The sequence below is a fragment of the Oceanisphaera submarina genome, assembly GCF_046521305.1.
In the GTDB taxonomy this organism is placed as follows: domain Bacteria; phylum Pseudomonadota; class Gammaproteobacteria; order Enterobacterales; family Aeromonadaceae; genus Oceanimonas; species Oceanimonas submarina.
Genome location: NZ_JBKGFN010000014.1, coordinates 1 through 57291 on the forward strand (window position 1 = coordinate 1; position 57291 = coordinate 57291).

The following is a 57291-nucleotide window of genomic DNA, read 5'->3' on the forward strand; positions in this document are numbered from 1 at the left end:
CTTGACCCAGCGTCTCAGGATGGTCTCACCGATATCCAGCGAGCGGCTGGCTTCGGCAATGGAGTAGCCCTGGTCGAGCACCAGGCTGGCAGTGTCCAGTTTGAATTCGGACGAGAAGGAACGACGTTTTCTGGTCATAGAACACCTCTTGTTACGGTGGTGACTGTACCACCTTAAATGGTGTCCGGGATCATTGAACCACTACATCTTGGCCCTTCGTCGTTGTAGTGGTTGATTGTCATGACCACTACCGCCGTGCACTGCTGAGCATGACCATAGGCGCTGTGCCCTACACTATGTAGACACTATGTATAGTTACTTATAGTAATAGATATATAGATAAACACTATGTAGAGCTTTATGTAGAGCTTTATGTAGACCTTATGTAGGCCCTTAGTCTTTTCAATCCTAAGGTGTGGGTTATCAAATAACCAGCCCACGAGGCCCTGTGTCATCCCACCATGAGGGCGCTGTGATAGGCGCTGAGTGACGCTGTGTCGGCATGGCGACAACAACAGGGGAAGAGACACGCGGGCATGGTCATCCTTACCCTGTCTTCCCCTGTGCGAGTATGCGGCATACGGTCGCCTTGGAGTAGCCGGTCAGCTTGGCGACGTCGTTCAGGCTGTGCCCTGCACCTCGTAACTCAATGACCTTCTGGTGGCGCTTGGCGTCGGCCTTGCGTCCCTGATACTTCCCTTCATCCTTGGCCTGCTGGATGCCCTGTGACTGCCGCTTGCGTCGGTCCTCGTAGTCCTTACGAGCTATGGCCGCCAGCATATCAAGCATCATGGTGTTAATTGCCTTCAGCATGGAGCGCATGAAGTCATGGCCGTCCTTCACGTCGAACGCTTGGTATGACGTGGGCAAGTCCTTGGCTACCACTGACAGGCCCTTATCCTCAATCTGGCGCTTGAGCTGCTGCCAGTCTTCATCCTTGAGTCGCGTCAGGCGATCCACCTGCTCCAAGAGAAGCACGTCGCCGGGCTGGGCGTCTGCCAGTAGCCGCTGCAACTCGGGCCTGTCCAGCGTGGCACCGGACACGTTCTCGACGTAGTAGGACGCCACAGCGTGGCCGTGTTCCTTGGCGAAGGCGGTTAGTTCCGCTCTGGCTCGCTCTGCGTTCTGGTCTTCAGTGGAGGCGCGAAGGTAGGCACGGACGAACATAGAGATTTCCTTGAGGGTCGCGTTAGGGTTGTCTCATGATTACCTGTCGCGTTTGAGTGGTCAAGTAATATCGTTTGAGACCATTCCAGCTAGTCGCGCTGGCGTGTACCTGTAGGAGACACCAATACCTAGGTACCGGTATGGGGGGGGGGGGAAAACCTACGTTTACCGTAGTTTAAACTCCGACAAATTCTCTTCACCCTCACACAATCCACATGAAAACCAAGTAACAATAAAAATCAATATAAACATAACCTTACAAGATGGACGCTCAATGCAGATCACTCAATACCAAACCCATCATGCAAGCATTAAATGGAGACAATGAATTTATGCTTGCAAACTCTATGCGCAAGCATTAGATTCTAATGAGACATGAATGCTTGCATTAGGTGATTCGCAACCGTTCTAATTCAATACGCTATGACTAACGGAGCAAATAAGATGTCAGAAAATCATTCCAAAGGGGGGAAAAGACGCGCTGAAGTCTTAGACCCAGAAACAAGAACTGAAATCGCGTCTAATGCGGCTCAAGAGCGTTGGAAGCAAGAAAAGACGCTTCCCAAGGCAACTCACATAGGTGAGATCAAAATAGGTGATATTGAGCTACCCTGCGCTGTTCTCACCGACGGATCACGCATAATATCCGAAAGTTCACTCAACCGTATATTCAGTACCGCCACCGGGGGAAAGCAGCGCCAACTGCGAAAAGAGTCAGGTAGTAACCTACCCTTGGCTTTATCATCTAAAGCTCTCGCTCCATTCATGGGCGGTGTATTTGAAGAGAGAGAGCTCCTACCTGTCCAATACAAAGATGGTAGAAGAAAGCACAGCGGATACAACGCTAGTGCACTGCCTAAGATGTGTGAAGTCTGGCTAAGAGCACGAGATGCTGGAGCCCTCCAGAAACAACAATTACACCGCGCTGAAGCTGCGGATATCCTCATGCGAGGACTAGCCCAAGTCGGTATTGTTGCGCTTGTTGACGAAGCTACGGGGTACCAAGCAGAACGGGATAAAGACGAGCTTCATAAGCTGTTAAGCATTTACTTAGCGGAAGAGAAACTTGCTTGGGCAAAGCGCTTTCCTGACGAATTTTACAAACAGATATACCGACTCCATAAATGGCCCTGGCCACCGTCTGGAACTAGCAAGCCCGGGTATGTGGGAAAACTAACTAATCAGCTCGTATATGAGAAGCTCCCTCAAGGCATTCTAGGTGAGCTGCAAATACGCAATCCCAAAAAAGAGGGCAGCAAACACCGTCAGTGGAAACATCATCAATTTTTATCCGAAGAAATTGGGCAGAATGATCTACGTGACCACTTACTCCTGCTCGTTACACTGATGAAAATTTCACCAGACTGGAATACCTTTATGGTTCACTTTGAAGCAGCCTTCCCAGAGCCAGGTCAACAAGTACCGCTAGCTCTTTGATGTGTCCTATGCTTTGAGCGATACTTCATATTGCTTGCTACATCCAGCAACACTTTAAGCGTGCGGAACACCGTACAGAACCAAACCGGCTTGCTCTTGTAAGTCCTTGATTTATAGTGTTGGTCACGAGCTGGAAGCGAATCCCGCCAGCTCCACCAATCGATTGGAAAGGCCCCGCAAGGGGCCTTTTTGTTTGGTAAATCAACCATTACCACATATTATATATTTCTAATATTTAGCTTCAGAAGACACTACCCCCCCACACCTCAAGGGGGGGGGGAATGACTCACAGTCGTAGTCATACCTGTTACCCTATTCCATCCCGGTCTTTTTCCATTGGCGGTGGTTATCCACCATCAAACGCATCTACAACACAGTCTGTAGACTCTCGGGTATTCAAGATCGATATGGGTTCACACAAGATGGCATTACGCAACAGGTTCCATTAGAATACCTTAAAATAAAAACATCACCGTGTGCTGCATACTTACAGGCTATTTGGCTCTAATGTCCCCAACTTCTCTTCCAAAACTCAATCTCCGTAGTCTGATTCTGGTTCTGGCTGTGTTCAGCGTGCTGATCACCCTGGGCAACAGCTTTTATGCTACCTACAAGGTTCAGCGTGACCTGCTGATCGGCAATACGCTGGAAGCCAACCGGGTGTATGCGGCCAAACTGGCAGAAATGACAGATGTTTTTCTCAAGTCGGCACAGGATCAACTTGCCTACAGCGCGGGTCAGCTCGGCTCGAAGATGGCTGATGATACAGCCCTGATGAGTGAGGCCCAGCGCCTGCATAGACAAACCAATTCCTTCAATTCGGTAGTGATCGTCAATAAAGATGCAGTGATAGTAGCTACTTCTCCGCATACCCTGGAAGTAAAAGGGTTAACACTGACCTCCCCCAGAGCTCGACAGTCACTTGAAGCCCAGAAAGCACTGATTACCGACCCCTTCGTTTCCCCTGCAGGAAACTACCTTATCAGTATTTCGCACCCGATCATCGCAAAAGATGGCCGCTATCTCGGCTATATCGCTGGCACCATTTATCTGCAAGAAGAAAACATACTGAATCGTATCCTGGGTACACATTACTACCATGATGGCTCCTATATTTATGTGGCCGACCGTAATAAAACACTGATCTATCATCCTGACAAACAGCGTATAGGGCAGAAAATATCGAATAATACGGCCATTAATGAAGTACTTGCCGGCACGGAATATGCGCTTTCCATGATTAACTCCCAGGGTATTGATATGCTGGCGGGCTTTGCTCCCATCACAAAATCCAGCTGGGGGGTTATTGCACAACGACCCAAATCGTCGACACTCGAAGGGCTGGACGGTCACATTACCGCCGTATTTATAAAGAGCATACCAGTGGTACTGTTTACTCTGGCAGGCATCTGGCTGTCGGCCATTTTTATTTCCCGGCCGCTGTGGCAACTGGCAAAAGGTGCCAGGCTGATGGACAAGAAAGAGGTACAGCAGGATATTTCCGGCATCCATTCCTGGTACTTCGAAGCCGCTCAGCTTAAGCGAGCCATTCTCAAGGGCATGGGGTTATTGAACGACAGGATCAGCAAGCTGCATAACGACAGCCATACCGATGCCATGACCGGCCTGTTCAACCGTCGGGGCATGCAGCAGGTGCTAGACAGCTACCTGGAGGAACGGCGACCATTTGCCATCATCACCCTGGATATCGACCACTTCAAGCGGGTAAACGATACCCATGGCCATGATATCGGCGACAAGGTGATACAGGCACTCGCCGGGCTGATGCAAAGTCATGCCCGTAAGGAAGATGCGCTATGCCGCAGTGGCGGCGAAGAATTCATGATTTTTCTGCCCGATACCGGTCTTGCCACCGCCTTTGACGTAGCCGAGCGGTTACGCCTGCAGGTCGCCGAGTCTGAAATTTCAACGGCAGGCAGTATTACCATCTCGCTCGGCATCGCCCACTGGCCCGGCTCGTCGGTTGTTATCAACGAAGTGCTGAAGCAGGCGGACAAAGCGCTTTATCGGGCCAAACAACAGGGACGCAACCGCTCAATTACGGCAGAACAGACCTGAACAGACACCCTCACCAACACGATATCACCGTTAATTCATCAAACGGCATGAATACACCCATTCAAACCTTGGGTCATGCCGAAACCTGTGGTTAATACGTAGACAAACTTGACGACAGTGAGACTCTGGCCAATAACTAGTTAGAGGAAAATACAGGCATAACCTGTTTTTACTCTTGTTCGGCCACCTGGCAGGAGCCGTCTGGCGCTGGAGATATTTGAGGGGATCACGCTATGATTTTAAACCATATATGGGGTCTTTATGCGCACCCCAAAGAAGAATGGCATACCATAGACCACCACCACGAGAGACTGAGCTATAGCCTGGTACACCTGATGTTTATCGCACTGATACCGGCGGTATCGGCCTATGTATCCGCAACCATGATTGGCTGGAACTTCGGGGCCAGCACCAGCAGTACCATAATGCTGACCACCGAAAGTGCCCTTATGATGTCGATCGGTATGTACTTCACCCTGATCGGCGGCGTTTTTGCCCTCGCCTACCTGACGTTCTGGATGGCCAAGACCTTCGGTGCCAATCCGAGCTTTACCCAGAGCATGGAGCTGGCCGCCTATACCGCCACTCCTCTGTTCATGACCGGACTGAGTCTGTTTTATCCCGAGCCCATCTTTCTGATGATGATAGGGCTGGCGGGGCTGAGCTATTCGGTCTATCTGCTGTATTCCGGCGTGCCCATTATCATGCATATTCCCGAAGAGCGCGGCTTTATCTATGCCAGCTCGGTGGTGACCTGTGGCCTGGTGCTGCTGGTTTGTATCATGGTGGGCTCCGTTATCGTCTGGAGTCTCGGCTTCGGGCCTATTTACACCCACTGAATCATGTCGGCGCGCCATTGAAAAAGGGGTCCGAAGACCCCTTTTTTTACTGTTTTTACCCGGTCTTTATTACGACTGACCTTCGTTGTAAATTTCCAGGTGACTGTTGTCGATACAGTCCAGCTGCTTGCTGTTGTCGTTACGTAACGCATTCAGTTCATCCAGGTATTCCTGGTTCACATCCTGAGTAACGTACTCGCCGGTAAACACCGAGGTCTCGAAGCGGCGCAGCTCCGGATTGAAGTGACGTACCGCATCTTCCAGATCTTCCAGTTCCTGGTAAATCAAGCCGTCGGCACCAATCAGCTGGCAGATTTCTTCCACTTCCCGGCCGTAAGCAATCAGCTCGTTCACGGAGGGCATGTCGATGCCATAGACATTGGGGAAACGAATTTCGGGGGCGGCAGAAGCGAAATACACCTTCTTCGCGCCCGCATCCCGCGCCATCTGAATAATCTGCTCAGAGGTAGTACCGCGTACGATGGAGTCATCTACCAGCAGTACATTCTTACCGGCAAATTCCGACGGAATGGCATTGAGCTTGCGGCGCACCGACTGCCGACGCTGATTCTGGCCGGGCATGATGAAGGTACGGCCGATATAGCGGTTCTTCACAAAACCCTGCCGATAAGGCAACTGCAGGTTGTGGGCAATTTCCAGCGCTATGTCACAGGACGTTTCGGGAATCGGGATCACCACGTCAATATCGAGATCTTCCCACTCCCGGGCGATTTTAGCGCCCAGCTTCTGACCCATGCGCACCCGGGCACCGTAGACCGAGACCTTGTCGATAAAGGAATCCGGACGGGCGAAATACACATATTCAAAGATACAGGAGTGGTGCTGCGGCTCGGCGGCACATTGCTGGCTGAACAGCTCACCCTGTCTGGTGATATAGACAGCTTCACCCGGGGCCACATCACGGATCAGGCTAAAGCCTACCGCATCCAGCGCTACGCTTTCAGATGCCACCATGTATTCGGTACTGCCGCCCTCGGCTTCACGCTTGCCCAGCACCAACGGACGAATACCGTTGGGATCCCGGAATGCCAGCATGCCATGGCCGATAATCACCGCCACGGTAGCGTAGGCGCCGCGTATTTTTTCATGCACCTTGCTCACGGCAGCAAACACATGGCCCGGCTCGAGGTGCAGGGTTTGCGTCTGTTGATCCAGCTCGTGAGCCAGCACGTTCAACAGCACTTCGGAATCGGAGCTGGTATTGATATGGCGGCGAGCCACCCGGAACTGTTCTTCTTTCAGCTCTCGGGCATTGGTCAGGTTACCGTTGTGCGCCAGGGCAATACCGAACGGAGAGTTCACATAGAAGGGCTGCGCCTGAGCGACGCTGCTGCTGCCGGCGGTAGGATAACGCACATGGCCTATGCCTACATTTCCGATCAATCGCTCCATATGACGCTCTTCAAACACATCCCGCACCAGACCATTGGCCTTGCGCTGGCGGAAGGTATCTCCCGATATGGTTACGATGCCGGCTGCATCCTGGCCTCTGTGCTGAAGTACCGTCAGGCTGTCATACAGCGCCTGATTTACCGGGGTCGTGCCTTGAATACCGACAATCCCACACATGTCCTAATTTCCTCAATTCATTATGGCTTGGGGGGTAAAAAGCTGGATGAATTTTGTACCAGACTGAAAAACCACTGGATCACGATGCCGAATTCCGGAATCAACCGGGATTCGCGCCACCACAGACTCTGTGAAAAGGCCGTCATGGTATCGATGAATAACAGCAAGGCGGCCACGATAAGCACGCCCCGCACAGCCCCGAAACAGACGCCCAGTACCCTGTCGGTACCAGAAAGGCCGGTTTTGGTCACCAGCTCACCGATAACGTAATTAATCAGAGCGCCCAGGATCAGGGTTAATACAAACAGGATGGCAATGGCTGCGCCGTTACGGAATAAGGGATCGGAGATATCGAGATGAATGGCCAGATCGGAGTAGAAACGACTGGCGACGAAGAAAGCGGCCAGCCAGGTAGCGAGTGACATCGCTTCTTTCACAAATCCCCTGACCAGGCTGATGAGTGCAGAAAGGCCGATAATGCCGAGAATTACGTAGTCTATCCAAACCATCATGTCTTGCCGGGAACCTCTTGAATGCCGCACATTCTACCAAAGGAGGGCGGCAAAAGGCGAAGAAAAAGCGGATAAATTTCATTCAAGATAAAACTAATTTCTGCTTGATAACCCCTAGAAACAAGCCGGGGCATGACCCCGGCTTGTTTGTCTTATTACCACGTTCAGCCGATAAACTTCAGGCCACCCATATAAGGCTGCAGGATCTCGGGTACCGCAATACGGCCGTCTGCCTGCTGATAGTTTTCCAGCACCGCCACCAGGGTTCGCCCTACCGCCAGGCCGGAGCCATTGAGGGTGTGCAACAGCTGGGGTTTGCCGTCGGCACCGCGTACCCGGGCCTGCATCCGTCGGGCCTGGAAATCGCCGCAGTTGGACACAGAGGATATTTCCCGGTAAGTATTCTGGGCCGGCAGCCAGACTTCCAGATCGTAGGTCTTGGCAGCGCCAAAGCCCATGTCGCCGGTGCACAGTGCCATCACCCGGTAGGGCAGATTCAGGCCCTGCAGTACTTTCTCGGCGTGGCCAACCATCTCTTCCAGGGTATCCCAGGACTGATCCGGGTGAACCAGCTGCACCATTTCCACCTTGTCGAACTGATGCATACGCACCAGGCCGCGGGTATCCCGGCCATAAGAGCCCGCTTCGGAGCGGAAGCAAGGAGTATGAGCCGTGAATTTCAGCGGCAGCTCTTTGGCATCGAAGATCTCGTCCCGACCGATATTGGTCAGCGGTACCTCGGAGGTAGGGATCAGCGAGAAGCGACGCGTCTTGCCCTCTTCATCCCCTTCGCCTTCGATCGCGGTATGGAACAGATCAGCAGAAAACTTGGGCAGCTGACCGGTACCGAACAAACTGTCGCTGTTCACCAGATAAGGCACATAGCACTCGGTATAGCCATGCTCATTGGTGTGCAAATCCAGCATGTATTGCGCCAGGGCCCGGTGCATACGGGCAATCTGGCCCTGCATGATCACGAAACGGGAGCCGGAAATCTTGACCGCGCCCTTGAAGTCCAGACCAGCCAGGCCTTCGCCCAGTGCCACGTGATCCTGAGGTTCAAAATCGAAGGCGGTGGGCTCACCCCAGACGCGAACCTGAAAATTGTCGTCTTCGTTTTTACCGACCGGCACCGACTCGTGGGGCAGATTGGGAATCGCGGCACAGAAGGCTTCAATCTCGTTCAGCAACTGATCCAGCTCGACCTTGCAACCGTCCAGTTCGTCGTTAATGGCCGTCACCGCCGCCTTCAGCGGGGCTATATCTTCACCGCTGCGAGCCGCCTGACCAATGGCCTTGGAACGGGCATTACGTTCGGCCTGCAGTTCCTGTGTACGGGATTGCAGAGACTTCCGCTTTTCTTCGAGGCTGTTGAACAAGGCAGTATCGAGTGTAAAACCACGGCTTGCCAGCCGCGCCGCCGTGTCGGCGATATCGCCGCGCAGGTATTTGGAGTCCAGCATGAGTTACCTTATTTGATGCTTGTACTGCGTGTCACACGCAGGGTCGGAAGTCACTAAATCGACGTCAAGTTTATCAGCTTAGCGGGCCGGGAGCCAACTAGCCGCCGGCCTGCTCGTCGAGGCTTTTCAGGTAATCGAGCTTGGCCCTGACCTTCTGCTCGAAACCCCGTTCGCTGGGCTGATAATAGCACCGTTGTGCCAGCGCCTCCGGCAGATACACCTCGCCGGCGGCATAGGCACCCGGCTCGTTGTGAGCATAGCGATATTCGGCACCATGGCCCAGATCTTTCATCAGCCTGGTGGGCGCATTACGCAAGTGCACCGGCACTTCGTAATCGGGTAATTCTCGGGCATCCTTCAGCGCCGCTTTCCAGGCAGTGTAGAGTGCATTGCTCTTGGGCGCACAGGCCAGATAGACAATAGCCTGGGCAATGGCGCGTTCCCCTTCCGCCGGGCCGACCCGGGTAAAGCAGTCCCAGGCAGCCAGCGCCACCTCCATCGCCTTGGGGTCGGCCAGACCCACGTCTTCCGAAGCGATGGCCAGCAGACGACGGGCGATATAGAGAGGATCACAGCCGGCACTGATCATACGCGCATACCAGTACAGACCGGCGTCCGGGTCCGAACCGCGAATCGACTTGTGTATCGCCGAGATCAGATCGTAATAGAGATCGCCCTGGTTATCGAAGCGGGCCAGCCGTTCGCCAGTCACCTCCGCCAGTAACGTTTTGTCGATGCGGCGAACTCCTTCATGCTGTTCGGCCATGTCCGACAGCAGCTCCAGATAATTCAGCGCCTTGCGACCATCTCCGTCTACCAGCTCGGCCAGCGCCCGCTGCACGCCATCGAGCAGTGCAATGCCCTGCCCGGCCAGCCCTCGTTCGTCGGTCAGCGCCTGGGCTATCATCTGCTCGATCTCTGCCGGCTCCAGCCGCTTGAGCAGATAGACCCGGGCCCGGGACAAGAGTGCATTGTTCAGTTCGAAGGAGGGGTTTTCGGTGGTGGCGCCGATAAAGGTGACGGTGCCATCTTCGATATGGGGCAGAAAAGCATCCTGCTGGGATTTGTTGAAGCGGTGTACCTCGTCCACAAACAGAATGGTGCGCCGGCCGGCCAGCTTGTGCTCCCGCGCCCGCTCGATGGCGGCGCGGATCTCCTTGACCCCGGAGGTCACCGCCGACACCCGCTCTACCTGGGCATCACAGTAGTGGGCAATCAGCTCGGCCAGCGTGGTTTTACCGGTGCCGGGCGGCCCCCACAGTATCATGGAATGACAGTGCCCGGCTTCCAGCGCCCGGCGCAACGGTTTGCCCGGCCCCAGGATATGCGCCTGGCCCAGGTATTGCTCCAGCCGCTGGGGTCGCATCCGCGCCGCCAGCGGCCGAAAGTCGTCCTGTTCGAAGTCCAGACTCAGGGTGCTCATGTCATTTCATCCCCATAAAACAAAGCGCAGGCTGTCAGCCGGTCTCTTAGTCACAGTCTGTCAGTCCGTAAATATGCTCAGAGGCAACTGGGTTGCCTCTTCCGACAGGCTAAACCGCATCCCTGCGACGCTCAGCACATGACGTCCTGTCATGTGCTGGTCGGCTGAGACTATCCCAGCCGCCTCTTTTCAGGCTCCGAGTCGTCGGTAAGCACCTCTGACAGAGCACTCCGCTGCCGACGGGAAGGCAAAGGGTGTCTGCTCAACCGACCATCTGACCGCCATGGATGGCGGGAATGCCTGGACGGCAGGAGCATTTCCCGGCCGCGCCAAGAATGGCGCGGCTGAGCCCCCAAGGAAGGGGTTACGGCGTGTCGGTTGAGTAGTGTCCTTTGTCCGATTTCATGCGGTCACCTGTAACCAGCAATCGACAATAGTTGTCACCAAGAAGCAGGCTGTCAGCCGATAGCTTAAAACAACTGGTTATTCAGCGCTGATCATCGACCATCACCCCAGCCGGGGGGGTGAAGGTAAAGGTGTCGGCACCGGTGGCGGGTTTGGTATTCACCTGCTTCAAGGTAAATTCGCTGCGCTGGCCGCCGGACTCGATCACCGTGAATCGCTGAATACGGTTGTTGCGGTCGAAGCGCAGACTGAACTGACTGATCAGCTCCCCCGGATCCTTGCTGGTCACCACATAATCGGCGCCCTTGCGGGCCACATGGTACTGTTGCCAGCGCCGCCCGTCACCGCCGGCAATCAGCAGAAACGGCGTGTTCTGTATCGCCTGCTCCAGCGGCGCTATGCTTACCTGCTCAACAAAGGGGTCGTACATCCAGACATCATTGCCGTTGGACACAATCAGACTCTCGTCCGGTGACACCGTATGCCAGCGAAAACGGTCCGGCCGGGCCAGTTGCATGGTGCCTTCGGCACTTTGCATCGGCGCCCCCTGCTCATCGAAGACCTGCTGGCTGAAGCTGGCAGAAAATCGATCGAAGGATGCCAGCTTCTGCTGCAGTTCTGCACGCGCATCGGCCAGTGCCACCGCACTCACCGACCACAGCAGGACTCCTAAGGTTGCCAGTTTATTCATGGTTACTCCCTGGCTGGCGGAGGTGCCAGCACTTCACGTTGACCGTTGCCGCCTGCGGAACTGACGATGCCCTGGTATTCCATCTGTTCTATCATACGGGCGGCCCTGTTGTAGCCTATTTTTAACTTGCGCTGCACACTGGAGGTAGAGCCGCGACGGCTCTCCACGACAAAAGCCACCGCTTCGTCGAACAGCGGATCCAGCTCTTCGTCGCCGCCTTCCGGCGCTTCGCCGGGCAGCAGGCCCTCGGCGCCCACATCGCCACTCAGAATATCCTCGATATAATTTGGCTCACCCCGCTCCTTCCAGGCCGCCACCACCTGGTGTACTTCATGGTCATCCACGAAGGCGCCGTGCACCCGGGTCGGATTACTGTCTCCGGCAGGCAGATAGAGCATGTCGCCCATGCCGAGCAGCGATTCTGCTCCCTGCTGGTCGAGAATGGTGCGCGAGTCGATTTTGCTGGAGACCTGAAACGACATCCGGGTCGGAATATTGGCCTTGATAAGGCCGGTAATCACATCCACCGAGGGTCGCTGGGTGGCCAGGATCAAATGAATGCCGGCCGCCCGCGCCTTCTGGGCGATACGGGCGATCAGCTCTTCCACCTTCTTGCCGACGATCATCATCATGTCGGCAAATTCGTCGATCACCACCACGATATGGGGCAGCTTTTCCAGCGCCGGCGGATAGGTATCCATCGACTGGGTCGGCTCCCACAAGGGATCCCGCAGCGGCTCGCCGGCATCTATCGCATCCTGCACCTTGGTATTGAAGCCCTTGAGGTTACGCACCCCCATGGCCGACATCAGCTTGTAACGTCGTTCCATCTCGCCTACGCACCAGCGCAGGGCGTTGGCGGCCTCTTTCATGTCGGTGACGACTTCGGTCAACAGGTGCGGTATCCCTTCGTAGACCGACAATTCCAGCATCTTGGGGTCGATCATGATGAAGCGCACCTCTTCCGGCGTCGCCTTGTACAGCATCGACAGGATCATGACGTTGACCCCCACCGACTTGCCGGAACCGGTGGTACCAGCCACCAGTACGTGGGGCATCTTGGCCAGGTTGACGATCACCGGCTCGCCGGCAATATCCTGCCCCAGCACCAGGGTCAGAGGATGCTCGTTGCGGGCAAAGGCTTCGCTGTCCATCACCTCGCGCAGATAGACGGTTTCGCGCCGGGTGTTGGGTAATTCCAACCCCACATAGGGCTTGCCGGGAATGACTTCCACCACCCGCACACTGATGGCGGACAGGGAGCGAGCCAGATCCCGGGCCAAGTTGGTAATTTTACTGACCTTGACCCCGGGAGCCAGATCCAGCTCGAAGCGGGTGATCACGGGGCCCGGATAAACGCCGACCACGTTGGCCTGCACGTTATAATCCGCCAGCTTGGCTTCCACCAGCCGCGCGATGCGATCGAGCTCCGCCTCGCTGACCATATGCTGCCGGGGCTTGGGCTGGTCCAGCAGTTCAACCGAGGGCAAGGGAGACAGGTCTCTGCGCTTCGAGGCCACCGGAGCCGGGGCCGGCGCTCGTGGCGTCGGTACGAGGGCGGACGGAGCCTCACCCTCGTTCAGCCAGGGCAGGTCCAGTTCTTCTTCATCGTCATCCATCTCCCAGCCGTTGGCCTCGGCGATGGTGCTCATGGCCGGATCCGGTGCGGAGGCCTCCCCCATCACCGGTTCTTTGCGTACCGGCAGGGTTTTCTTCTGTATCGGAGCCCGCTTTTCTGCCTTGGCAGCAACCGGAGCCAACAGCGGATCATCCTGCTCGGCTTCCCATTCCGGCCCCGAATTCGTCTCTGGCTCCAACTGACCACCAAGCCGCTCCTTGAACCGACGCCAGCCTACAAACCCCGCTTCGGACGACGCCGGCTCAGCCTCGGCTTCGAGCTCCGGCGGTGTCGGCGCCGCGCTGATGCTCTGACGGCGACGCCCTATGTCGCTCTGCCAGTCGACCAGTCGTTGCGGTATCTGGCTGAACCAATGAGGCGCATTCAATACCGCCGCGCCCAGACGCTCCACGATCAACAACCATGACCAGCCGCTGAAGAAGGTAACGCCGGTGGCGAAACCACACAGCAGCACCAGGGTGGTTCCCAGGGAACCAAACATCGAGTTCAGGGCCGACGCCAGCATATCGCCGATGAGACCACCGGAAGAAAAGTAATAGATGTTGCCCACGTTCATGCTGGCCAATGCCAGCAGGCTGAGCAACAACATCAGAAATCCGATAATACGCAGGCTCAGGGTCAGGTAGCAGATATCACTCAATGCCCTCGGCCGCCACAGGGTGACCCAGCCGATCAACACCATGAAAAATGGCATCAGATACGCCGAGAAGCCGAAGGCAAACAGCAGAATATCTGCCAGCCAGGCCCCCGCAGGCCCGGCGGCATTGCGAATGTCTCCGCCCCATGCGGTTTGCGACCAGCCCGGATCTGAAGCATGGTAAGAGACCAGCGATAACATCATGAAGATCGCCAGCAAAATAATGGTGATCAATCCGGCCTCAAACAGACGCTGTAAACCAGACATGGGAGTAAACAGCTTTTTCTCCGCCAAACGCCCGCTCCTCGCTCTTAATAGGTTGTGTCACGCAATAAAAATGCTGCGACAGGGAAAGTCGTCAGCCATCAAACGACAAACGAGCGGCCGGGGCCGCTCGCAGAGTCAGGTTCATCTCGGTCCCCGCCCGGCATAAAAATACCAGAGCCGGGCACAATAGCACAGCTTATCGGGTATTTATCACCAGACGGTTGCTCTGTTTCACTTCTTCCATCACCACATAGGTGCGGGTATCGTTCACCCCCGGCAGACGCAGCAGGGTTTCACCCAGCAGCTTGCGATAGGCGGACATGTCCGCCACCCGGGTCTTGAGCAAATAGTCGAAATCGCCGGACACCAGATGGCATTCCTGAATTTCTTCCAGCTTCTGCACCGCGTCGTTGAATTCGTCAAACACATCCGGTGTGCCGCGGTTAAGGGTAATTTCGACAAAAACCAGCAGCGAGGCATCCAGAAACTGTGGGTTGAGAATGGCGGTATAACCTTCGATATAACCCTGACGTTCCAGACGACGCACCCGCTCGAGGCAAGGCGTGGGGCTTAACCCTACACGCTTGGACAGCTCTACATTGGAAATACGGCCGTCTTGCTGCAGTTCATTGAGTATGTTGCGATCGATACGGTCGAGCTCTTTGGCCGGCCTGCTGTTCAAATCCAACACTTCATCCATCCTTTGACTCATTTTCGATACATTCCACTATGAACATTAAACCTGTATGGCACGAAACCATATTTTTGTCTTCTGTGCAATACGTCTGTCGGTCTGAAACGGAATTTTCAACCAACAGCCGGGTTACCGGTGTAAGGTTGATTTACGTCTGCAGAACTACAACAGATAAATAAAAAACCATAAAAATCGATTTATTATACACAGACAGCTTTTAGTATCTTAACACGGCATATGGTAAACAGGTAGCACATACGTTTGACAATAGTATAAAAAAGCTATGATTCTTAAATTTTTATGCCTTGTTATGGCTATTTTAACTACCAGGATGCTGATCAAGCAGTTTATCACTAGAAATCAGCTGACCTCTCTTTTATCCTGCCAATTTACCGACCTATTCCCTATAAAGCACAACAAATATGGCTGCTATCGGTTATTTATCCGGTTCAATAACAAACCATCTCTGGACATCAAATAAAGTGGTTATATTGCATAACTATTCGTTATAACAATTCACCTTTATTTTGTTGCCATGATCACCAGTTAATTGGATACAAATATGATGAAAACAATCGTTTTGTTACGCTTTATTCCCTCTGGCCTATCCCCTACAATCGAGGGCACTTTTTATCTGCCTATTTGCCAAGGTTGGAGAGACAAATGAGCCAAGCCAAACACGCCAAACTGCTTATTCTGGGTTCTGGCCCTGCAGGGTATACCGCCGCCGTCTATGCGGCCCGCGCCAACCTTAATCCGGTACTGGTGACCGGTATTCAGCAAGGTGGTCAGCTGACCACCACCACAGAAGTGGAAAACTGGCCGGGTGACGCCGAAGGACTGACAGGCCCGGCGTTAATGGATCGTATGAAGGAGCACGCCGAACGTTTTGAAACCGAGATCCTGTTCGACCATATCAACAGCGTGGATCTGCAGCAACGTCCATTCCGTCTTAAAGGCGACGACGGAGAATACAGCTGTGATGCCCTGGTGATCGCCACCGGCGCCTCCGCCAAATACCTGGGTCTGCCCTCGGAAGAAGCCTATCAGGGCCGCGGCGTCTCGGCCTGCGCCACCTGCGACGGTTTTTTCTATCGCAACCAGAAAGTCGCCGTGGTCGGCGGTGGCAATACCGCAGTGGAAGAAGCGCTGTATCTGTCCAACATCGCCGCCGAGGTACATCTGGTACACAGACGCGAACAGTTCCGTTCCGAGAAGATCCTGATCGACCGGCTGATGGACAAGGTAGAGAACGGTAACATAGTACTGCATACCAACCGTACCCTGGACGAAGTACTGGGCGACGAAATGGGCGTGACCGGTGTTCGTCTGAGAAATACCCAGACCGATGCCACCGAGCAGTTGGAGCTGGCCGGTGTCTTCATCGCCATCGGCCATCAGCCCAATACCCAGATCTTCGAAGGCCAGTTGGAAATGGAAAACGGCTATCTCAAGGTGCAGTCCGGCCTGCATGGCAATGCCACCCAGACCAGCATCGAAGGTGTGTTCGCCGCCGGTGACGTCATGGATCACGTTTATCGCCAGGCCATTACCTCCGCCGGCACCGGCTGCATGGCAGCACTGGATGCCGAACGATACCTCGACGGTCTGAAGTAAAACAGCAAGAAAAACGGCGCCATTGATACAGCGCCGTTTTTGATCAAAAAGTCGGATAAGTCAATGTGCTTGGGATGAGCCCCATGAAAAAAAGCCCGGAATATCCGGGCTTTTTTTCATGGGGCTGTTTTCATTCGACAAGCAAGCTAGTGGTATCAGTAGCTCCGTGCCATGGCGGCGGACGCCTTCTCCTGGGTCAGCTTGCTCACCGCCACGTAGATGACGCTGGAAGCCAAACAACCGTAAAGCGGCCCTTCTACCCAGCCCACATCGGTGAACAGCAGGAAGCTGCCGCTGGTGACCAGGCCGGTCAACATGGCGGCCAGGGCGCCACAGGCGTTGCCCTGCCAGAAGGAAGAAATAAACACCGGGCCTATCATCACCGCCAGCAGGGTGCCGGAGCCCAGAATGCCCAACCAGGACAACATGAAGGGCGGCGCGAACAACATCATCAGGAAACCGACCACACCAAGAATCGCCACCCAGCTGCGGTTGATCCACAAGATACGATTGTTGCTGGCGTTACTGTTGGGGAACAGTGCGGTACGCAGATCGTGAGACGCGGCACTCGACACCGTATGCAGCAGCGAGTTGGCGGTGGACTTCATCGCGAACAGGATGAACAGGGTGATGATCCCCGCCAGTGCCGGGTGCAGGAAGCTGGCCAGATAAGCCGGCATGGCCTGATCCGAGTCGGTCAGTTCGGGATGAGCGATACGCACATAGAGGCCGATAATCGGCACCAGGCTCAGCAAACAACCCAGAGGCGCAACCCAGATAGCCACATGATGCATCTTCACCGACGGTTTGAACGCCAGGAAGCGCACCGCCATATAAGGCAATACCGCGGTAAACAGGAAGGCATAGGGCAACACCAGGAACACCGAGCTCCTGCTCTCGCCGTAAGGCGCCGCAGTAGACGGATTGAGCAGTTCAGGATTGACCGCGTTCAGCCGTTCCACAAACTCGGTCAGGCTGACGTCGGTAAAAATCTGCACCATCATCACCACGGCGCCGATGCACATGCCCACCACCATCAGGGTATCGGTCCAGGCCACGGCGGCCAGACCACCCAGCATGGTGTAGAGGATGATAACCCCTATCATCAAGATGGCACTTTCCGTCAGACCGATGCCCAGCCAGGAAGCTCCCAGCAGACCCACGGCCTTGATCTGACTGGTCAGGAACACCAGCAGCAGCACTATGGTAATGACGGCGGCAACACCCTTGACCCAGCGTTCGATCCGCGAACCGCCACCGTGAACCTGAGACACATACTCGGGGATGGTGCAGCTGCCCAGCTCTTCAGCCCGCTTGCGCAGGAAATTGGCAAAATACAGCACGGCAATCACCATGGCCGGGGCAAAGAAGAAGTTACCCAGCACTTCTATCGAACCAAACTCGTAAGCCACCCCGGGGGAGCCCATGAAACCCCAGCCGCTGAAGCCGGTGGCCACTATGGTACCGGCACCGACGAAGGGTCCCAGGCTGCGACCCGCGACCAGAAAGCCGGCGGCGTCGCTGTCTTTAATTGCCCTACTCGACAAATAGCCGATCAGGATCAAAATGCCAAAAGACCCCAACAGCAGAGACCAGTTCAAAAATTGATAATCTTCCATCACAAATTCCCTTTAATTTATATTTGTCCGATAAACTTCCTGCATGTTCAGCTGCTACGACCGTCTTGGTGGATGAACTCCCGGTAGCCGTAAGCCAGTACGGACCAGACAATAATCGTGACATTCAGATAAACGAACCATTCCATGGTCCAGGATTGAGACAACATGACTTCTACCTCTTCTTGAGCGGCGTATCGCTACGCCGGTTGCACATTCCCTGATTCCACCGGCAAATGCCGGCCTCACCAGAAGTAGTCTGGTAATAACGAGTCTCTCTTTATTACCAATGGAGGGGTTTATAACGATGGGCAGGAGCCCATAAGCGGGCATCTGTTACAACAGGGGCCCGCCTGAACCGGCGAGCCCCTATCAATTAGCCCTTGATGATGTTGTGCTCTGGACCGAACGGGAAGCGGGTGATGTTCTCCACGCCGCTGTCGCTGATCACCAGGATATCGTGTTCACGATAACCACCGGCACCCGGCATGCCTTCCGGCAGCATGATCATCGGCTCCATCGACACCACCATGCCCGGCTCCAGTACCGTTTCGATATCTTCACGCAGCTCCAGACCCGCTTCGCGGCCGTAGTAGTGACTCAGGGTACCGAAGGAGTGACCGTAACCGAAGGTGCGGTACTGCAGTGCATCCTGCTCGGCGAAGATTTCGTTCAGCTCATGCGCGATGTCGCAGCAGCGAGTACCGGCCTTGATCAGCTCCAGACCGCGGCGGTGTACCTTGCAGTTCAGCTCCCACAGCTCCAGGTGACGGTCGGAGACGTGCTCGCTGAACAGGGTCCGTTCCAGCGCCGTGTAGTAGCCACCGATCATCGGGAAGGTGTTCAGGCTGAGTATATCGCCGGCTTCAATCTTGCGGCTGGTCACCGGGTTGTGGGCGCCGTCGGTGTTGATACCGGACTGGAACCAGACCCAGGTGTCCATCAGCTCGCCATGGGGGAAGGTGCGGGCAATTTCGCGCACCATGGCCTGAGTACCGGCCAGGGCCACTTCGTATTCCGGCACGCCCACGCCGATGGCGTCACGGATGGCGGCGCCACCCACATCGGCCACCCGGGCACCCTGCTTGATAAGCGCGATTTCTTCCGCCGACTTGAACATGCGCATCTTCATGGTGGGCACGCCGATATCGACGAATTCGGCTTCCGGCAGCGCGGCTTTCAGCTTGTCCAGGTTTTGCAGGTTGATGTGGTCGAACTCCACGCCCACACGCCGGGCGCCGCCAATCAGCGACTTGACCGCATGGAAGAAGTTGTCTTTCTGCCAGTCGGTGTACACCAGGTTGTCACCCAGGGCGTTGCGGCGATAAGGCTGGCCGCCGTCGATGTTGGCGGTAATGGTGGTGTGAATGTGCTGGGTCACGGCCAGGCCGTAGTCCCGACCGAAGCGGCAATAGACGAAGTCACTGAAGTAGTTGATGTTGTGATAAGAGGTAAACAGCACGGCATCGACGTCGTTGGCGGCCATGTAGCTGCGCAGCCTGGACTGGCGTGAAACCATTTCTTCGTTGGAAAACATGCCCCGGACTTTGTCGCCGTTGGGAATATTCAGGGTCTGTGGCATTTGCATGATAAGGCTTCCTTCCTCTATGACAGTAACAGGGTTGATTGCGCCGCTGGAACAACCGGACTTAGCGCATGACCTGATACTAAGTTCGGCTTTGTCATAATAGAAATGAATACTTTAAATCCCATCATTAACAACGTTAATGTTGTGTTGCACTAAAGTGAAAATAGTTAACCCACACACAGGGCATCAAGTAACACCAGACCCCATACCAGCCCCATCAGTAGCATGGTCAGCAGCACCGCCGCCGAGCCCATGTCCTTGGCCCGGCCCGACAGCTCGTGATGTTCGGGGCCGATACGATCCACCACCGCCTCCAGCGCCGAGTTGAGCAACTCCACTATTGGTATCAGCATCAGGCTGCCGATCAGCAGCAGGGTTTCCACCAATCCCGGGCTCCAGATCAGCGCCACCGGCAGCAGCACCGCCACCAGCCAGCATTCCTGACGAAAAGCCGCTTCATGACGATAGGCGCTCTTCAGCCCCTGCAGTGAATAGCCGCCGGCGGCGATGATACGCGCCAGGCCTGTTTTTCCCGGTTTCATAGGCTGAAGTTCCGTTGGTTTGTGTTGTTAAGGGCGTCGATTATATGCCGAAGCGTCCTGCGCCAGCCAGCAAGGGCCCATCATGATGCGAGGCCGGTGAAAAAAAGGTCGAAAAACGGCGGTGAGATTTGACCTTTTTTTCACCTGCCGGGGCATAGCATGGAGTGATAGCCATTACTTCACCTCTGACAGGGAGCCTGCCCATGGCCTCATTAACCGAGCATTCAAACACGCCGACAACAAGGCGAAAGGCCGCAAAAAGCGGGCTGTCGCTGACGCCGGTCCGCTTTGTCTTTTTCGTCTCCTGCTACTTTTTTCTGGTGTTGAATCTGGCCCTGCTGGCCAGACTGGGCACCATTATCGGCAGCCTGGATCAGGTCCGGCTGGGGTTCGTGCTCACCATCCCCTTGTTCTTCGTCGCCTGCTTCAACGCCATCTTCAGCCTGTTCACCGTCTTTCGTTGCGAGAAACCGGTGATAGTCACCTTCATCCTGGTGTCATCCCTGCTGAGTTACGCCATGTATAACTACGGCACCATCGTGGACCGGGACATGATCGTCAATATTCTGGAAACCAACAGCGGCGAGGCCAAGTCCTACCTTAACCTCAGCGCCGCGCTCTGGTTTGTACTGACCGGCGTCTTGCCCGCGGCCCTGGTGCTGAAACTGAACATCAGGCGCAGCAGCGTCATCGGAGAGCTGTTGATGAAGCTGGCCTCCATCATGGTATCGGTGTTGGTGGTCCTGGTCATAGCGGCGTTCTACTACAAGGACTACGCCTCGGTCGGGCGCAACAATGCCTACCTCAACAAGATGATCATTCCGACTCACTTCGCCCACAGCCTCTATGGCTATGTGAACGAAACATACTTCAAGGAAGACATCCCCTACCGGACGCTGGGTGAAGACGCCAGACTGATAGGAGCGACGCAGGATGGTCGCAAAAAGCTGCTGGTGCTGATGGTGGGCGAAACCGCCCGGGCCGCCAATTTTCAGTACGGGGGTTATGAGCGTGACACCAATGCCTTTACCCAGCCGCTTGGGGTCACCTATTTCCGACAGGTGTCATCCTGTGGCACCGCCACGGCGGTGTCGGTGCCCTGCATGTTCTCGCGCCTGTCACACAGGGATTTTTCCGACACCTTGGCAGACAACCAGGACAATCTGATGGACATAGTACAAAGAGCCGGCATCGATACCCTGTGGCTGGAGAACGACGGCGGCTGTAAAGGCGTCTGTGGTCACATCAAGACCATCGAATTCAAACCCGATGCCGCCAATCCGGTGTGTGACGGAGACTATTGCCAGGATCAGGTGCTGCTGGACGGGCTGAGCGCCCGGCTCGATCGGCTAAGCGAGCAAAACAACATCATAGTGCTGCACATGGTCGGCAGACACGGCCCTACCTATTACAAACGTTATCCCGCCGGGTTTTCCCACTTTCAGCCGGATTGCCAGCGCAGCGATATCCAGAATTGTGACGCCCGCCAGCTGAACAATACCTATGACAATACCCTGTATTATTCCGATTACATCATGAGTGAGGTTATCAAATTATTAAAACAACACCAGGACATAAGTACCGGCATGTTGTATGTGTCGGATCATGGAGAGTCACTGGGTGAGTCGGGGCTTTATCTGCATGGCATGCCCTATTCGCTGGCCCCCACGGAGCAGACCCATGTCCCCATGTTGACCTGGTTCTCCGACACCTTCGCGGCCGACAAGCAGCTGGATGAGCAATGTCTGGGGCAGGCAGCCCATGCCAAGGCCTATTCGCACGACAACCTGTTTGATTCCATCCTGGGTTTGATGGACGTGTCGACCGACCTCTACCGACCGGAGCTGGATATATTCAACGCCTGTCGCCACCAGGGTCGACTGGCGCTGAATCAGGCTTCGTCAAAATAGACCGTCACCCGGGTGCCGGCGGCCTCATTGGGCGATAACGCCAACCGCCAGCCCTGGTGCTCACAGATACGCTCGACGATCGCCAACCCCAGTCCGAAGCCCGTGGGGTTGGCCTCGCTGACCCCACGGGTGCACGCCTGATCCTGCAAAGCGTCGGCAATACCGCTGCCGGTATCGGACACCTGCAGATAATGCGCATCCAGCCGGAGACGAATTTCTCCCTCGGCGGTATGCTGCATGGCATTGCGCAACAGGTTATTCAGCACGGCTATCATCATGGTCGCCGGGCGCTCCCCCACCTCGCCGTTCACCTCAAGGGTCAACATCAGTCCTCTGGCATCGGCCAGCGGTTGCCAGTCCGCCAGTTGCCGGGCGGTGATGTCCGCCAGGGGCATGGTAACACCACTACCGGACAGCGCGTCGGGGGTGCGGGACAGTTGCAGGAACAACTCCGTCTGCTGCTGCATTTGCTGCAGGGCGCCGTCGATGCGCTGCAACTGGCGCAACAGGGTCGCTTGCGGCTCGCTTTCCTTCAACATGTCGACCGCCCCCCGAATGACCATCATGGGGGTGCGCAGCTCATGGCTGGCGTTGGCAGAAAACTGCTGCTCCCTGAGCAGCAACTCATTCACCCGCAGCACATAACGGTCGAAGCTGCGCGCCAGCTGGCCGGTTTCATCATCCGGGTAGTTCATCTCGAGTCGGTGGCCGGGCTGCTGCGGCAAGGTAGCCACCTCGGTCGCGAGTCGCGACACCGGCTGTAATATCTGTCGGCTCAAGCGCCGGGACAAGATGAAACCCAGCCCCCATACCAGCAGAACACCGAGAGTCACTCCCGCAAACACCATCAACTCGTAACGCTCGAACTCGCTCTGATCCTGTACCAGCACATGTATCCAGCCGCCGTCATGACGCACGAACAGGTTATAGGCCCTATCTGGCAGCAGCACCTCGTGTCCGCCCTGGGGATAGCCGCGAAAGACCTCCGGCAACAGCCGCTGATCGGTCCGGGGCAACTTGTAGTAAGTCGTATCGGTCATCGGCAACAGCAGCGGCGTGGTAACCGTCTCATGATTGCGGATCTGGTCACTCAGATCGCTTTGCAGATGATTGTAAAAGAGGGTGTCTTCAAACCAGAAGATCAGCAGCACCATGCCCACTGCCGCCAGCGAACTGGTGGTCACTATCACCAGGTTCAATACCAGTTGCAACCGGGACTTGATGGTCATTTTCATCTCAATCCTCCCCGCCCACCAGCCGGTACCCCTGGCCGTGCACGGTTTGCAGCAAGGCGCGCTCGAAAGGTTTATCCAGCTGGCTTCGCAACAGATAAATGTGGGATTTGAGGCCGTCGCTCTCGGGCGGATCGTCGCCCCACAACTGGTCAGTCAGAGTCTCTCGGCTCACCACATGGGGTGAGTGACGCATCAGTATCTCGAGCAGCTTCAGGCACTTGGGGTTGAGGCTAAGCAATTGTCCGCCACGACTGGCCTGACGACTGTCGAGATCCAGGCTCAGATCCGCCACCTTCAGCCGCCGCACCTGTTGTTTCTGGCTGCGCTTGAGCACCGCCTGGATACGCGACCACAGCTCGGGCAGGGCGAAGGGTTTCACCAGATAATCATCGGCTCCCACTTCGAAGCCGCCGAGTTTGTCGTCCAGGGTATCCCGCGCGGTCAGCATCACCACCGGCAGCGGATTCTGCTCGGTGCGCAACTGGCGGCACAACGCCAGGCCATCCATTCCCGGCAACGACAGATCCAGCACCAGCAGATCATATTCCCGTTGCCGGATCTGATTCAGGGCCGCCGCGCCGTTGTACATGGCATCCACCACACAGTGTTTCAGGCTGAGGTAATCGACGATATTCACCAGAATATCCGGATTGTCTTCTACCACCAGTATCCGCATCTTGGCTCCTCAGCCTGCCGGCAGGGGTCTGCTCTGTAATTCCACCTCTTTGGGCGTCACCACCAGCACACTGCCCTGAGTGTACCAGTCGCCGAGCACGATGCGCTGGCCGGGCTCGTCCTCGATATAAAGCTGATGAATGGCGGGTCTGTGGGTATGACCGTGAATGAGCGAATGCACCTTGTAACGCTGCATTTGGCGCTCTACCTCGGCCTGATTCACATCCATCACCTGCATGACCTTCACTTCCTTTGACTGAGCGCTTTTGCCGCGAATGCCGTCGGCAATCCGCATCCGCCGACCCAGCGGCAGTCGCAGAAACAGCCATTGCAGCCAGCGCCAGCGGGTGATGCGGCGATAACGCTGATAACCGGCATCGTCGATGCATAGAGTATCGCCATGCATGATAAGCGTCGGCTCGCCGTAGAGATCGATGACCTGATGTTCCGGCAGCAGCGTCATGCCCGCTTCGCGGGCAAACCGGCGGCCGACCATGAAGTCCCGATTGCCGTGAATGAAATAGACGGGAGTGCCCTGCTCGGCGCAGGCCCTGAAGGCCGCGGCCACCTGCCGGTTCAGTTCACTCGGTTCGTCGTCACCGATGGAGAACTCAAACAAGTCCCCCAGTACATACAGTGCCTCGGCCCGGTGCGCTTCTTCCCGCATGAAACGCAGAAAGGCGGCGGTAATGTCCGGACGACCGGCACTCAGGTGCAAGTCGGCAATAAAAAGGGTTCGGGACATTGAACGGGATTCCTGGATACAAAGACGACAATGCCCGCCATGGCGGGCATTGGTACAAAACTGGCAAAAACAGGATTACTCGCTGACGGTCACGCCGGTGATCAGCACGTCGTCCATCGGTACGTCCTGGTGCACGTAACCACGGGTGCCGGTGGCCACGCCCTTGATCTTGTTGACCACGTCCATGCCTTCAACCACTTCGCCGAACACGCAGTAGCCATAACCCTGGCTGGTGGCGGACTTGAAGTTCAGGAAGTCGTTGTCGTTGACGTTGATAAAGAACTGGGCGGTGGCGGAATGCGGTTCCATGGTACGGGCCATGGCGACGGTGCCCACCTTGTTGGACAGGCCGTTGTCGGCTTCGTTCTTGACCGGGGCACGGGTTTCCTTTTCTTCAAAGCCGGGGCCGAAACCGCCGCCCTGAACCATGAAACCGTCGATGACGCGGTGGAACAGGGTGTTGTCGTAGTGGCCGTCGCGGCAGTATTGCAGGAAGTTGGCAACGGTGTCCGGGGCCTTGTCGGCGAACAGATTCAGGGTGATGTCGCCGTGGCTAGTGTGCAGTGTGACCATAATAGTTATCCAAATAGTAGGTTCAGAGCTCGATTTTAGCGCAAGCGGCCGCTTTAGCGAACCCCTGCCGTCGCAAGGCTTGCACCGAATGGCCATTAAAGGTTCAATAGTGCTGTTCTCTCTACCTCACACCTCACCAAGACGTGGAATCATGCTGAAAATCTACAACTCCCTGACCCGACAAAAAGAAGAATTCATCCCTCTGGTACCCGGCAAGGTCGGCATGTACGTCTGTGGTGTCACCATTTACGATCTCTGTCACATCGGTCATGGTCGCACCTTCGTCGCCTTCGACGTGGTCACCCGCTATCTGCGTTATCTGGGCTTTGATCTGACCTTTGTGCGCAACATCACCGATATTGACGACAAAATCATCAAGCGGGCGGCCGAAAACGACGAAAGCTGCGATGCCCTGACCGAGCGGCTGACCGCCGACATGTACCGGGATTTCGACGCGCTGCATATCGCCCGACCCGACCTCGAGCCCCAGGCCACCCAGCACATTCCCGACATCATCAATATGGTGCAGAAGCTGATCGACGACGACCATGCCTATCTGGCCGACAACGGCGACGTGCTGTTTGCCGTGAACAGTTTTGCCGACTACGGCAAGCTGTCGGGCCAGAATCTGGAGCAGTTGCAGGCCGGGGCCCGGGTCGAAGTAGAGCAAAGCAAGCGTAATCCGCTCGACTTCGTGCTGTGGAAACCGTCCAAGCCTGGCGAACCGAGCTGGGAATCCCCCTGGGGCCCCGGTCGTCCCGGTTGGCACATCGAATGCTCGGCCATGAACGGCAAACACCTGGGCAAACATTTCGACATTCATGGCGGCGGTTCCGATCTGCAGTTCCCCCATCACGAAAACGAAATCGCCCAGAGTTGCTGCGCCAACCACAGCCCCTACGTAAACACCTGGATGCACTCGGGCATGGTGATGGTGGATCAGGAAAAGATGTCCAAGTCACTGGGCAACTTCTTTACCATTCGTGACGTGCTGGGACACTTCGACGGCGAAACCATCCGTTATTTCCTGCTGTCTGGCCACTATCGCAGCCAGCTCAACTACTCGGACGACAACCTGAACAAGGCGCGCAGCGCGCTGGAGCGCTTCTATACCGCTCTGCGTGGCCTGCCGGTAACCGAAGCGGCCGGTGGCGAGGAGTTTGTTGAACGTTTCAGGACGGCGATGAACGACGACTTCAACACTCCCGAAGCCTACTCGGTGCTGTTCGATCTGGCCCGCGAGATCAACCGCCTCAAGGGCAAGGACGACACGACTGCCGCCGGGCTGGCCGGTCGACTGCGTGAGCTGGCCGGAGTGCTGGGTCTCTTGAGTCAGGATCCCGAGACCTTCCTGCGCGGTAACACCGGCCCCGATGACGAAGTCGCCGAGATAGAACGTCTGATCCAGGCTCGTCTGGATGCCCGCAAGAACAAGGACTGGGCCGCCGCCGATGCGGCGCGCGACAGCCTCACCGCCATGGGCATAGTGCTGGAAGACGGCCCTCAGGGCACCCTCTGGCGCCGCAAGTAAGGCCAGGCTTCTGGCTGTTCGCCCTCGGCGACAGAGATTGAAAAAATCATCATGGGCGCCATCATTGGCGCCCTGTTTTTTTGACCGGCTATTTAACGGCCAACATCGACCCTTTCAAGGAGCCTTGCCATGCGTATATTTATTCCCGCCGTTTTACTGACCGCTCTGCTAGGCATGACCGGCTGTGAGCCTGAAGGGCCGGCGCGTGATATTGGCGACAACATCGATCAGGTGCTGGATAACGCCGTCTCATCCTCGGCACCCCAACAGTATGAAACCGTGGCGCCCACCAGTGCGCCCGAACCTGAAGTGATTGAACAGCAGAAAGAACAGCTGCAGCATGCGGCGGAAGAGGCTTCCCAGGAAGCCCAGGAGCGGCTGGACGAAATTCTGGAAAACACCCTGGAACAGCCATAACCTCCGCGCCGCAGCAGGACCCGTCTGGTTCGCTGCGGCCCGAATCCCACCACATAGCCTCTTTTTTAGGCGTCAGATGACAGCCCCCGTCATATCTGGCGCTGCCCTCCCCGCTCCGTTTACGTCATTCTGGTTCGCAAGCTGTCATTACCAATTGATTTTCATGGTTATTTTTAAATAATCCTGAATTTTTAAATCCTTGACCACCTGTTGTTTCATCACCGTCTGCGCTATTACTAGTAAGGTAAAACACAACAGCGGCCACCGGCCGAAAACTATCCCCAGCGAGGAGCAGAAAATGAAGAAATCATGGCTTAACATATTATTACTGACTTCTGTTGCCACCTTTGGCCTGGCTGCCTGTGATAACAAGGGAGACGCAGAACAAGCGGGTGAAAAGATGGATGAAGCCATCGAAAACGTACAGGAGCAGAGTCAGGAAACAGCTGACGAAGCACAAGAAGCTCTGGGTATTGAAGAACAGGGCACCATGGAAAAAATGGGCGAGCAGCTGGATGAAGCCGCCAAAAACGTCAAAGATGCCGCCAGCGAACAGGCAGCAGAGATGGAACAAGCCATGGATGACGCCGCCGCCGAAGCCGATCGCAAGCTGGATGCGCTGATGGAAGACACCGAAGAGTAATCTGTCGACACAGCGTCATGAATAAAGGGAGCCTCGGCTCCCTTTATTCATGACGAGGCCTTTGTAGCCCAGACTCCAGCGGCAACACAGCCGCCCCCCTCGACACGCTGCGAGTCGAGGGAGCAGCTTCCTTTGTCCGACCTTATACAGAAATGAAATGGATCCTTTTTGTAATCGGATAGCTATTACTCCTGCGGTGGCTCCATTTCTCCCCCGCAATATTTGCAATAACCGGCATCCCTGTCGTGTCCGCCTTTGTCACACTGGGGACAGTGGCGATGTTCGTATTCCCGCCGCATTTCCCGCCCCAGCTCGGCACTGAGAATACCGGTGGGAACCGCAATAATGGCGTAGCCCATCAGCATGGTGACGGCGGCAATGGCCTGACCCAGGGGGGTTTGCGGGGTGATGTCGCCAAAACCGACGGTGGTGATGGTGACAATGGCCCAGTAAATACTGATGGGGATACTGGTAAAACCGTTTTCCGGCCCTTCCACCACGTAAAGCAGCGAGCCGAACAGGGTCACCAGGATAAAGAGGCTGCTGAAGAACACCAGTATCTTGCGCCGGCTCTGATTGAGGGAGCGCAACAACACATTGGCTTCGTTGACATAACGCATCAGCTTGAGAATGCGGAAAATACGCAATACCCGCAACAAACGGATGATCATCAGGAAACTGGCGCCGGGAAGAAAAATAGCCAGATAGCTCGGCATCACCGCCAGCAAGTCGATAATGCCGTAAAAACTTCTGACGTAGGCGAGCCGGTTCTGGGAGCAATAGACCCGTACGCCGTATTCAATGGTAAAGGCCAGCGTAAAGGCCCATTCCAGCCCATACAGCATGGTGCCGTATTGCTCCCGAACCGAACTTATCGAGTCCAGCAGCAAGACGGTGATGGACAGCAGTATGGTGACGATAAGGGCAATATCGAAACGGCGACCCGCCGGGGTTTCCGTGCCGAAAATTACCGTGTAGAGCACATCCTTGTCGGGCCACTGCATCGGCTGTCCTTACTGACTGTTTTATTAATGGTGTTTACTGATCGTGATAACGCTCGCAGGCGATCAAGGTGTTTTCAATCAGGGAGGCCACCGTCATCGGACCCACGCCGCCGGGCACGGGAGTAATATAGGAAGCCCGTTCGGCGGCCACCGTATATTCCACATCCCCCACCAGACGGCCATCGTCCAGCCGGTTGATGCCCACATCGATCACCACGGCACCGGGTTTGATCCAGTCACCAGGAATAAAGTGCGGCTTGCCCACCGCCACCACCAGCAGATCGGCCCTTTCCACCTGCGCCTTGAGATCTTCGGTGAAGCGGTGGCAGGTGGTGGTGGTGCAACCGGCCAGCAGCAGCTCCAGCGTCATGGGACGACCGACGATATTGGACGCGCCCACCACCACGGCATTGAGGCCATGGGTCTTGATATGACTACGCTCCAGCAGGGTAATGATGCCCTTGGGGGTACAGGGCCGCAGCGCCGGAATGCGTTGAGCCAGGCGACCGATATTATAGGGATGAAAGCCGTCCACATCTTTGTGCGGATGAATGTGCTCTATCACCGGGGTGCTGTCGATATGCGCCGGCAGCGGCAGTTGCACCAGAATGCCGTCTATGGTGGCATCCTGGTTCAGCTCATCAATCAGTTCCAGCAGTTGCTGCTCTGTGGTTTCCTTGGGTAAATCGTAAGACTTGGAAATAAACCCGACCTCTTCGCAGGCCCGGCGCTTGCTGCCGACATAGACCTGGGAAGCCGGATTGGCACCGACCAGTATCACCGCCAGACCCGGCGCGCGTTTGCCTGCACGGATTCGTTCGGCCACTCGTTCGGCTACCTGGCTGCGTACCGCCTGTGCAATCGCTTTTCCATCGATTATTTGAGCTGACATCTGCGTTGATTCTCACCTTTATAAACCTGCGGCAATTGTCGCATCTTTTCCCGGCTTTGATAAGCAAGCGCCAGCGGCTTTCGCTCGGTAAGCCCTGTCGGATAAAGCCGTTGACCGCCGCAAGGCAAATAGGTATCATCCCGCCCCGTTACGCCGCAGCCTTGCTGCAGTGTAACGTCTGAAAAGCGCCCTTAGCTCAGCTGGATAGAGCACCCGCCTTCTAAGCGGGTGGTCGCAGGTTCGAGTCCTGCAGGGCGCGCCATCTTTGGTGACCGTAGCTCAGTTGGTAGAGTCCCGGATTGTGATTCCGGTTGTCGCGGGTTCGAGCCCCGTCGGTCACCCCAGTTTCCAGACTGCAATACCGCCCCCAGCCTCCAGGCTAATTTCCTCTGAAATACCCCATTGATTCCAAATCGTCACCAAAAATACCGACTTTCGTCGGCGTTACTGCTGCTCCTGCCATATCAATGACATTGAGTATCTGATCAGATTGAGCCCTCAGACCAGAGGCAACACAGCCGCCTCCCACGACACGCCACTGGTAAATGACACTCACCGTTGCAGCCTACTGAGAACATTCACTGGATGTTCGCAGCGGTGAGTGTCATTCGCCTGCAGCGCGTCGGCGGAGCGGGCCCTTGGTCCGATTTTTATATTGAAATGCAATAGATCATTTGTTGAACGGGATCGATATGAAGCGTTCTTAATCTAGCAGCGACTGGGCTATCTGCTGCCATTCTTCCCGGGTAGTGCAGCCGGGCCGCTGCTTCCTTGCGCGTCCATACCAGTAGTCGGCATTCCAGAGTACGCCTTCCACATGATGCAGGTAGGCGTGAACCCAGGCAGAGGGCTGGTCGCTGTTGTCACGTACCTGATCATGCGCGGCCTCCCACTGATCATTGGCTTCCAGCCACAAGGCGGTGAGGGCCGCAGACAGCCCCTGCGGCGGTGTCGGCTGGCTGAGTGAGGCATGAAATTCTTTAAAGTTCATAGTCGTGTCTACCGTGCTGTTTTCTGAGGAGAGATGGAGAGTCAACAGACCCCGGATCCTACCATAGGAGGACCACAGGGCTCGTATCGGGTGTAATCTTTGTCGCATAACTGAATGAATACCGCCTTATTGTCCACTGCTGGTCATCAAGCGGGCTACCTTGTCGACCAGCGCACGGCGAATGCCGCCCAGCTGTTTTTTCTCGTCTCCCTGCCAGGGCACGGGCCGGCACAGGCTCATGGTCTGCAGCCCGAGGCGAGCGGTGAGCAAACCGGCTCCCACACCCTGCCCGGCCCGGGCCGACAAGCGCCCGGCCAGCTCCAGACCCAGCAAGTCCATACCGGCGTCGATGGCCGCTTCCGATACCCCGACATACAGCATGTGATGCAGCACCTGACGGATCAGTCGCAGTCGGCTCAGTCCGCCCAGACGGATGCCGTAACACTGGCTGATGTCTTCAATCATCTTCAGGTTGCGCCACAACACCAGCAGCATGTCTACCGCCGCCAGAGGGCTGGCCGCCACCATCACCGCCGCCTCGCCAGACCATTTAAGCACCCGGGCCCGGGCCTGCCGATCCTGCACGCTCAGCACCTGCCGGCTGTAAAGTGTAAGCACTTCGGCGTCCTGCTCCTGATCGGTCAGACCCTGCTGCCAGTCCTGATAGGCATCGGAGCTATCCAGGCCGCTGCCCGCGGCCAGTTGTTCGCAGAATGACCGGGCCTGACCGCTGCCCTGCTCCGCCAGCAACAGTTCGGCGCGGGCCTGCTGACGCGACACCCGATCCAGGGTGCGTAGCAACCGTAACTCTCGCCACAAGCGGCCCAGGGCCGCCAGCGCCAGCAGTATGATGGTCAGACTCCAGGCCATGCCGAGCAAACGGTTGTCCTGCCAGGTCTGCCACAAACCGAGGGCGGAATGCACCAGCAATAAGGTCAGCAACAAGCCGATACCGCTCCACCACAGCCAGTGCCGACGACCGGGCCGCAGGCTTTCGGCAGGCATCGGCTCCGGGGTCTCGTCCAGGGCGATAAAATCGTCCTGCTCCAGTTGCTGGCCGGGCCGCAGCGGGGCGGGTTCCGGTGGCTGCTGCGATGGCTTCAGCGGTTGATCCAGGATCACCTTGCCTTTTAAACTCACAATAATTTGTCTCCCAACAGGAAAGCCAGCGCCTGATCCAGGCGCAAATGGGGCAGCGGTTGTTCCGGCTGCCATTCGGGCGGGGCGAACTCGGTAAAATCGAATCCCTGCCGCTGCCAGAAAGCCGTTTCGGGTAACGACTCGGGAACCTCTCCCGGATACAGGGCCACCGCTTCCAGGTTATCCAGTCGCCGGCCCTGCAGCGCCGGTATGGCCTCGCCTTTGTGGCAGACCTGCCCACTGCTGGTAGCGCGAATGGCCGCCAGCGCCAGGGTGTGGATATCGATGCCGGACAAGCGGGCATGCCGATGGCCGCCCCGCACCAGAGTGCCGAGCAGGGTAGCCAGTCGACCGTGCTGATCCGGCGTCAGATGATCGGCCTTGGTGGCGGCAAACAGCAGCTTGTCGATGCGTGGAGAAAACAACCGCTGCCACCAGCCGCTTTTGCCGTACTCGAAACTCTGCAGTATGGCGTTCAGCGCCCGGCGCAGGTCGGCAAAGCTGTCGGGGCCGCGGTTGAGTGGCGTCAGACAGTCCACCAGTACTATCTGACGGTCGAAGCCGGCGAAGAAATTCTTGTAAAAACCCTGCACCAGGTGCTTTTTGTAATGCTCGAAGCGTGCCGCCATCATGCCGTAATGCTGGCTGTCATTCAGCCCGTTCGGCACCTCACCCCATACCCAGGGTACAAACTGCAGCATGGGGGCATCCCGGTATTCGCCCGGCAGAACGAAGCGGCCCGGTTGCACCAGATAGGCACCGCACTCGCGCTTGATGTCGTGTAGCCACTGGGTATAGGCCGCCGCCAGCGGCGCCAGCCTGGCATCGTCGGCAGGGCTGCCGGCAGCAAGTAAGGATCCGGCTTGCACCCAGGGCGTGGCCCGCCCGCCCAGCGCCGGGGTCTGCAGCAACTGGCGCTGCTGATCGCTCCACTGGGCATAGCTCATGCCCAGCAACGGCAGGTCCAGCAGCCATTCGCCGGGATAATCGACAATTTCCAGGTACAGGGTGGCGGTGTCCTGCAGCTTGCGCTTGAGCCGGTTTTTGGGCCGGTAGCGGATGGCGAGGGTGATTTCGCTGATTCCCCGGGTCGGCTCGGGCCAGCAGGGTGGCGTCGCCGACAACTGATTCAGCGCCGCCTCGTAACCGAAGGCCGGTACATGATGATGTCGGCTGGGTACCCGCTGAATGCCAAGCAGCCGCCCCTCCGCCGCCGGGGACCAATGCGGAAGCCGGGCATCGAGCCCGGCGTGTTCCAGCTGGTTAACCAGGCTGGTGATAAAGGCGGTCTTGCCGCTGCGGCTCAGCCCCGTCACCGCCAGCCGCAGCCGTTGATCCAGCCCCCGCTGCACCCAGGCTCCGGCCCTGTTGCGCCATTGAAAATTACGCCACTGATCCAGCGGAGCCTTGCTCATTTGTTTTTACTCAGATCATTGAATTCCCGTCGCAATCGAAATTCCCGCGAAGTCAGCAGTTGTTCCATTTTTGCCACCCGTCCATTCAGCTGCTGCAACCGACTGTCCAGACGAGTCAGCGCCTCTTGCGGCGACAAGCCAGACTGCCAGCCGGCGGTTTTGACATGAGACTGCTCCGCCTCTTCCACCGCCGGCCTGTCTTCCAGCAGCAGCCAGGCGGCAATATAAAGCACAAAGGTCAGAAAACTGGCAAACACCAGCCCGGTGAGCGCCAGCACCCGTACCAGCCAGGGCTCGACCTCTGCCTTGCGGGCAATGCCGGCACAGACGCCGCCGAGTTTGCCGTTGCGCTTGTCGCGATACAGATTTATCAAGGTTGACGCCATCCGGGAACCTCCTGATCCAGCAGCCGCTCCAGGGTGGTGACCCGCTCGGCCAGTTGTTCGGTTTGATTCAGGCTCTGCTCCAGGCGTTGACGGGCGGTTTCGCCCAGTCCTTCATCGAGCCGGCGCTTGCTGCGATAATGCAGTACCAGCCAGATAGGCACCACCAGAAACAGAAAGATATTCAGGGGGGCCACCAGGGCCCAGGCCAACTCCGACATCAGTGCTCCTCACTCTTGTTCATTTTGGCTTTCAGCTTGTCCAGCTCACGATTGATGGCGTCATCCACCTCCAGCTCGGCAAAAGACTGCTCCAGCCCCTTGCTCTGGCTGTACAAGTCTGCCCGCGCTTCCAGCTCGTCTATTTTACGCTCCATACGATCGAACTTGTCGACCGACGAGGCAGTTTCACTGTGGCGTACCCGCTCCTGCACCTTGATGCGGCTCTGGGCACTGCGTTCGCGTAACTGCATCGCCTGCTGGCGTGAACGGGCGTCGACCAGCTTGGCTTCCAGGGCGCCGATGGCCTCCGACAGCTTGTTGATACCTTCTGTCACCGCCTCGTGTTCATGCTCCAGGGCCTTGAGCAGCTTGCTCTGCTTGTTTTTTTCCAGCAGGGCGGCCCGAGCCAGATCGTCACGCTCGCGGCTCAGCGCCAGCTCGGCCTTGCCCTGCCACTCGGCCACCCGCTCCCGGTGGCGTTCAATCTGACGCAGCACGTCTTTCTTCTCGGCCAGAAAGCGGGCCAGATTGGAACGCTCACGCACCAGCTCGTCTTCCATTTCCTGGATGATGAGCCGTACCATCTTGGGCGGATCCTCGGCCTTGTCCAGCAGGGAGTTGAGGTTGGCGTTGATGATGTCCGCCAGTCGGGAAAATATGCTCATGGTACTGTCTCCTCGATACAGGGTAAGAGGGCCGCAGTCTCGCTACGCGCTCCACTTACCTACACAATACAAGTTATATGCCAAGCTGATAGAAACCACTAATCATTTGAAATATAGATAAAAACAATCATCTGGCTGTACGGAGACATTGGCCGACCTCGGTTAATAAGACTATTATCTAGCAAATTTCGCCACCCTGGTGTGTCATGACAGACAATGAGCTAATCGGTCAGTCCAATGCCCTGCTATCGATACTGGAGCAGGTTTCTCTGCTGGCGCCGCTGAACAAACCGATACTGGTGGTAGGCGAGCGCGGCACCGGCAAGGAGTTGATCGCCCACCGGCTGCATTATCTGTCGCCCCGCTGGCAGCAACCCTTTATTTCCCTCAACTGCGCCACCCTCGCCGAAACCCTGCTGGAAAGCGAGCTGTTCGGCCACGAGGCCGGCGCCTTTACCGGCGCACAGAAACGCCATCAGGGCCGCTTCGAACGCGCCGACGGCGGCACCCTGTTTCTCGACGAGCTGGCCAGCACCAGCCCCCGGGTGCAGGAAAAGCTGCTGAGGGTTATCGAATACGGTGAATTCGAGCGGGTCGGCGGCAGCCAGCCGATCCGGGTCGACGTACGACTGGTCTGCGCCAGCAACCAGGATCTGCCGGGATTGGCCCAAAAAGGGGATTTCAGGGCCGATCTGCTTGATAGACTGGCCTTCGATGTGGTTACATTGCCGCCCCTGCGGGCCCGGGATGACGACATTGTGCGCCTGGCCGAGCATTTTGCCGTTGCGTTGTGCATGGAGCTGGGCTGGCCGCTGTTTGCCGGTTTCAGCCCGGTAGTCCGTCGGCAACTGCTGACCCACCCCTGGCCGGGTAATGTGCGGGAACTCAAAAACGTGATTGAGCGCAGCCTCTATCATCATGGCCGGCCGGAAGTGGCACTGAGCGAGCTGTATCTGGATCCCTTCGCCTCGCCCTGGCGCCCGGTAACGAATACCCGGAGCAGTACCGATACCAGGCTGCCACTCGATTTCAAGGCACACCTGGCCCGGGAAGAAACCCGGCTGCTCGGGCTCGCCCTGGAGCAGGCCCGTTATAATCAGCGTCAGGCGGCCGAACTGCTGGGCCTGAGTTATCATCAGCTGCGTGGCTTGCTGCGTAAATATGCCTCCCTGCTTCCAATCGGCGGGCAGGAAGACCTCAAGGATTAAGCATGCGTTTATGGCTCTGGAGCCTGCTGACTACCCTGCTACTGACAGGATGTGACGGCGGCAACCGACAACTGGCACAGGAAAGTCTGCTCTATTGTATAGAAGGGACGCCGCTCACCTTTAATCCGCAACTGGTCACCTCCACCGAAACCCTGGACGCCACCGCCCATCAGCTCTACGACCGGCTGCTGGATATCGACCCGGACAGCCAGCAACCGATACCGGCGCTTGCCACCGAGTGGGAACGCAGCGACGACGGCCTGCGTTATCGTTTTACCCTGCGCCCCGGCGTGACTTTTCACAATACCGACTGGTTCAGCCCAAGCCGTCCTCTGACCGCGGAAGATGTGGTGTTCACCTTTGCCCGGCTTATCGACCCACAACACCCTTATCATGCGGTAAGCGGCGGTCGCTACCCGTTTTTCGACAGCATCGGCTGGCAGGAGCTGGTCAGCGAGGTACGTGCGCTGAACGAGCACCAGGTGGAGTTTGTGCTTACCCGCTCCAATGCCTCTTTTCTGACTAATCTGGCCACCGATTATGCGGTGATACTGTCGGCGGAATACGGAGCCCGGTTACTGGCGGCAGGCCAGCCGCAACGGCTCGATCAGCAACCGGTCGGTACCGGGCCCTTTCTGCTCAACCTGTACCGGCCCGACGAGTTTATCCGCTATCATCGCCACCCCAGCTACTGGCGCGGCAGCGCCCGGCTGGCTCAGCTGGTATTTGATATTACCCCCAAGTCGTCCAAGCGACTGGCCAAGCTGCTGACCGGCGAATGTGACGTCATGGCTCACCCGGCTACCAGTCAGCTGTCGGTGATCAAACAGCATCCCGAACTGGCACTGAGCCAGGCCACCGGCATGAATGTGGCTGTGCTGGCACTCAATACCCGGAAACCGCCGTTTAACGATATCCGGGTGCGCAAGGCATTGAGTCTGGCGCTGAACAGAACGGATATTCTGCAGGCCGTATATTTTGATATCGGCTCGCTTGCCGAGTCACTGCTGCCACCAGTGTCCTGGGGCCATGACCCCAATCTATTGATGCCGCTGCCGGATCAGGTCCGGGCCCGCTGGCTGCTGGCGCAAGCCGACCTGAGCGACGGCTTTAACATGACCCTGCTGGTGCCTTCCGGGGCCCGGACCTACAACCCGGACGGACTCAAGACCGGCCAACTGATCCAGCGCCGGCTGGCCGAACTGGGGATCAAGGTGAAACTGCTCAACCTGGAAGAGCAAATTCTGCGCCGGGAGCTACTGGAAGGTCACCAGGATGCGGTGCTGACCGGCTGGTCGGCCGATACCCCGGATCCGGATAACATGCTGCGCAACCTGCTCAGCTGCCAGGCCATTGCCGCCGGCACCAACGCCAGTCGCTGGTGTCATCCTCTGTTTGAACAACAACTGGATCTGGCGCTGACCGAGCCGCAGCTGGATAGCCGCATTGGTCATTATCAGCTGGCGCAACAGCTGGCCTATCAGGACATGCCGGTGATACCACTGGTACACAGCCAGCGACTACAGGCCTATCGTCAACAGGTCAAGGGACTGCGCCTGTTACCCTATGGCAGTGTCGCCTTTCATCAGGCCTACAAGGAGTAATCATGCTGCGTTATCTGCTGCGGCGTCTCAGCCTGCTGTTGACTACCCTCTTGATGCTGACTCTGGCCGCGTATGTGCTGGAGTTCAAGCTCCTGGAGGATGACCAGAACGACCTCATTACCGGTTACCTCGCCTTTCTGCAGCAACTGCTGGCCGGTGACTTCGGTATTTCCAGCGCCACCGGCCTGCCGGTGCTGGGGGCCCTCAGCCAGTATTTTCCCGCCACCCTGGAACTGTGCCTGGCCGCCTTTACCATTTCGTTGCTGGTGGGGGTACCCACAGGTACCCTGGCGGCCCTGCGCCAGGGCCGCTGGCAAGACACCCTGATCCTCACCGGTACCCTTATCGGCTATTCGGTACCCGTATTCTGGTTAGGCTTGTTGCTGGTGATGTTTTTCTCGCTCAATCTGGGCTGGTTGCCGGTATCGGGTCAGCTCAGTCTCTTGTACGAGGTAGACCAGGTGACCGGTATTATGACCATAGATACGCTGCTGACAGACAGTCGCTATCGCTGGCCGGCCTTTCTTGACGCACTCCGTCACCTGATACTGCCGGCACTGGTGCTGTCCATAGTGCCGACCACGGAGGTGATCCGCCAGACTCGCAGCGCCCTGCTGGAAGTGCTCAAGCAAAACTATATTCGCGCCGCTCTGACCAAGGGGCTGAGCGAAACCCAGGTCATACTACGCCACGGCCTGCGTAACGCCTTTCCCATGGCCATCCCTACCCTGGGGTTGCAGTTCGGTACCGTGCTGACTTCGGCCATGATGACCGAGATTGTGTTCGACTGGCCCGGTCTCGGCCGTTGGCTGGTGAGCAGTATCGCGCTGCAGGATTATGCCGCCATCAAGGGGGGCACCCTGGCCATCGCCACCTTTACCATAGTGGCCAGCTCCGCGGTGGAGGTGCTCTCCACCCTGATTTATCCCGCCAGAAGGAGGGCCGTTTATGCCAGGCAGGGCTAATATCTATCCGGAATTGCATGTGCGATCGCCGCGCGAGCAGGCGTGGGAGCTGTTTCGCAAGAATACCCTCGGCATGATTGGTCTCTGGGGGTTGGTGTTGCTGTCGCTGCTGACCTTGCTCGCCCCCTGGCTGGCGCCTTATGCCCCTTACGAGCAGTTCAGCCAGGCACTGCTGATGCCGCCATCCTGGGCCGACGACGGCAATATCGACTTTTTTCTCGGCACCGACGATCTGGGCCGCGACATGCTGTCAAGACTGGTGTTCGGTGCCCGCCTCACCTTCGGCAACGGCGTACTGGCGGTACTGATAGCGCTGCTGGCCGGTGGTTGCATCGGCATTGTCGGGGGCATGAGCAAGGGCTTCAAGGCCAGTATTCTCAATCACTTCCTCGATACATTACTGTCGATCCCCTCGCTGCTGCTGGCCATCATTTTCGTCGCCATTCTGGGCCCCGGACTGTTCAATACCCTTATCGCCATTACCCTGGCACTGATACCGCAGTTTACCCGCGCCATCTATAACGCCGTCTCCGACGAGATGCAGAAGGAATACGTTACCGCCCTGCGCCTCGATGGGGGGACCCGCTGGCGTATACTCCGGTTTGGCGTCTTGCCCAACCTAAACGACACCATCGTCAGTCAGACGACCCGCGGTCTGTCTTCCGCCATTCTGGATATTACCGCCGTGGGCTTTCTCGGCCTGGGCGCTCAACCGCCCCGCCCCGAATGGGGCGCCATGCTGTCGGACGCCATGGAACTGGTTTATCTGGCTCCCTGGACCGTTACCCTGCCGGGGCTGGCCATACTGCTGTCGGTACTGGTGGTCAACATGGTCGGAGAAGGCTTGCGCCAGGCGATTAACGAGGTAATGGACTGATGCCACTGCTGGATATCCGTAATCTCACCATAGAGATAGAAACCCCCCAGGGGCTGGTCAAGGCGGTGGACAAACTCAGCCTGACCCTGGCCGACGGTGAAATTCGCGGTCTGGTGGGTGAGTCAGGCTCCGGCAAGAGCCTGGTGGCCGAGACCATAGTGGGCATCGCCAAGGACACCTGGCGGGTCACCGCCGATCGCATGTATCTCGACAATATCGATCTGCTCAGCCTGTCTCACAAGGAGCGGCGACGCATCATGGGGCGAGATATCGCCATGGTGTTTCAGGAGCCGTCCAGCTGCCTGGATCCGTCCGAACGCATCGGCGCCCAGCTGGAAGAGGCCATTCCCGCCCGCAGCTTTCAGGGCAAATGGTGGCAGCGCTGGCACTGGCGCCGCAAGCAGGCGACCGCTCTACTGCACCGGGTGGGTATTCGTGAGCCAAAAGTCGTGATGAATTCCTACCCTTACCAATTGTCCGAGGGGGTCTGCCAGAAGGTGATGATCGCCATGGCCATCGCCAACCAACCCAAACTGCTGGTGGCAGACGAACCCACCAATGCCATGGAAGCCTCCAATCAGGCCCAGATACTGCGGCTGCTGGAACGGGTCAACAAGCTCTCGGGCACCACCATACTGCTGATCAGCAACGATCTGACCACCTTTGCCCAACTGACCCACAACATTACCGTTATGTATTGCGGCCAGGCGGTGGAGTCCGGCACCCGGGAGCAGATCCTGACCCGGCCGCGCCACCCTTATACCGCCGCCCTGCTGCAGATGATGCCGGATCTGGACGGCAGTCTGCCGCACAAGTCCCGGCTCAACATACTGCCGGGGGTCATACCACCATTGCAAAGCCTGCCCATCGGTTGCCGGCTGGGTCCCCGCTGTCCCAAAGCCCAGAAGCAATGCGTGATAACGCCTCCTCTGGCCAAGATCAAGGGACAGACCTATTACTGCCACTTTCCGCTCAACATGCCAGAAGGTAAGTCCAAATGAGTCAGGTTCCACTGCTCAAGGTCGATAATCTCGGCAAGGTATTCGTGTCCCACAGCGGGCTGTTTCGCAGGGCCACCAAAGCCGCCTTCCACCCGCTGTCTTTTACCCTGGAACGGGGCCAGACCCTGGCGGTAATGGGCGACTCCGGATCGGGAAAAAGCTCTCTGGCCCGGGTGCTGGCCGGAGTTATGCCTCCCTCTCAGGGCAGCATTTACATCGATGGCGACAAAATAGAACCGGGCGACGACAAGAAACGCTGCCAGCTGTTACGCATGATTTTTCAGGATCCCAATACCTCGCTCAACCCCCGCAGCCGTATCGGCCAGATCCTGGAAACCCCGCTCATCCTCAATACCGAGCTGGATGCCGAGCAGCGACATGCCCTGGTGCTGGATACCCTGCGCATGGTGGGGCTGCTGCCGGACCACTATCACTTCTACCCGCAGATGATCTCCACCGGTCAAAAGCAACGGGTGGCGCTGGCCCGGGCGCTGATCCTTTCCCCCAAGATCATCGTGGCCGATGAGGCCATCTCCAATCTGGATATTTCGGTGCGCTCGCAGATCATCAACCTGCTGCTCAGCCTGCAGAGCCGGCTGGGCTTGTCTTATGTGCTGGTGGCCAACGATCTGGGTGTAGTACGCCATATCAGCGATCAGGTGATACTGATGCACGAAGGTTATGTCGTGGAAGCCGGCCCCACCCACAAGGTGCTGACCAACCCCCAGAGCGAACAAGGCCTGCGCCTGCTGCAGAATTATCATAACGAATACCGCTGGCATCACGGCAACTCGAAGCGCTGATAGCAGCCGAAGCACCTTGTCCACTTAGGACAAAGGGCGCCAGAGGCAACAGAGCCGCCTCTCTCGACACGCTACAGGAAGATGCTTGAGCAGGTCGTCGGAGCGGACCCTTTTTCCGACATTGATCTAGAAATTAAATAGATCATTTGTTGAATGTGATCGGTATTACTCAGCTACCGACAGGTACACCGCTGTGAAAACGCAGCTCCTCGTCGGGCGCCTGTATCAGCTCCGCCTCCCGGGCGCCGAAAAATGCAACCCGTTCATCGATATTCTGGCCACTGTAATCGGCGGCCAGGGTCAGGTAGTCCTGATAATGACGGGCCTCGGAGCGCAACAGAGACACATAGAAACGACTCAGCTCCTCGTCCAGGTGGGGCGCCAACCGGGCGAAACGCTCGCAGGAGCGGGCCTCGATATAGGCACCGATGATCAGCCGGTCGACGATGGCCGCCGGCTCATGGGTGCGCACGTGCTGCAACAGACCACGGGCGTAGCCGGATGCCGACAGTATGCTGTATTCGATGTCTCTGGTGGCCATGATTTCCAGCACCTGCTCGAAATGGTGCAATTCCTCCTGGATCAGGCGCACCATTTTCACCAGCAAACCGTTCTTGGCCAGCTCGTCGAACACCCGCCGGTTTTCATCCAACAAGGTCTGTTTGCCCAGCACTTCGCCTTTCTCCGGCAGGGCATCGAGCGTCTTGTAAAAGTCCAAGTTGGGCAATAACTTGCGTTTTTCTTTTGGCAGGCAATAACGGCGTACCAGGCTGTGGGCGCTCATCGCCGCCTTCATCTCGCAGTTGGCATGATCCACCAGCAACACGGACAGCCTCTCCGGCTTGCGCGCTTCGGCTATCCACTCATCGGGAGTCTCACACTGCAGGAAGGCATGAATAGGCGCCAATAACTGGCTAAGCTCGGAATTCAGTAAATGAGGGTGCAAAATAAATACCTGTACCAGGCCGGGCGGCGAGAGTCGATGTGATAGATGTGGCTATTTTATCAATTCGTGCAGTCAACGACAGCCCGAATCATGGTGCCGCCGACTATCCCGTCTGACGAGCCCGTTTCTGTGACTTGTCTCACACTTACCCTGCTGCACTCACACAAAAACCGGATTTGTTGTCTACAATTGGCCATCGAATCGATTGCGTAACCGTTTCGCTCATCATTACTGGTTAATTTAGGAGTCATTCAACTCCAAATCAAGGCGATACCGTGAAGAAAACCACCTTGCTTAACAGTCATTTATCCGCGCTGGTTGCCCGCGTCGGCCATACTGACGACATCGTGCTGGCCGATGCGGGCCTGCCTATTCCCGCCGGTCCCGAGCGTATCGATCTGGCGATCAGCCCCGGGCTGCCCGGCTTGCGGCCGGTGCTGACGGCGCTGCTGAGTGAACTGCAGCTGGAGTCCGTGGTACTGGCGGAAGAAATAAAAACCGTCAGCCCCGATCTGCACCGGCTATTGCTGAATCAGCTGGCCGAGGCCGCCGACGTCCAGGGCCGGGACATTGACGTGAGCTACATCAGCCACGCGGCATTCAAGCAGCAAAATGCCGGGGCTAGCGCCGTGGTTCGCACCGGTGAATGCACCCCTTACGCCAATATCATACTGCGCTGCGGCGTTCCTTTCTGAGGTGAGCATGGAACCCATACTGTCTCTATCCGGCATCGACAAGGCCTTTCCCGGCGTCAGGGCCCTGGATCAAGCCGGACTCAACGTGTATCCGGGCCAGGTCATGGCGCTGATGGGCGAGAATGGCGCCGGCAAGTCCACCATGATGAAGGTGTTGACCGGCATCTATCAGGCGGACGCCGGCGAGATCCGTTATCGTGGTCAGCCCTGCCGCTTCAAGGGTCCGCGCGACTCGCAACAGGCCGGCATTGGCATCATTCATCAGGAACTGAACCTGCTGGACGAGCTGACCATCGCCGAGAACATATTTCTCGGCCGCGAGCCGGTAAACGCCTTCGGCAAAATCGACTGGACCCGGCTCTACGCCGACGCACAGCTGCTGCTGGATCGGTTGCAGATCCGTCAGTCTCCCAGAACCCGGGTCGGTGATTTGAGTATCGGCGCCCAGCAGATGGTGGAAATCGCCAAGGCCCTGTCGTTCAAGGCCAATGTCATCATCATGGACGAGCCCACCGATGCACTGACCGATACCGAAACCCGGGCCCTGTTCCGGGTGATCGAAGAGCTGCGTGCCGATGGTTGCGGCATCGTCTATATCTCTCACCGGCTGAAGGAAATCTTCGAGATGTGTGGCCGGGTCACCATACTGCGCGATGGCAAGTGGATCGGCGAAGAAGCGGTCAGCGACATCGACGAAGACCGGCTAATCGAGATGATGGTCGGCCGCAAGCTGGACGAGCAATACCCGCGCGTTCGTGTCCCCCAGGGGCCGGAAGTGCTGAAGGTCGAAGGCCTGAGCGGCGCCGGGGTCAACGGCGTCAGCTTCAGCCTGCACGAGGGCGAAATCCTGGGGTTTTCCGGCCTGATGGGCGCCGGCCGCACCGAACTGGTCAAGACCCTGTACGGTGCCCTGCCCCGCACCGAAGGTCGGGTCTGGCTGGCGGGAAAACCCTATGCAGCCAGCAGCCCGCAACAGGGGCTGGCCGCCGGTATCGCCTATATTTCGGAAGACCGCAAGGGCGATGGGCTGGTGCTGGACCTGTCGGTCAAGGTCAACATGAGCCTGTCGGCGCTGGCCGATATGAGCCGCGGCCCCCAGCTCGATCACCGAGCCGAACGCGGCGCCGTGGACGAATTTATTTCGCTGTTCAAGATCCGCACCCCGGGCCGGGAACAGCTGATTGGCAACCTGTCGGGGGGTAACCAGCAGAAAGTGGCCATCGCCAAGGGACTGATGACCCGCCCGCGGGTATTGATCCTGGACGAGCCTACCCGCGGCGTCGACGTGGGTGCCAAGAAAGAAATCTATCAGCTGATCAACCGTTTCAAGCAGGAAGGCATGGCCATTATTCTGGTGTCGTCCGATATGCCGGAAGTAGTGGGGATCAGTGACCGTATCCTGGTGATGCACCAAGGCTGCATTGCCGGTGAATTCAACGCCACCACCGCGACCCAGGAACAACTGCTGGCCGCCGCCGTAGGTCAGACTCAACAAGAGGAAGATGCATGAACTCCCCCGCCCTAAACAGCCGCCGCTGGTTCAGCAAAGAATGGTTGATTGCCCAGAAATCGCTGATTGCCCTGCTGGTGCTGATCGCGGTGGTCTCTGCACTGAGCCCCAATTTTTTCACCGTCGACAACCTGCTCAACATACTGCGCCAGACCTCGGTCAACGCCATCATTGCCGTGGGCATGACCCTGGTGATCCTCACCGCCGGCATCGACCTCAGCGTGGGATCGGTACTGGCGCTGTGCGGCGCCTTTGCCGCCAGCATGGTGTCGATGGAGCTGTCCATTTTCATCACGCTGCCGGCGGTGCTGCTGGCCGGTTTTGTCCTGGGTGGCGTCAGCGGCATCATCGTCGCCAAGGGTCGGGTACAGGCCTTTATCGCCACCCTGGTCACCATGACCCTGCTGCGCGGCGTCACCATGGTCTATACCGATGGCCGCCCCATTTCCACCGGTTTTACCGATGCGGGTGATATCTTTGCCTGGTTCGGCACCGGCTACGTATTTGGCATTCCGGTACCGGTGTGGCTGATGGCCATGACCTTTCTCGGCGCCTGGTATCTGCTAAACCATACCCGTTTCGGCCGCTATATCTATGCGGTGGGCGGTAACGAAGCGGCGGCGCGGCTGTCGGGTATCAACGTCGCCCGGGTCAAAATGGGCGTTTATGCCATCTGCGGCATGCTGTCGGCGCTGGCGGCCATCATCGTCACCAGCCGTCTGTCATCGGCTCAACCGACCGCCGGCACCACCTACGAGCTGGATGCCATCGCCGCCGTGGTGCTGGGCGGCACCAGCCTGGCCGGCGGCAAGGGCGCCATCATGGGCACCCTGATCGGGGCGCTTATCATCGGCTTTCTGAACAATGCCCTCAACCTGCTGGATGTATCCTCCTACTATCAGATGATCGCCAAGGCCTCGGTGATTCTGCTGGCGGTACTGGTCGACAACAAACACAAGTAACTCTTGGTAACAACACAAGATTTGGCAATAAGAGGCTAACGACCTCTATGCATGGGAGGCGAATAAAGGGGAGCACTAAACCGACCGTGACATGCAATGGCCAACAAAAGCGCCTGCAATGTTGGCATTCCCGCCATCCCTGGCGGTCAGATGGCATGTCGAGCCCCCATGGGGCAGCTTGCTGCCATGTATCTTTGTTGGGTAATGGACCGAATATCCAGTGAATATTCGCAGCCGTTACCCAGCAAAGATGGCTAGCCCAGTGGCATGTCGGTGTAGTGGTCCCTTTGTTCGACCTTGTTAATATACAAACTAACGCTGTCTTTAACCCGAAAGGAAGCTGAATCATGAAAAAACTGACGTCCCTGCTCTCTGCCGCCCTGGTCAGCGCCACCATGAGCTCCGGCGCCTATGCCAAAGACACCCTGGCGCTGGTGATCTCGACCCTCAACAACCCCTTCTTCGTGACCATGAAGGAAGGCGCAGAGCAAAAAGCGGAAGAGCTTGGTTATAACCTGATAGTGCTGGACTCCCAGAACGACCCGGCCAAAGAGCTGGCCAACGTGGAAGATTTGAGCGTACGCGGCACCAGGGTGTTGCTGATCAACCCCACCGACTCCGATGCGGTGACCAACGCCATCCGCCTGGCCAACCGGGCCGGCTTGCCGGTACTGACCCTGGACAGGGCCGCCAACCGGGGTGAAGTGGTGTCTCATATCGCCTCCGACAACGTGGCCGGCGGCCAGATGGCCGGTGACTATATTGCCGAACAGGTCGGTGCCGACGCCAAGGTAATTCAACTGGAAGGCATTGCCGGCACCAGCGCCGCCCGTGAGCGCGGTAAAGGTTTCGCCCAGGCGGTAGACAAGCACGGCTTCGAGCTGATGGCCAGCCAGCCCGCAGACTTTGACCGCACCAAGGGTCTGAACGTGATGGAAAACCTGCTGACCGGTAACCCGGCGGTGCAGGCGGTCTTTGCCCAGAACGACGAAATGGCGCTGGGCGCCATGCGTGCACTGCAGGCGGCCAACAAGAAAGACGTGCTGATCGTCGGCTTTGACGGTACCGAAGACGGTATCAAGGCGGTACAGGGCGGTCGTCTGGCCGCCACCATCGCCCAGCAGCCGGATGCCATCGGCGCCATCGCCGTGGAAACGGCCGACAGGCTCCTGAAGGGTGAAACCGTGGCCAGCCATATTCCGGTCCCGCTGCAGGTGATCGGCGAGTAATATCAAACAGATTAAACAACTGATCTATTTGGTTGCTCTGCAAAGGTCGCTCAAAGGGCCAACTCCGCCGACACGCCGTGAATACGTTCATGTAGGCTGCAACGGTGAGTGTCATTTACCAGTGACGTGTCGAGGAAGACGGCTATGTTGCCTCTGGTCTGGTGCCTCAATATGACCAAATTATTACTGGGATGAGTATAAGGCTCAGGGTAAAAATAACAGGCGGGGGCTCTGTACTGTTAACGCAACCGGCCCCCGATTTAATGAACAAGGCAAACACCATGACATTAACCGTAGTTGGCAGTATCAATATCGATCATGTGATCCGCTTGCCGCAGTTTCCCCGCCCCGGTGAAACCCTGACCGGCAGCGACTATCGCATCGTGCCCGGTGGCAAGGGCGCCAATCAGGCGGTGGCCGCCGCCCGTGCCGGAGCGGCGACCCGCTTTATTGCCTGCGTGGGTGACGATGCCCTGGCCCAGAGCCTGGTCGACGGCTTTGCCGCCGACGGCATCGATATCGGCGCCATCGACCGCATTACCGGCATCAACACCGGGGTGGCACTTATCCAGGTGAATGCCGCAGGCGAGAACACCATCTCGCTCGCCGCCGGTGCCAACGGTCGTCTCACACCCGAGCAGCTGAACCGATACGGTGAAGGACTGAACTGCGAGCAGCTGCTGCTGCAGCTGGAGATACCTCTCGACACCAATATCGCCGCCGCCGGCCAGGCCAAGGCCCAGGGTGCCCGTGTGGTGCTCAACCCGGCCCCGGCTCAGGCACTGCCCGATGATCTGCTGTCACTGGTGGACTTGATTACCCCCAACGAAACCGAAGCCGAGCAGCTGACCGGGGTAGCGGTACACGACGAGGCGGACGCGGCGGCGGCGGCCCTGGTACTGCATGCCAAGGGCATCGCCACCGTTATCATCACTCTGGGTGCCCGGGGTGTCTGGCTGAGCGAACAAGGCAAGGGACGCGTGATCCCCGGCTTCAAGGTCAAGGCGGTCGACACCACGGCGGCGGGAGATACCTTCAACGGCGCCCTGCTGGCGGCATTGCAGCAACGGCAACCACTGGAGCAGGCGGTGCGCTTCGCCCAGGCGGCGGCAGCCCTGTCGGTGACCAAGCCCGGGGCCCAGACCTCGGTTCCCTACCTGGCCGAGATTAATGCCTTGCTGGAGTCCCGTTGATGGCGACAATCAAGGACGTGGCCCGACTGGCACAGGTGTCGACCTCCACCGTCAGCCATGTGCTGAACAAGACCCGCTTCGTCAGCCCCGAGATCACCTTTCGGGTCGAACAGGCCATCGACGAGCTCCACTATGCCCCCTCGGCGCTGGCGCGCAGCCTCAAGAGCAATGAAACCCGAACCCTGGGCATGCTGGTTACCGCCAGCGCCAACCCTTTCTTCGCCGAAGTGGTGCAGGGCGTAGAGCAACGCTGTTTCGAACTGGGCTACAGCCTGGCGCTGTGCAATACCCGGGGTGATAAAGAACGACTCAATGCCAGCATGGAAATGCTGCTGCAAAAGCGGGTGGACGGCATTATTCTGATGTGCACCCAGGTGCGTCTGGGCGCCGGGCTCTTCGACCGTTACCCCAGCGTGCCTCTGGTGCTGGCCGATTGGGGCCCCATGGACATGGAAGCGGATCTGATCCAGGACGGCGGCAAGCAAGGCGGTCGCCTGGCCACCGAACATCTGATAGGCCTCGGCCATCGTCACATCGGCTGCATCACGGGGCCACTGGGCAAGCGGGCGGCAGACGAACGGCTGGCGGGCTTCAAGACGGCGATGACCACGGCGGGGCTCCCCATACGTCCGGAATGGATAATTGAGGGCGACTTCGAGCTGGCCGGCGGCAACAGCGCCATGTCGGCTCTGCTCGCCCAAGCCGAACGCCCCACGGCGGTGTTCGCCGGTAACGACATGATGGCCATGGGTGCGCTTAGGGCCCTGGCCGATGCGGGTATCTCGGTGCCGCAGCAGATGTCGCTGGTAGGTTACGACAACATAGAACTGGCCCACTACCTGGTGCCGGCATTGACCACAATCGAACAACCCAAGGCCGGGTTGGGCGCCCTGACGGTGGATACCCTGCTGGCCCGCATCAAGGCTCCGGACAGTCCCCGCCGGGTGCTGACCCTGACGCCCGAACTGATCGTCAGAGGCAGCAGCCAGACACCTGTCTGATGGTATTAAACGGTACACGCCGTCTTTTTACTCGGGCACCCGCTACCAGCAATGTTTTGCCAGCCGCCGATGCTATGGGTAAACTGCTTTCATCTTTGTTGTACGGGTTCATCCTTCTATGAAGCAGTTTGCCGAGTTTATTCCCCTTATCATCTTCTTCGCGGTGTACAAGACCGTCGATATCTACGCGGCCACCGGCGCGCTGATGGCCGCGACCTGCATCCAGATGCTGGTGCACTGGCTGAAGCACAAGAAGCTGGAAAAAATGCACCTGTTCACCCTGGTACTGGTGCTGTTTTTTGGTGGCCTCACCATGTTTTTTCAGGATGATGCCTTCATCAAATGGAAGGTCACCGCGGTGAATGGTCTCTTTGCCATCGGACTGCTGGTAAGCCGTTACGGCTTCCGCAAAAACCTCATCAAGCAGATGCTGGGCAAGGAAATGACGGTGCCCGACGCCATCTGGGACAAGGCCAATCTGGCCTGGGTCGGCTTTTTCGGCTTCTGTGGCGCCCTCAATGTCTATGTAGCCTTCAATCTGCCTCAGGAAGTCTGGGTCAACTTCAAGGTCTTCGGCCTGTTGGGACTGACCCTGCTGTTTACCTTTGCCACCGCCATTTATCTCTACCGTCGGCAACAGACGCTGGAAAAATAATCCGTCATTATCGGTATCAACTGGGGAGGTGACGCGAGTGACCTCCCCCTTTACTATCCATCATGTAGAAAGGAATACACCATGTGGTATGTCATTTGCGCTGAAGACAACGCCAACAGCCTTCCGCTGCGTAAAGAAGCCCGTCCGGCTCATCTGGCCCGATTACAGGCGCTGGCCGATGAAGGCCGTCTCCTGGTCGCCGGACCCAATCCGGCCATCGATGCCGAAGATCCCGCCGAGGCCGGCTTTACCGGCAGCACAGTGATTGCCGAATTCGACTCCCTTGCTTCGGCCCGGGCCTGGGCCGACGCCGATCCTTACGTGGCAGCCGGCGTCTATGCCTCCGTGCTGGTCAAGCCCTTCAGGAAAGTCCTGCCCTGATATCAACCGGCTTCGGCCGGTTTTTCGATGCAAGTCCCGCTCACTTGACTGTTTTTGGCAATATCTTGCGACTTTATTGGCAAAAAACGCCCTTATGGACGAGGCTTGATAGGGTCCAAAATGGACTAAATGCCAAGTGAATCTAAGACAGGGAGAGACGGGAATGAAAAAAATACTGTTATCCACCTTGCTGACCGGGCTACTGGCCGTCACGGCACCGAGCATGGCCAACGAACCGGCGGCCGCTCAGGACGTCGTGGTCACCAGCATCAATATCAATAACGCCACCCAGGATCAGCTGGCCATGCTGACCGGCATAGGTCCGACCAAGGCGGCGGCCATCGTGGAATATCGGAAAGCCAATGGACCCTTCAAGCAGGTCGATGATCTGGCCAATGTCGGTGGCATAGGCCCGGCCACCGTGGAAAAAAACCGGCATTTGCTGAGTAATTAACTCCGGCTTTAAGGCCCAGGCCTTCCCGGAATGGTCGGGAGGGCCGCTATTGGTTATGATAAGCACCCATTGTTTTTTTGATAACTCTCATGCCTTCAACGACGCCTCAACATATGTCTTCACAACCCTTGATTCGTAAGGCGGTGATCCCGGTCGCCGGCCTGGGCACCCGTATGCTGCCCGCCACCAAGGCCATCCCCAAGGAAATGCTGCCGGTGGTCGACAAACCCCTGATCCAGTATGTAGTGAATGAAGCCGTACAGGCCGGTATCAAGGAAATCGTGCTGGTCACCCACGCCAGTAAAAACTCCATCGAAAACCACTTCGATACCAGCTTTGAGCTGGAAGCCACCCTGGAAAAACGGGTCAAACGGCAGTTGCTCGAAGAAGTGCAGAAAATCTGCCCTCCCGACGTGACCATAATGCATGTACGCCAGGGGGAGGCCAAGGGCCTGGGCCACGCCATTCTCTGCGCCCGCCCCTTGGTAGGCGACGCCCCCTTTGCCGTGCTGCTTCCCGACGTGCTGATCGATGATGCGGGCTGCAACCTGCGGCAGGATAATCTGGCAGCCATGATCCAAGCCTTTGGCGACAAGGGCCGCAGCCAGATCCTGGTGGAGCCGGTGGCAGACCAGTTAGTCGATCAGTTCGGTATTGTCGATATTGGCGGCGAGCAACTGGCCCAGGGAGGATCAGCTCCTGTCGAGGCCATAGTGGAAAAACCTCAGCGGCAAGAAGCCCCTTCCAATCTGGCGGTAGTCGGTCGTTATGTGCTGTCGGCCGACATCTGGCCATTGCTGCTCAAGACTCCGCTCGGCAAGGGCGATGAAATCCAGCTGACCGACAGCATCGCCATGCTGATGACGCAACAACCGGTAGATGCCCATCATATTACCGGCAAGAGTCACGATTGCGGCAGCAAGCTTGGGCTCATGGTGGCCAATGTGGAATATGGCCTGCGCCATCCCGAGCTGGGGCCTGCCCTCGCCGACTACCTACAGCAGCTCGACCTTAGGTAATATCAATGCCAGCAATGATCCGATCGCCTTCTGGAGCTAGGCTCCAGAGGCAATACCGTCGCCTCCCACGACACGCTACGGCATATGACACTCATTGTTTCAACCTACTGCGAACATTCACTGGATGTTCGGTCAGGTTGAAACAATTCGTTTCGGCAAGACAAGCTTGCCCATCTGAGAGCGAGTTGGCGGAGCGGGACCTTGGTTCGGAATTGATATGACCATCAAGCAGATATATTTTTGAATGGGATAGGTATAGGCCCCTTCAGTAACGACCATGATTTCAGTAATGACCATGGCGGGCCGTCAGCTGGATTTCACCGCCGAAGCCGCCATGCAAGGTCAGGTCGAAGGGAAAAGAACAGGAGTAGCTAAGCTGGCTCGCGCTGAGAGTGCTCGAGCCCAGCGGGCCGGCATCACACCGGGCCAGCCAGTCGTTACCGGCCATGCCGCCGTTGGCCAGCACCACACTGCTGCTGTTGGCCTGCAGCCGGTATAACGCCAGATTAACCCGGCAATCCAGCCCCGCATCCAGGATAAGTCGATTGATGTATTCCAGGGTGAGGCCCGGGTTGTTCAGCAGGGATCCCGGCTGATCCTGATACTGACGCAGGGGGTCATGCAGCAGAAAGGTAATCAGCGTCATTACCACAGGGGTATCCATGTTCAACGGGTCGAACTCCGCCAGCAACAGCAGCAGATCCTGATCCAGCCTGACATATTCGGCGAGCAACCAGGGTGAGCTTTGCCGGCAGCTCAACTGCCAGGCTCCCAAATCGCGCTCCGGCCTCTGACGCAAGCCCCGGCACAGACGACTGGCGGCCATGTCTTCCCGACGAAAGAACGCCAGGTGCTCGTTCAGTTCATCAAATACCCGCCGCGAATCCGGTCTGAGACAGGCGGCAATGGCTTTTTCCACCTGCCGCCAGTTACGAATAGGCTTGATCAGATAATCTTCGGCACCGGCCCGTAGCGCCCGGGCCACATCGGCCATTTGCAACCGAGCGGAAACAGCGATCACGGGGAGTGCCGGGTAACGTTGTTTCAGGCAGGCTATCACCTCGAGACCATTCGGCGCCGCCAGCAACAGATTGATCAATACCAGATCGGGTGCCCGCTCCCCCGCCAGCCATATACCTTCATCGCCATCGTCCACTTCAATCACCCTGGCGCCCCACAATTCAAGGTAGGCCACCATCAGCCGACGGAACACGGGGTCATCTTCTATAAGCAGAATAAGCGGGGAACTCTCAAACATCAGATTAGGTAACAGGATAGTGGGGGATATACTGAGCCTAGCCGAATTTCGGCAACCTGGCAGAGGCGCCGTGATGGTGGCTGTATTCTACTCCGGCTTTGTTGGATAATGGACGCCTCATTTGATCACTGTGGCACTATGACACCGGCAGAATATCAGGCACTGACCTCCCCCAGACTGTCTCATCCGGCTCGCAGCCTGTATCAGCTCTATCTCAGGCATCTGGCGCGGGGGGATCATACCCAGCCGCTGGATTACCCGTTATTGGGTAAGGCGCTGGCCGTGCAGGACGAGGGAGAATACCGCTATCGCGTCACGCCGATGGAGCTGACAGGGCTGGTCGATGAGCTGTTGGACGCCGGCTTGCTGAGCGTGGTGCAGAATCCCCATCCCCAGCATTATCACGGTGCCGTGTTCTCGCTGCCGCTGAAACGACTCGATGGGCTGGCTCCGCTGCCTTCTCGCCAATTTGCCATGCACCCACAGTGGCGCCCGGATGAACAGTTCGAAGGGCTGGCCAGACTCTGTGGCCTGCTTGACACTCATATCGATGAAACCGAACTGGGTGAATTTATTGCCTACTGGCTCGGACGGCCCGAAGTATTTGAAAACCAGCACCAGTGGATGCTGAAACTGGTACGCAAACTCAAGAATCAGCGCAGTATCAAGCGCACGCCAGCGCCGCAGGATAACGGTGGCTACCAGCAGTTACCGGCCAAAACCGACACGGGCCCCAGTAAACGGGCCCGTGAGATGATGGCCGAAGCCCGGCGTCTCAGCCCGGATAACCAGGAAGACCGCAATGAAAAAGACACCTGAAGAAATTGCCGCCGACCTGAACGACATCGCTCGTCGTCGACGCCGCCCGAAACCGCAGAAAGACATATCACCGGCTGCCGCCGGTGGCGATGTGCAGGGGCTACTGAGCCGGCTGCAGCGGCTGCGCGCCGGCGGTAACCTGCCCGAATACGATTACCTCGATCTCAAACGCCAGTATGAACAACAGGCGAATATCGAGGTACGCCGGGCCCAGAAAGAGGCACAGCAGAAACGCACCGAACGTTTACTGGCCCAGGCAGATCTCAACCCCGAGTGGGTGTTTGACAACATGGATCGTGACGATCCTGTGCTGAGCCATCATATCGATACCGCTCATCATTTCATCAACGCCTTCGATCACTGGGAAGAGAAAGGCGGCGCCGCCATTTTGATCTATGGCGACTTCGGCACAGGCAAATCAACCCTGGCCGGAGCCATTGCCCATGACCTGATTTACCAGCACCAGAAGTCGGTGATTTTTCAGCAGTGGGCCTCGGTGGTGGACAGGCTGTTTTTCGGGGTGATAGAAGATCAGGAAAGCCGCAACCAGTATCGGCGGGCGCTGGAAGAAGTCGACTTGCTGGTACTGGACGAAGTCGCCGCCAATCGTACCCGACTGGCCGAAAGCCAGTCCAGCTTTCTCGGCCATCTGCTGCGCCGCCGACGTAACCTGGCCAAGAGCGTCATCATCATCACCAACCATGATCCCCAGGCCCTGCACCGGGCACTGGGCGATTTCTGCTTCGAAGCCATCAAGGCCTTCCATCCGGTCGACATGGCCCTGCTCGGCCCCAGCCGCCGACCCGATATCGGTGATTACCGAAGTTAAGCCCGCCTGCCCGTTCACACCGGCAAAGCAAAGATACTGATGTCACCCCTCTGACCGGCAACTACGCTTATGACTGTTCTGGTCACGGATGCCGGTCATGCCTCCTTTCTATTCACGTTTCAGTCTGCGGGTATACATAACCTGCATGTTTGCCACCCTGATCATTCTGCTGGGTGCCGTACTTATCTATGCACAACACCGCCATAACAGTGCTTTTCTGCTAGCCAACAGTGAACACCGCCTGGACGTACTAAGAAGCCGGCTGAGCCAGCAACTGGAACACAAGCTGCGCGACATTAATACCGGCCTGACCCTGATGCGCGCCAATGGGGTCACCCTCGCCACCAGCGAGCAGGAGCCTGCTCGCTGGTGGCCCCTGTTACATCCATTGCTGGTCGCCAACCCTCAGGTCACCGCTTTCTATGTGGGCGAGTCCGATGGCCGTATCCTGGCATTCAGCATCCTGCACGATCAACAGGTGCGTACTTTCTTTTCCGCGCCGGAGGCCGCCGATTTGATGATGGAAATCATAGCGCCGGACGTCGCCACCCGGCGCTTCTATTTCGACGTCGATTACCGGATGATCGACGAAATGAAAATTTACGGCGAGCCCTTGGATAGCCGTACCCGCCCCTGGTTCGGCCCCACCCTGGCGCAACCGGATCTGCACATCACCCCACCCTACTATTTTCATTTTTCACAAGCTCCGGGTATTACCCTGTCTCTGGGGGATGCTGAGCAACAACGGGTGTGGGCGGCCGATTTGCTGCTGAGCGACCTGGATGCACAGCTCGAGCAGGGATTGCCACAGGCCCGCACCTTGCTATTGCTGGCACCGGAGTTTCAGCTGCTGGCCAGCAGCCAGCCCGACTCGGTATCCGCCGATGTACTGTCGGCCTTTCATGACCTGAAGGGCTTCGAGATATTGTCGACCCAGCCCGACTTGGCAAGCTGGGAGGTCGAGCTCGACGGAGAACTCTGGCTGGGCCGCCAGACTCCTTTGACCCTTAGCGCCGGCGACGACGGCACCCTGGATCTGCGGCTGTCCACACTGCTCCCCTATCGAACACTGATGGCGAAAGCGCTGGATTTTGGCCGCTCCCAGGCCTGGCTGACGCTGCTGATTGTGGCGTTGAGCCTGCCGGTGGTCATCATGGCGTCTCGTGCCATCTCTCGCCCCTTGCGACAAATGGCGGAAGACTTGAAAGGAATTCAGGAATTCGACTTTGGCGGCCTGAAAGAACGGCACTATTTCTACCGGGAGCTGGATGCCCAGGCCCACGCCATCACACTGATGTATCGCACCCTGGCCGGCTTTATCCAGGAACTGCACAGCCTGTCGCAAAGCGATGATTTCAACAATATGCTGCACCGACTCAGCCAGGGCATAAAACACCTGAGCGGCGGACAACGCTGCCTTGTTTACCAGGCCAGAAAGAAAGAAAACGCCCACTGTCTGGTGTTGCTGGATAAGGAGCAGCAACATCAGATCCCTCTGCCCGACAAGATAGCGCCCGATGAACTGTCGGCGCTACTTCTGCAGGCTCTGGAAGGCCATGGCCTGCGCTTTGAGCCACCCTGGCTTTTGTATGACCGCTTCGGCAAGCTCAATGGCGCCATTGTGCTTGGCCTGCGCTATGGAACGCCCCCCCTTTCTGCCGGTAAACGTCGCTTTATCTCCCATTACAGCGAATTCGCCAATCTGGCACTGGAAAACATGATGCTGTTCGAACAGCAGCAGAAAATGACCGAATCGATGATCCGCGTCATCGCCTCCGCCATCGATGCCAAATCGCCCTACACCAGCGGTCACTGCCAGCGAGTACCGGAGCTGACCCTGATGCTGGCTCACGCCGCCCACCACAGCGAGACCGGCAACTATGCTGATTTTCGGCTTTCCGATCATGAATGGGAGGCACTCCGCCTGGCCTCCTGGCTGCACGATTGCGGCAAGGTGGTGACCCCCGAGCATGTAATAGACAAGGCCACCAAGCTGGAGACCATCTATAACCGGCTACATGAAATCAGAATACGTTTCGAGGTACTCAAACGCGATGCTGACATCGATTACTGGCAAGGCCGGGCCGACGGCGAAGACGAGCGCCGGCTGGCGTCGATACGAGCAGAGCAGCATCGGCAACTGGATGACGATTTCGCCTTTATTGCCGGCCTGAACCAGGGTGGAGAAACGGTCTGTCAGGCACAGCTTGAACGCCTGGGGCGCATCGCCGAACGACGCTGGCTACGCACCCTGGACAATACGCTGGGGCTGTCGTGGGAAGAAGAACAACGACGCGGCGACAGCGAGCCGGTACCGGCATGGGAACCGCTGCTGGCCGACAAACCCTGGCATCAAATTCCCTACCCGGCCAAGGAACGCATCGACCGCGACAACTCCTGGGGAATAACCCTGGAGCAACCCAAACTCAAGCTGGACCTGGGAGAGCGCTATAACCTGGCCATCGCTCGCGGTACCCTGACCCCGGAAGAGCGTTACACCATCAATGCCCACATGGTGCATACCCTGATCATGCTGAGCGAGCTTCAGTACCCCGGCCATCTCAGCGACGTTCCCATGTTGGCCGCCAGCCATCATGAGCGCATGGACGGCCAGGGCTATCCACGCAGCCTGAAGGCCGGTGAGTTGCCATTACAGGCACGTATGATGGCGCTGGCCGATGTCTTTGAAGCCCTGACCGCCATCGACCGTCCCTACAAGCAACCCAAAAGCCTGAACGAGACGCTGACCATAATGGCGGCCATGGTCAAAAAGCAGCATCTGGATCCCGGACTGTTTCGCTTCTTTGTCGAGCAGGAAATCTATACGCAATACGGAAACCGCTTTCTCGCCCCGGAGCAGCTGGATCCGGTGAATAAACAGCAGATACTGGATTTAATGTCCTGACTCTCATCGAAGAAAGATCAGAAGCGCAGGTAGATGGCCGCCAGCAAGGCGCCGCCCAGCAACAGCTTGTTTCTCAGCTTGCGGGGCATATTGGCCAGCCGCCATACCAGCCCAGCCTTCGGCAGCTGACTGGCCAGCTCCAGCAAGCCGGAACTACTTTGCTCCTGCTGACGACGCAATTGATTGGTCAACAGCTTCAGCCGCAGCGCCTCCGCCTTCAGCTGTAATAACTGTTGTTCCTGTTGTAACGACTTGTGCATGATTCAGTCCTTCAACGACCAATCGGACATGTTTTTCTTGCCCTGAATATAAGCGATATCTTCCTGCAACT

Annotated in this window: 55 protein-coding genes and 2 tRNA genes (1 of these 57 only partly in view); 29 read left to right on the forward strand and 28 right to left on the reverse strand. The window is 57.4% G+C overall.

The features are described 5' to 3' along the window. Together ACLEIV_RS13415 and ACLEIV_RS13420 are read right to left on the reverse strand one after the other, a co-directional pair. Window positions 1-138: transposase (locus tag ACLEIV_RS13415; protein WP_410457251.1), on the reverse strand; the 138-nt coding region annotated here is incomplete at its 3' end. A 408-nt stretch (window positions 139-546) separates the two neighbouring features. Next, window positions 547-1167 (reverse strand): recombinase family protein, encoded by a 621-nt coding sequence (locus ACLEIV_RS13420; RefSeq protein WP_410457146.1) that lies wholly within the window; start codon window positions 1165-1167, stop codon window positions 547-549. Between the two features lie 444 nt (window positions 1168-1611). On the opposite strand from ACLEIV_RS13420, the gene ACLEIV_RS13425 reads away from it, so the two are divergent. The 3 genes from ACLEIV_RS13425 (at window position 1612) to ACLEIV_RS13435 (ending at window position 5522) form a co-directional block, all read left to right on the forward strand. After that, complete coding sequence (locus ACLEIV_RS13425) at window positions 1612-2604, forward strand: P63C domain-containing protein (RefSeq protein ID WP_410457147.1); 993 nt, start codon at window positions 1612-1614, stop codon at window positions 2602-2604. A gap of 564 nt (window positions 2605-3168) precedes the next feature. Then, on the forward strand, window positions 3169-4683 hold the full coding sequence (locus tag ACLEIV_RS13430) for a sensor domain-containing diguanylate cyclase (RefSeq protein WP_410457148.1): 1515 nt from the start codon (window positions 3169-3171) through the stop codon (window positions 4681-4683). 233 nt (window positions 4684-4916) lie between these two features. Beyond that, window positions 4917-5522, forward strand: a complete 606-nt coding sequence (locus ACLEIV_RS13435) for a Yip1 family protein (RefSeq protein WP_410457149.1) — start codon at window positions 4917-4919, stop codon at window positions 5520-5522. Window positions 5523-5591: 69 nt separating this feature from the next. Here ACLEIV_RS13435 and purF read toward each other — a convergent pair whose 3' ends face one another. From purF to lrp, 7 genes are all read right to left on the reverse strand, one after another. Continuing rightward, a complete protein-coding gene (gene purF / locus ACLEIV_RS13440) occupies window positions 5592-7112 on the reverse strand; it encodes an amidophosphoribosyltransferase (protein WP_410457150.1) in 1521 nt (506 codons plus the stop codon). 20 nt (window positions 7113-7132) lie between these two features. Then, window positions 7133-7621: a CvpA family protein gene (locus ACLEIV_RS13445; RefSeq protein ID WP_410457252.1), complete on the reverse strand. Its 489-nt coding sequence runs from the start codon at window positions 7619-7621 to the stop codon at window positions 7133-7135. A 167-nt stretch (window positions 7622-7788) separates the two neighbouring features. Continuing rightward, the gene (gene serS / locus ACLEIV_RS13450; protein WP_410457151.1) at window positions 7789-9087 is read right to left on the reverse strand and encodes a serine--tRNA ligase; all 1299 of its coding nucleotides are present in this window, start codon (window positions 9085-9087) and stop codon (window positions 7789-7791) included. A gap of 97 nt (window positions 9088-9184) precedes the next feature. Next, a complete protein-coding gene (locus ACLEIV_RS13455) occupies window positions 9185-10510 on the reverse strand; it encodes a replication-associated recombination protein A (RefSeq protein WP_410457152.1) in 1326 nt (441 codons plus the stop codon). 487 nt (window positions 10511-10997) lie between these two features. Continuing rightward, window positions 10998-11606 (reverse strand): outer membrane lipoprotein periplasmic chaperone LolA, encoded by a 609-nt coding sequence (gene lolA / locus ACLEIV_RS13460; RefSeq protein WP_410457153.1) that lies wholly within the window; start codon window positions 11604-11606, stop codon window positions 10998-11000. Window positions 11607-11608: 2 nt separating this feature from the next. Beyond that, entirely contained in the window at window positions 11609-14176 is a 2568-nt protein-coding gene (locus tag ACLEIV_RS13465; protein WP_410457154.1) for a DNA translocase FtsK, read from the reverse strand. 169 nt (window positions 14177-14345) lie between these two features. Continuing rightward, the gene (gene lrp / locus ACLEIV_RS13470) at window positions 14346-14849 is read right to left on the reverse strand and encodes a leucine-responsive transcriptional regulator Lrp (protein WP_239552505.1); all 504 of its coding nucleotides are present in this window, start codon (window positions 14847-14849) and stop codon (window positions 14346-14348) included. A gap of 657 nt (window positions 14850-15506) precedes the next feature. On the opposite strand from lrp, the gene trxB reads away from it, so the two are divergent. Beyond that, on the forward strand, window positions 15507-16460 hold the full coding sequence (gene trxB / locus ACLEIV_RS13475; protein WP_410457155.1) for a thioredoxin-disulfide reductase: 954 nt from the start codon (window positions 15507-15509) through the stop codon (window positions 16458-16460). A gap of 155 nt (window positions 16461-16615) precedes the next feature. Here trxB and ACLEIV_RS13480 read toward each other — a convergent pair whose 3' ends face one another. From ACLEIV_RS13480 to ACLEIV_RS13490, 3 genes are all read right to left on the reverse strand, one after another. Next, window positions 16616-18079: a sodium:solute symporter family protein gene (locus ACLEIV_RS13480; RefSeq protein WP_410457156.1), complete on the reverse strand. Its 1464-nt coding sequence runs from the start codon at window positions 18077-18079 to the stop codon at window positions 16616-16618. Between the two features lie 373 nt (window positions 18080-18452). Next, window positions 18453-19664, reverse strand: a complete 1212-nt coding sequence (locus tag ACLEIV_RS13485; RefSeq protein ID WP_410457157.1) for a M24 family metallopeptidase — start codon at window positions 19662-19664, stop codon at window positions 18453-18455. Window positions 19665-19831: 167 nt separating this feature from the next. Beyond that, entirely contained in the window at window positions 19832-20206 is a 375-nt protein-coding gene (locus ACLEIV_RS13490; protein ID WP_410457158.1) for a diacylglycerol kinase, read from the reverse strand. Window positions 20207-20409: 203 nt separating this feature from the next. Between ACLEIV_RS13490 and ACLEIV_RS13495 the strand changes: the two genes are divergently transcribed. Further along, window positions 20410-22116, forward strand: a complete 1707-nt coding sequence (locus ACLEIV_RS13495; protein WP_410457159.1) for a phosphoethanolamine transferase — start codon at window positions 20410-20412, stop codon at window positions 22114-22116. Here the strand turns inward: ACLEIV_RS13495 and ACLEIV_RS13500 are convergent. The 4 genes from ACLEIV_RS13500 to ACLEIV_RS13515 all read right to left on the reverse strand — a co-directional run bounded on the left by ACLEIV_RS13500 (window position 22098) and on the right by ACLEIV_RS13515 (window position 25344). Then, a complete protein-coding gene (locus ACLEIV_RS13500; protein ID WP_410457160.1) occupies window positions 22098-23351 on the reverse strand; it encodes a sensor histidine kinase in 1254 nt (417 codons plus the stop codon). The genes ACLEIV_RS13495 and ACLEIV_RS13500 overlap by 19 nt on opposite strands. A gap of 1 nt (window position 23352) precedes the next feature. Continuing rightward, window positions 23353-24027: a response regulator transcription factor gene (locus ACLEIV_RS13505; protein ID WP_410457161.1), complete on the reverse strand. Its 675-nt coding sequence runs from the start codon at window positions 24025-24027 to the stop codon at window positions 23353-23355. A gap of 9 nt (window positions 24028-24036) precedes the next feature. Beyond that, entirely contained in the window at window positions 24037-24771 is a 735-nt protein-coding gene (lpxH, locus tag ACLEIV_RS13510; protein WP_410457162.1) for a UDP-2,3-diacylglucosamine diphosphatase, read from the reverse strand. Between the two features lie 75 nt (window positions 24772-24846). Beyond that, a complete protein-coding gene (locus ACLEIV_RS13515; RefSeq protein WP_410457163.1) occupies window positions 24847-25344 on the reverse strand; it encodes a peptidylprolyl isomerase in 498 nt (165 codons plus the stop codon). A gap of 151 nt (window positions 25345-25495) precedes the next feature. On the opposite strand from ACLEIV_RS13515, the gene cysS reads away from it, so the two are divergent. The 3 genes from cysS (at window position 25496) to ACLEIV_RS13530 (ending at window position 27935) form a co-directional block, all read left to right on the forward strand. Next, a complete protein-coding gene (cysS, locus tag ACLEIV_RS13520; protein ID WP_410457164.1) occupies window positions 25496-26875 on the forward strand; it encodes a cysteine--tRNA ligase in 1380 nt (459 codons plus the stop codon). 129 nt (window positions 26876-27004) lie between these two features. Next, entirely contained in the window at window positions 27005-27292 is a 288-nt protein-coding gene (locus tag ACLEIV_RS13525; protein WP_410457165.1) for a hypothetical protein, read from the forward strand. 298 nt (window positions 27293-27590) lie between these two features. After that, a complete protein-coding gene (locus ACLEIV_RS13530) occupies window positions 27591-27935 on the forward strand; it encodes a hypothetical protein (RefSeq protein ID WP_410457166.1) in 345 nt (114 codons plus the stop codon). 185 nt (window positions 27936-28120) lie between these two features. On the opposite strand, the gene ACLEIV_RS13535 is transcribed toward ACLEIV_RS13530, so the two are convergent. Both ACLEIV_RS13535 and folD read right to left on the reverse strand, forming a co-directional pair. Next, window positions 28121-28939 carry an ion transporter gene (locus tag ACLEIV_RS13535; protein ID WP_410457167.1) on the reverse strand — a complete coding sequence of 273 codons (819 nt, stop codon included), beginning with the start codon at window positions 28937-28939 and terminating at the stop codon, window positions 28121-28123. 34 nt (window positions 28940-28973) lie between these two features. Beyond that, window positions 28974-29831, reverse strand: coding sequence for a bifunctional methylenetetrahydrofolate dehydrogenase/methenyltetrahydrofolate cyclohydrolase FolD (gene folD / locus ACLEIV_RS13540; RefSeq protein WP_410457168.1), 858 nt, complete (start codon window positions 29829-29831; stop codon window positions 28974-28976). A gap of 185 nt (window positions 29832-30016) precedes the next feature. Between folD and ACLEIV_RS13545 the strand changes: the two genes are divergently transcribed. Then, a tRNA-Arg gene (locus tag ACLEIV_RS13545) sits at window positions 30017-30093 on the forward strand. Between the two features lie 6 nt (window positions 30094-30099). Next, window positions 30100-30175 (forward strand) — tRNA-His (locus ACLEIV_RS13550). Window positions 30176-30534: 359 nt separating this feature from the next. Here the strand turns inward: ACLEIV_RS13550 and ACLEIV_RS13555 are convergent. From ACLEIV_RS13555 to pspA, 6 genes are all read right to left on the reverse strand, one after another. Then, on the reverse strand, window positions 30535-30822 hold the full coding sequence (locus tag ACLEIV_RS13555; protein ID WP_410457169.1) for a hypothetical protein: 288 nt from the start codon (window positions 30820-30822) through the stop codon (window positions 30535-30537). A gap of 126 nt (window positions 30823-30948) precedes the next feature. After that, the gene (locus tag ACLEIV_RS13560) at window positions 30949-31962 is read right to left on the reverse strand and encodes a YcjF family protein (protein WP_410457170.1); all 1014 of its coding nucleotides are present in this window, start codon (window positions 31960-31962) and stop codon (window positions 30949-30951) included. Then, on the reverse strand, window positions 31959-33377 hold the full coding sequence (locus ACLEIV_RS13565; protein ID WP_410457171.1) for a YcjX family GTP-binding protein: 1419 nt from the start codon (window positions 33375-33377) through the stop codon (window positions 31959-31961). The genes ACLEIV_RS13560 and ACLEIV_RS13565 overlap by 4 nt, the downstream gene beginning before the upstream one ends. Continuing rightward, window positions 33374-33763: an envelope stress response membrane protein PspC gene (pspC, locus tag ACLEIV_RS13570; RefSeq protein WP_410457172.1), complete on the reverse strand. Its 390-nt coding sequence runs from the start codon at window positions 33761-33763 to the stop codon at window positions 33374-33376. Before pspC ends, ACLEIV_RS13565 begins: the two co-directional genes overlap by 4 nt. Then, complete coding sequence (gene pspB, locus ACLEIV_RS13575; RefSeq protein WP_410457173.1) at window positions 33748-33981, reverse strand: envelope stress response membrane protein PspB; 234 nt, start codon at window positions 33979-33981, stop codon at window positions 33748-33750. The genes pspC and pspB overlap by 16 nt, the downstream gene beginning before the upstream one ends. Next, window positions 33981-34646, reverse strand: a complete 666-nt coding sequence (gene pspA / locus ACLEIV_RS13580; RefSeq protein WP_410457174.1) for a phage shock protein PspA — start codon at window positions 34644-34646, stop codon at window positions 33981-33983. The genes pspB and pspA overlap by 1 nt, the downstream gene beginning before the upstream one ends. Window positions 34647-34852: 206 nt before the next feature. On the opposite strand from pspA, the gene pspF reads away from it, so the two are divergent. Genes pspF through ACLEIV_RS13610 form a run of 6 tightly spaced genes read left to right on the forward strand, consistent with a single transcriptional unit; the run spans window position 34853 to window position 41104 of the window. After that, a complete protein-coding gene (gene pspF / locus ACLEIV_RS13585; RefSeq protein WP_410457175.1) occupies window positions 34853-35854 on the forward strand; it encodes a phage shock protein operon transcriptional activator in 1002 nt (333 codons plus the stop codon). A 2-nt stretch (window positions 35855-35856) separates the two neighbouring features. Beyond that, window positions 35857-37458 (forward strand): ABC transporter substrate-binding protein SapA, encoded by a 1602-nt coding sequence (gene sapA, locus ACLEIV_RS13590; protein WP_410457176.1) that lies wholly within the window; start codon window positions 35857-35859, stop codon window positions 37456-37458. Between the two features lie 2 nt (window positions 37459-37460). Continuing rightward, window positions 37461-38423: an ABC transporter permease gene (locus tag ACLEIV_RS13595; RefSeq protein WP_410457177.1), complete on the forward strand. Its 963-nt coding sequence runs from the start codon at window positions 37461-37463 to the stop codon at window positions 38421-38423. After that, window positions 38407-39300, forward strand: a complete 894-nt coding sequence (locus tag ACLEIV_RS13600) for an ABC transporter permease subunit (protein WP_410457178.1) — start codon at window positions 38407-38409, stop codon at window positions 39298-39300. Before ACLEIV_RS13595 ends, ACLEIV_RS13600 begins: the two co-directional genes overlap by 17 nt. Further along, window positions 39300-40301, forward strand: a complete 1002-nt coding sequence (locus ACLEIV_RS13605) for a peptide ABC transporter ATP-binding protein (protein WP_410457179.1) — start codon at window positions 39300-39302, stop codon at window positions 40299-40301. The genes ACLEIV_RS13600 and ACLEIV_RS13605 overlap by 1 nt, the downstream gene beginning before the upstream one ends. Beyond that, window positions 40298-41104 (forward strand): peptide ABC transporter ATP-binding protein, encoded by an 807-nt coding sequence (locus ACLEIV_RS13610; protein WP_410457180.1) that lies wholly within the window; start codon window positions 40298-40300, stop codon window positions 41102-41104. The genes ACLEIV_RS13605 and ACLEIV_RS13610 overlap by 4 nt, the downstream gene beginning before the upstream one ends. Before the next feature lie 169 nt (window positions 41105-41273). Here the strand turns inward: ACLEIV_RS13610 and miaE are convergent, their stop codons facing one another. Continuing rightward, on the reverse strand, window positions 41274-42050 hold the full coding sequence (gene miaE, locus ACLEIV_RS13615) for a tRNA isopentenyl-2-thiomethyl-A-37 hydroxylase MiaE (RefSeq protein ID WP_410457181.1): 777 nt from the start codon (window positions 42048-42050) through the stop codon (window positions 41274-41276). Window positions 42051-42325: 275 nt separating this feature from the next. Here miaE and rbsD point away from each other — a divergent pair, with 275 nt between their 5' ends. The 10 genes from rbsD to galU all read left to right on the forward strand — a co-directional run bounded on the left by rbsD (window position 42326) and on the right by galU (window position 51149). Beyond that, window positions 42326-42745, forward strand: coding sequence for a D-ribose pyranase (rbsD, locus tag ACLEIV_RS13620; RefSeq protein WP_410457182.1), 420 nt, complete (start codon window positions 42326-42328; stop codon window positions 42743-42745). A gap of 7 nt (window positions 42746-42752) precedes the next feature. Beyond that, the gene (gene rbsA, locus ACLEIV_RS13625) at window positions 42753-44255 is read left to right on the forward strand and encodes a ribose ABC transporter ATP-binding protein RbsA (protein WP_410457183.1); all 1503 of its coding nucleotides are present in this window, start codon (window positions 42753-42755) and stop codon (window positions 44253-44255) included. Then, window positions 44252-45217, forward strand: a complete 966-nt coding sequence (gene rbsC / locus ACLEIV_RS13630; protein ID WP_410457184.1) for a ribose ABC transporter permease — start codon at window positions 44252-44254, stop codon at window positions 45215-45217. Before rbsA ends, rbsC begins: the two co-directional genes overlap by 4 nt. 347 nt (window positions 45218-45564) lie before the next feature. Next, complete coding sequence (rbsB, locus tag ACLEIV_RS13635; protein ID WP_410457185.1) at window positions 45565-46446, forward strand: ribose ABC transporter substrate-binding protein RbsB; 882 nt, start codon at window positions 45565-45567, stop codon at window positions 46444-46446. Between the two features lie 281 nt (window positions 46447-46727). After that, a complete protein-coding gene (gene rbsK, locus ACLEIV_RS13640; RefSeq protein WP_410457186.1) occupies window positions 46728-47639 on the forward strand; it encodes a ribokinase in 912 nt (303 codons plus the stop codon). Beyond that, window positions 47639-48640 (forward strand): substrate-binding domain-containing protein, encoded by a 1002-nt coding sequence (locus tag ACLEIV_RS13645; protein WP_410457187.1) that lies wholly within the window; start codon window positions 47639-47641, stop codon window positions 48638-48640. Before rbsK ends, ACLEIV_RS13645 begins: the two co-directional genes overlap by 1 nt. A 118-nt stretch (window positions 48641-48758) precedes the next feature. Beyond that, on the forward strand, window positions 48759-49295 hold the full coding sequence (locus ACLEIV_RS13650; RefSeq protein WP_410457188.1) for a septation protein A: 537 nt from the start codon (window positions 48759-48761) through the stop codon (window positions 49293-49295). Window positions 49296-49376: 81 nt separating this feature from the next. Beyond that, on the forward strand, window positions 49377-49676 hold the full coding sequence (locus ACLEIV_RS13655; protein WP_410457189.1) for a YciI family protein: 300 nt from the start codon (window positions 49377-49379) through the stop codon (window positions 49674-49676). 163 nt (window positions 49677-49839) lie between these two features. After that, window positions 49840-50130: a ComEA family DNA-binding protein gene (locus tag ACLEIV_RS13660; RefSeq protein ID WP_410457190.1), complete on the forward strand. Its 291-nt coding sequence runs from the start codon at window positions 49840-49842 to the stop codon at window positions 50128-50130. A 113-nt stretch (window positions 50131-50243) separates the two neighbouring features. Beyond that, window positions 50244-51149 (forward strand): UTP--glucose-1-phosphate uridylyltransferase GalU, encoded by a 906-nt coding sequence (gene galU / locus ACLEIV_RS13665; protein WP_410457191.1) that lies wholly within the window; start codon window positions 50244-50246, stop codon window positions 51147-51149. Between the two features lie 283 nt (window positions 51150-51432). Here the strand turns inward: galU and ACLEIV_RS13670 are convergent, their stop codons facing one another. Then, a complete protein-coding gene (locus tag ACLEIV_RS13670; protein ID WP_410457192.1) occupies window positions 51433-52407 on the reverse strand; it encodes a response regulator in 975 nt (324 codons plus the stop codon). 138 nt (window positions 52408-52545) lie between these two features. Here ACLEIV_RS13670 and ACLEIV_RS13675 point away from each other — a divergent pair, with 138 nt between their 5' ends. The 3 genes from ACLEIV_RS13675 (at window position 52546) to ACLEIV_RS13685 (ending at window position 56960) form a co-directional block, all read left to right on the forward strand. After that, on the forward strand, window positions 52546-53226 hold the full coding sequence (locus ACLEIV_RS13675; RefSeq protein ID WP_410457193.1) for a DnaT-like ssDNA-binding domain-containing protein: 681 nt from the start codon (window positions 52546-52548) through the stop codon (window positions 53224-53226). Next, window positions 53210-54055: a DnaA ATPase domain-containing protein gene (locus ACLEIV_RS13680; RefSeq protein ID WP_410457194.1), complete on the forward strand. Its 846-nt coding sequence runs from the start codon at window positions 53210-53212 to the stop codon at window positions 54053-54055. The genes ACLEIV_RS13675 and ACLEIV_RS13680 overlap by 17 nt, the downstream gene beginning before the upstream one ends. Before the next feature lie 97 nt (window positions 54056-54152). Further along, window positions 54153-56960, forward strand: a complete 2808-nt coding sequence (locus ACLEIV_RS13685) for an HD-GYP domain-containing protein (protein WP_410457195.1) — start codon at window positions 54153-54155, stop codon at window positions 56958-56960. Window positions 56961-56977: 17 nt separating this feature from the next. On the opposite strand, the gene ACLEIV_RS13690 is transcribed toward ACLEIV_RS13685, so the two are convergent. Then, window positions 56978-57220 (reverse strand): hypothetical protein, encoded by a 243-nt coding sequence (locus tag ACLEIV_RS13690; RefSeq protein ID WP_410457196.1) that lies wholly within the window; start codon window positions 57218-57220, stop codon window positions 56978-56980. A gap of 3 nt (window positions 57221-57223) precedes the next feature. Next, window positions 57224-57291, reverse strand: partial view of a phage holin family protein gene (locus ACLEIV_RS13695; RefSeq protein WP_410457197.1) — the final stretch only. The gene runs 328 nt beyond the window's last position; the window shows 68 of its 396 coding nt (coding positions 329-396); the start codon falls outside the window, past its right edge; its stop codon occupies window positions 57224-57226.

Bases quoted from the DNA above. Each gene is read 5' to 3' on its own strand.
- ACLEIV_RS13420 (WP_410457146.1), bottom strand. From the start codon at position 1,167: ATGTTCGTCCGTGCCTACCTTCGCGCCTCCACTGAAGACCAGAACGCA.
- ACLEIV_RS13425 (WP_410457147.1), top strand. From the start codon at position 1,612: ATGTCAGAAAATCATTCCAAAGGGGGGAAAAGACGCGCTGAAGTCTTA.
- ACLEIV_RS13435 (WP_410457149.1), top strand. From the start codon at position 4,917: ATGATTTTAAACCATATATGGGGTCTTTATGCGCACCCCAAAGAAGAA.
- purF (WP_410457150.1), bottom strand. From the start codon at position 7,112: ATGTGTGGGATTGTCGGTATTCAAGGCACGACCCCGGTAAATCAGGCG.
- ACLEIV_RS13445 (WP_410457252.1), bottom strand. From the start codon at position 7,621: ATGGTTTGGATAGACTACGTAATTCTCGGCATTATCGGCCTTTCTGCA.
- serS (WP_410457151.1), bottom strand. From the start codon at position 9,087: ATGCTGGACTCCAAATACCTGCGCGGCGATATCGCCGACACGGCGGCG.
- ACLEIV_RS13455 (WP_410457152.1), bottom strand. From the start codon at position 10,510: ATGAGCACCCTGAGTCTGGACTTCGAACAGGACGACTTTCGGCCGCTG.
- lolA (WP_410457153.1), bottom strand. From the start codon at position 11,606: ATGAATAAACTGGCAACCTTAGGAGTCCTGCTGTGGTCGGTGAGTGCG.
- lrp (WP_239552505.1), bottom strand. From the start codon at position 14,849: ATGGATGAAGTGTTGGATTTGAACAGCAGGCCGGCCAAAGAGCTCGAC.
- trxB (WP_410457155.1), top strand. From the start codon at position 15,507: ATGAGCCAAGCCAAACACGCCAAACTGCTTATTCTGGGTTCTGGCCCT.
- ACLEIV_RS13480 (WP_410457156.1), bottom strand. From the start codon at position 18,079: ATGGAAGATTATCAATTTTTGAACTGGTCTCTGCTGTTGGGGTCTTTT.
- ACLEIV_RS13485 (WP_410457157.1), bottom strand. From the start codon at position 19,664: ATGCAAATGCCACAGACCCTGAATATTCCCAACGGCGACAAAGTCCGG.
- ACLEIV_RS13490 (WP_410457158.1), bottom strand. From the start codon at position 20,206: ATGAAACCGGGAAAAACAGGCCTGGCGCGTATCATCGCCGCCGGCGGC.
- ACLEIV_RS13495 (WP_410457159.1), top strand. From the start codon at position 20,410: ATGGCCTCATTAACCGAGCATTCAAACACGCCGACAACAAGGCGAAAG.
- ACLEIV_RS13500 (WP_410457160.1), bottom strand. From the start codon at position 23,351: ATGAAAATGACCATCAAGTCCCGGTTGCAACTGGTATTGAACCTGGTG.
- ACLEIV_RS13505 (WP_410457161.1), bottom strand. From the start codon at position 24,027: ATGCGGATACTGGTGGTAGAAGACAATCCGGATATTCTGGTGAATATC.
- lpxH (WP_410457162.1), bottom strand. From the start codon at position 24,771: ATGTCCCGAACCCTTTTTATTGCCGACTTGCACCTGAGTGCCGGTCGT.
- ACLEIV_RS13515 (WP_410457163.1), bottom strand. From the start codon at position 25,344: ATGGTCACACTGCACACTAGCCACGGCGACATCACCCTGAATCTGTTC.
- cysS (WP_410457164.1), top strand. From the start codon at position 25,496: ATGCTGAAAATCTACAACTCCCTGACCCGACAAAAAGAAGAATTCATC.
- ACLEIV_RS13525 (WP_410457165.1), top strand. From the start codon at position 27,005: ATGCGTATATTTATTCCCGCCGTTTTACTGACCGCTCTGCTAGGCATG.
- ACLEIV_RS13530 (WP_410457166.1), top strand. From the start codon at position 27,591: ATGAAGAAATCATGGCTTAACATATTATTACTGACTTCTGTTGCCACC.
- ACLEIV_RS13535 (WP_410457167.1), bottom strand. From the start codon at position 28,939: ATGCAGTGGCCCGACAAGGATGTGCTCTACACGGTAATTTTCGGCACG.
- folD (WP_410457168.1), bottom strand. From the start codon at position 29,831: ATGTCAGCTCAAATAATCGATGGAAAAGCGATTGCACAGGCGGTACGC.
- ACLEIV_RS13555 (WP_410457169.1), bottom strand. From the start codon at position 30,822: ATGAACTTTAAAGAATTTCATGCCTCACTCAGCCAGCCGACACCGCCG.
- ACLEIV_RS13565 (WP_410457171.1), bottom strand. From the start codon at position 33,377: ATGAGCAAGGCTCCGCTGGATCAGTGGCGTAATTTTCAATGGCGCAAC.
- pspC (WP_410457172.1), bottom strand. From the start codon at position 33,763: ATGGCGTCAACCTTGATAAATCTGTATCGCGACAAGCGCAACGGCAAA.
- pspB (WP_410457173.1), bottom strand. From the start codon at position 33,981: ATGTCGGAGTTGGCCTGGGCCCTGGTGGCCCCCCTGAATATCTTTCTG.
- pspA (WP_410457174.1), bottom strand. From the start codon at position 34,646: ATGAGCATATTTTCCCGACTGGCGGACATCATCAACGCCAACCTCAAC.
- pspF (WP_410457175.1), top strand. From the start codon at position 34,853: ATGACAGACAATGAGCTAATCGGTCAGTCCAATGCCCTGCTATCGATA.
- sapA (WP_410457176.1), top strand. From the start codon at position 35,857: ATGCGTTTATGGCTCTGGAGCCTGCTGACTACCCTGCTACTGACAGGA.
- ACLEIV_RS13595 (WP_410457177.1), top strand. From the start codon at position 37,461: ATGCTGCGTTATCTGCTGCGGCGTCTCAGCCTGCTGTTGACTACCCTC.
- ACLEIV_RS13600 (WP_410457178.1), top strand. From the start codon at position 38,407: ATGCCAGGCAGGGCTAATATCTATCCGGAATTGCATGTGCGATCGCCG.
- ACLEIV_RS13605 (WP_410457179.1), top strand. From the start codon at position 39,300: ATGCCACTGCTGGATATCCGTAATCTCACCATAGAGATAGAAACCCCC.
- ACLEIV_RS13610 (WP_410457180.1), top strand. From the start codon at position 40,298: ATGAGTCAGGTTCCACTGCTCAAGGTCGATAATCTCGGCAAGGTATTC.
- rbsA (WP_410457183.1), top strand. From the start codon at position 42,753: ATGGAACCCATACTGTCTCTATCCGGCATCGACAAGGCCTTTCCCGGC.
- rbsC (WP_410457184.1), top strand. From the start codon at position 44,252: ATGAACTCCCCCGCCCTAAACAGCCGCCGCTGGTTCAGCAAAGAATGG.
- rbsB (WP_410457185.1), top strand. From the start codon at position 45,565: ATGAAAAAACTGACGTCCCTGCTCTCTGCCGCCCTGGTCAGCGCCACC.
- rbsK (WP_410457186.1), top strand. From the start codon at position 46,728: ATGACATTAACCGTAGTTGGCAGTATCAATATCGATCATGTGATCCGC.
- ACLEIV_RS13645 (WP_410457187.1), top strand. From the start codon at position 47,639: ATGGCGACAATCAAGGACGTGGCCCGACTGGCACAGGTGTCGACCTCC.
- ACLEIV_RS13650 (WP_410457188.1), top strand. From the start codon at position 48,759: ATGAAGCAGTTTGCCGAGTTTATTCCCCTTATCATCTTCTTCGCGGTG.
- ACLEIV_RS13655 (WP_410457189.1), top strand. From the start codon at position 49,377: ATGTGGTATGTCATTTGCGCTGAAGACAACGCCAACAGCCTTCCGCTG.
- ACLEIV_RS13660 (WP_410457190.1), top strand. From the start codon at position 49,840: ATGAAAAAAATACTGTTATCCACCTTGCTGACCGGGCTACTGGCCGTC.
- galU (WP_410457191.1), top strand. From the start codon at position 50,244: ATGTCTTCACAACCCTTGATTCGTAAGGCGGTGATCCCGGTCGCCGGC.
- ACLEIV_RS13670 (WP_410457192.1), bottom strand. From the start codon at position 52,407: ATGTTTGAGAGTTCCCCGCTTATTCTGCTTATAGAAGATGACCCCGTG.
- ACLEIV_RS13675 (WP_410457193.1), top strand. From the start codon at position 52,546: ATGACACCGGCAGAATATCAGGCACTGACCTCCCCCAGACTGTCTCAT.
- ACLEIV_RS13680 (WP_410457194.1), top strand. From the start codon at position 53,210: ATGAAAAAGACACCTGAAGAAATTGCCGCCGACCTGAACGACATCGCT.
- ACLEIV_RS13685 (WP_410457195.1), top strand. From the start codon at position 54,153: ATGCCTCCTTTCTATTCACGTTTCAGTCTGCGGGTATACATAACCTGC.
- ACLEIV_RS13690 (WP_410457196.1), bottom strand. From the start codon at position 57,220: ATGCACAAGTCGTTACAACAGGAACAACAGTTATTACAGCTGAAGGCG.